General features: G+C 45.5%; 45 protein-coding genes. 16 read left to right on the top strand and 29 right to left on the bottom strand.

The features are described 5' to 3' along the window. Positions 1–113 precede the first annotated feature (113 nt). Positions 114–3,497 carry a tetratricopeptide repeat protein gene (locus ACRD67_RS14355; protein WP_430967899.1) on the top strand — a complete coding sequence of 1,128 codons (3,384 nt, stop codon included), beginning with the start codon at positions 114–116 and terminating at the stop codon, positions 3,495–3,497. A 27-nt stretch (positions 3,498–3,524) separates the two neighbouring features. Here ACRD67_RS14355 and ACRD67_RS14350 read toward each other — a convergent pair whose 3' ends face one another. From ACRD67_RS14350 to ACRD67_RS14335, 4 genes are all read right to left on the bottom strand, one after another. Beyond that, on the bottom strand, positions 3,525–7,022 hold the full coding sequence (locus ACRD67_RS14350; RefSeq protein WP_430967898.1) for a 4Fe-4S binding protein: 3,498 nt from the start codon (positions 7,020–7,022) through the stop codon (positions 3,525–3,527). A 68-nt stretch (positions 7,023–7,090) separates the two neighbouring features. After that, positions 7,091–7,642: an OsmC family protein gene (locus tag ACRD67_RS14345; protein WP_430967897.1), complete on the bottom strand. Its 552-nt coding sequence runs from the start codon at positions 7,640–7,642 to the stop codon at positions 7,091–7,093. A gap of 175 nt (positions 7,643–7,817) precedes the next feature. Further along, on the bottom strand, positions 7,818–9,683 hold the full coding sequence (locus ACRD67_RS14340) for a sigma 54-interacting transcriptional regulator (protein ID WP_430967896.1): 1,866 nt from the start codon (positions 9,681–9,683) through the stop codon (positions 7,818–7,820). Positions 9,684–9,758: 75 nt separating this feature from the next. After that, complete coding sequence (locus ACRD67_RS14335; protein ID WP_430967895.1) at positions 9,759–10,238, bottom strand: Dps family protein; 480 nt, start codon at positions 10,236–10,238, stop codon at positions 9,759–9,761. A gap of 101 nt (positions 10,239–10,339) precedes the next feature. Here ACRD67_RS14335 and ACRD67_RS14330 point away from each other — a divergent pair, with 101 nt between their 5' ends. Next, a complete protein-coding gene (locus tag ACRD67_RS14330; RefSeq protein WP_430967894.1) occupies positions 10,340–11,281 on the top strand; it encodes a LysR substrate-binding domain-containing protein in 942 nt (313 codons plus the stop codon). On the opposite strand, the gene ACRD67_RS14325 is transcribed toward ACRD67_RS14330, so the two are convergent. Then, on the bottom strand, positions 11,282–11,689 hold the full coding sequence (locus tag ACRD67_RS14325) for a lipocalin-like domain-containing protein (RefSeq protein ID WP_430967893.1): 408 nt from the start codon (positions 11,687–11,689) through the stop codon (positions 11,282–11,284). 98 nt (positions 11,690–11,787) lie between these two features. Further along, positions 11,788–11,985, bottom strand: a complete 198-nt coding sequence (locus ACRD67_RS14320) for a hypothetical protein (protein WP_430967892.1) — start codon at positions 11,983–11,985, stop codon at positions 11,788–11,790. 230 nt (positions 11,986–12,215) lie between these two features. Here ACRD67_RS14320 and ACRD67_RS14315 point away from each other — a divergent pair, with 230 nt between their 5' ends. Beyond that, positions 12,216–13,391 carry a D-alanyl-D-alanine carboxypeptidase gene (locus tag ACRD67_RS14315; RefSeq protein ID WP_430967891.1) on the top strand — a complete coding sequence of 392 codons (1,176 nt, stop codon included), beginning with the start codon at positions 12,216–12,218 and terminating at the stop codon, positions 13,389–13,391. Here the strand turns inward: ACRD67_RS14315 and ACRD67_RS14310 are convergent. The 5 genes from ACRD67_RS14310 to ACRD67_RS14290 all read right to left on the bottom strand — a co-directional run bounded on the left by ACRD67_RS14310 (position 13,381) and on the right by ACRD67_RS14290 (position 17,421). Next, complete coding sequence (locus tag ACRD67_RS14310) at positions 13,381–13,893, bottom strand: peptide-methionine (S)-S-oxide reductase (protein ID WP_430967890.1); 513 nt, start codon at positions 13,891–13,893, stop codon at positions 13,381–13,383. The genes ACRD67_RS14315 and ACRD67_RS14310 overlap by 11 nt on opposite strands. Before the next feature lie 21 nt (positions 13,894–13,914). After that, positions 13,915–14,499, bottom strand: a complete 585-nt coding sequence (nudK, locus tag ACRD67_RS14305; RefSeq protein ID WP_430967889.1) for a GDP-mannose pyrophosphatase NudK — start codon at positions 14,497–14,499, stop codon at positions 13,915–13,917. A gap of 129 nt (positions 14,500–14,628) precedes the next feature. Then, a complete protein-coding gene (locus ACRD67_RS14300; protein ID WP_430967888.1) occupies positions 14,629–15,282 on the bottom strand; it encodes a DUF2461 domain-containing protein in 654 nt (217 codons plus the stop codon). After that, positions 15,282–16,082 carry a TIGR00266 family protein gene (locus tag ACRD67_RS14295; protein WP_430967887.1) on the bottom strand — a complete coding sequence of 267 codons (801 nt, stop codon included), beginning with the start codon at positions 16,080–16,082 and terminating at the stop codon, positions 15,282–15,284. The genes ACRD67_RS14300 and ACRD67_RS14295 overlap by 1 nt, the downstream gene beginning before the upstream one ends. Positions 16,083–16,965: 883 nt before the next feature. Continuing rightward, positions 16,966–17,421 (bottom strand): DUF4442 domain-containing protein, encoded by a 456-nt coding sequence (locus ACRD67_RS14290; RefSeq protein ID WP_430967886.1) that lies wholly within the window; start codon positions 17,419–17,421, stop codon positions 16,966–16,968. A gap of 197 nt (positions 17,422–17,618) precedes the next feature. On the opposite strand from ACRD67_RS14290, the gene ACRD67_RS14285 reads away from it, so the two are divergent. The 9 genes from ACRD67_RS14285 to ACRD67_RS14245 all read left to right on the top strand — a co-directional run bounded on the left by ACRD67_RS14285 (position 17,619) and on the right by ACRD67_RS14245 (position 25,187). Next, positions 17,619–18,101: a DUF4870 domain-containing protein gene (locus tag ACRD67_RS14285; RefSeq protein WP_430967885.1), complete on the top strand. Its 483-nt coding sequence runs from the start codon at positions 17,619–17,621 to the stop codon at positions 18,099–18,101. Next, positions 18,101–18,613, top strand: coding sequence for a nuclear transport factor 2 family protein (locus tag ACRD67_RS14280; RefSeq protein WP_430967884.1), 513 nt, complete (start codon positions 18,101–18,103; stop codon positions 18,611–18,613). The genes ACRD67_RS14285 and ACRD67_RS14280 overlap by 1 nt, the downstream gene beginning before the upstream one ends. Before the next feature lie 175 nt (positions 18,614–18,788). Then, positions 18,789–19,124 (top strand): PadR family transcriptional regulator, encoded by a 336-nt coding sequence (locus ACRD67_RS14275; RefSeq protein ID WP_430967883.1) that lies wholly within the window; start codon positions 18,789–18,791, stop codon positions 19,122–19,124. A gap of 2 nt (positions 19,125–19,126) precedes the next feature. Beyond that, the gene (locus ACRD67_RS14270) at positions 19,127–20,854 is read left to right on the top strand and encodes a PspC domain-containing protein (RefSeq protein ID WP_430967882.1); all 1,728 of its coding nucleotides are present in this window, start codon (positions 19,127–19,129) and stop codon (positions 20,852–20,854) included. Between the two features lie 98 nt (positions 20,855–20,952). Then, complete coding sequence (locus ACRD67_RS14265; protein ID WP_430967881.1) at positions 20,953–21,675, top strand: head GIN domain-containing protein; 723 nt, start codon at positions 20,953–20,955, stop codon at positions 21,673–21,675. A gap of 216 nt (positions 21,676–21,891) precedes the next feature. Continuing rightward, positions 21,892–22,482: a lamin tail domain-containing protein gene (locus ACRD67_RS14260; RefSeq protein WP_430967880.1), complete on the top strand. Its 591-nt coding sequence runs from the start codon at positions 21,892–21,894 to the stop codon at positions 22,480–22,482. Positions 22,483–22,569: 87 nt separating this feature from the next. Next, positions 22,570–23,580, top strand: a complete 1,011-nt coding sequence (locus ACRD67_RS14255) for a dipeptide epimerase (protein ID WP_430967879.1) — start codon at positions 22,570–22,572, stop codon at positions 23,578–23,580. Next, the gene (locus ACRD67_RS14250) at positions 23,580–24,632 is read left to right on the top strand and encodes a pyridoxal phosphate-dependent aminotransferase family protein (RefSeq protein ID WP_430967878.1); all 1,053 of its coding nucleotides are present in this window, start codon (positions 23,580–23,582) and stop codon (positions 24,630–24,632) included. Before ACRD67_RS14255 ends, ACRD67_RS14250 begins: the two co-directional genes overlap by 1 nt. A gap of 108 nt (positions 24,633–24,740) precedes the next feature. Then, positions 24,741–25,187: a hypothetical protein gene (locus tag ACRD67_RS14245; protein WP_430967877.1), complete on the top strand. Its 447-nt coding sequence runs from the start codon at positions 24,741–24,743 to the stop codon at positions 25,185–25,187. A 90-nt stretch (positions 25,188–25,277) separates the two neighbouring features. Here ACRD67_RS14245 and trxB read toward each other — a convergent pair whose 3' ends face one another. From trxB to ACRD67_RS14170, 15 genes are all read right to left on the bottom strand, one after another. Further along, positions 25,278–26,243, bottom strand: a complete 966-nt coding sequence (gene trxB, locus ACRD67_RS14240) for a thioredoxin-disulfide reductase (RefSeq protein WP_430967876.1) — start codon at positions 26,241–26,243, stop codon at positions 25,278–25,280. A 144-nt stretch (positions 26,244–26,387) separates the two neighbouring features. Beyond that, positions 26,388–27,575, bottom strand: a complete 1,188-nt coding sequence (locus tag ACRD67_RS14235) for a formylglycine-generating enzyme family protein (RefSeq protein ID WP_430967875.1) — start codon at positions 27,573–27,575, stop codon at positions 26,388–26,390. A gap of 36 nt (positions 27,576–27,611) precedes the next feature. Next, the gene (locus ACRD67_RS14230) at positions 27,612–28,703 is read right to left on the bottom strand and encodes a transporter substrate-binding domain-containing protein (RefSeq protein WP_430967874.1); all 1,092 of its coding nucleotides are present in this window, start codon (positions 28,701–28,703) and stop codon (positions 27,612–27,614) included. A gap of 7 nt (positions 28,704–28,710) precedes the next feature. Beyond that, positions 28,711–31,566, bottom strand: a complete 2,856-nt coding sequence (locus tag ACRD67_RS14225) for a ligand-binding sensor domain-containing protein (RefSeq protein ID WP_430967873.1) — start codon at positions 31,564–31,566, stop codon at positions 28,711–28,713. Between the two features lie 117 nt (positions 31,567–31,683). Beyond that, positions 31,684–32,607, bottom strand: a complete 924-nt coding sequence (locus tag ACRD67_RS14220) for an aldo/keto reductase (RefSeq protein WP_430967872.1) — start codon at positions 32,605–32,607, stop codon at positions 31,684–31,686. Next, positions 32,604–33,905 carry an NTP/NDP exchange transporter gene (locus tag ACRD67_RS14215; RefSeq protein WP_430967871.1) on the bottom strand — a complete coding sequence of 434 codons (1,302 nt, stop codon included), beginning with the start codon at positions 33,903–33,905 and terminating at the stop codon, positions 32,604–32,606. The genes ACRD67_RS14220 and ACRD67_RS14215 overlap by 4 nt, the downstream gene beginning before the upstream one ends. Before the next feature lie 94 nt (positions 33,906–33,999). Further along, positions 34,000–35,073: a helix-turn-helix domain-containing protein gene (locus ACRD67_RS14210; protein WP_430967870.1), complete on the bottom strand. Its 1,074-nt coding sequence runs from the start codon at positions 35,071–35,073 to the stop codon at positions 34,000–34,002. Between the two features lie 70 nt (positions 35,074–35,143). Beyond that, complete coding sequence (locus tag ACRD67_RS14205; protein WP_430967869.1) at positions 35,144–35,650, bottom strand: hypothetical protein; 507 nt, start codon at positions 35,648–35,650, stop codon at positions 35,144–35,146. 122 nt (positions 35,651–35,772) lie between these two features. Continuing rightward, on the bottom strand, positions 35,773–36,816 hold the full coding sequence (locus tag ACRD67_RS14200) for a UDP-glucose--hexose-1-phosphate uridylyltransferase (RefSeq protein ID WP_430967868.1): 1,044 nt from the start codon (positions 36,814–36,816) through the stop codon (positions 35,773–35,775). Beyond that, complete coding sequence (gene galK, locus ACRD67_RS14195; RefSeq protein WP_430967867.1) at positions 36,816–37,952, bottom strand: galactokinase; 1,137 nt, start codon at positions 37,950–37,952, stop codon at positions 36,816–36,818. Before galK ends, ACRD67_RS14200 begins: the two co-directional genes overlap by 1 nt. A gap of 28 nt (positions 37,953–37,980) precedes the next feature. Beyond that, positions 37,981–39,636 carry a solute:sodium symporter family transporter gene (locus ACRD67_RS14190; protein WP_430967866.1) on the bottom strand — a complete coding sequence of 552 codons (1,656 nt, stop codon included), beginning with the start codon at positions 39,634–39,636 and terminating at the stop codon, positions 37,981–37,983. Positions 39,637–39,663: 27 nt separating this feature from the next. After that, positions 39,664–41,433 carry a glycoside hydrolase family 36 protein gene (locus tag ACRD67_RS14185; protein WP_430967865.1) on the bottom strand — a complete coding sequence of 590 codons (1,770 nt, stop codon included), beginning with the start codon at positions 41,431–41,433 and terminating at the stop codon, positions 39,664–39,666. 150 nt (positions 41,434–41,583) lie between these two features. Continuing rightward, positions 41,584–43,161: a RagB/SusD family nutrient uptake outer membrane protein gene (locus ACRD67_RS14180; RefSeq protein ID WP_430967864.1), complete on the bottom strand. Its 1,578-nt coding sequence runs from the start codon at positions 43,159–43,161 to the stop codon at positions 41,584–41,586. A 36-nt stretch (positions 43,162–43,197) separates the two neighbouring features. Beyond that, on the bottom strand, positions 43,198–46,275 hold the full coding sequence (locus ACRD67_RS14175) for a SusC/RagA family TonB-linked outer membrane protein (RefSeq protein WP_430967863.1): 3,078 nt from the start codon (positions 46,273–46,275) through the stop codon (positions 43,198–43,200). Positions 46,276–46,454: 179 nt separating this feature from the next. After that, positions 46,455–47,468 (bottom strand): GntR family transcriptional regulator, encoded by a 1,014-nt coding sequence (locus tag ACRD67_RS14170; protein WP_430967862.1) that lies wholly within the window; start codon positions 47,466–47,468, stop codon positions 46,455–46,457. Between the two features lie 187 nt (positions 47,469–47,655). Between ACRD67_RS14170 and ACRD67_RS14165 the strand changes: the two genes are divergently transcribed. Then, positions 47,656–49,152, top strand: coding sequence for a sodium/proline symporter (locus tag ACRD67_RS14165; protein ID WP_430967861.1), 1,497 nt, complete (start codon positions 47,656–47,658; stop codon positions 49,150–49,152). A gap of 357 nt (positions 49,153–49,509) precedes the next feature. Here the strand turns inward: ACRD67_RS14165 and ACRD67_RS14160 are convergent, their stop codons facing one another. Beyond that, a complete protein-coding gene (locus ACRD67_RS14160; protein WP_430967860.1) occupies positions 49,510–49,854 on the bottom strand; it encodes a helix-turn-helix transcriptional regulator in 345 nt (114 codons plus the stop codon). A gap of 457 nt (positions 49,855–50,311) precedes the next feature. Between ACRD67_RS14160 and ACRD67_RS14155 the strand changes: the two genes are divergently transcribed. Next, a complete protein-coding gene (locus tag ACRD67_RS14155; protein ID WP_430967859.1) occupies positions 50,312–50,965 on the top strand; it encodes an OmpW/AlkL family protein in 654 nt (217 codons plus the stop codon). A gap of 1,161 nt (positions 50,966–52,126) precedes the next feature. On the opposite strand, the gene ACRD67_RS14150 is transcribed toward ACRD67_RS14155, so the two are convergent. Then, on the bottom strand, positions 52,127–53,476 hold the full coding sequence (locus tag ACRD67_RS14150; protein WP_430967858.1) for a sensor histidine kinase: 1,350 nt from the start codon (positions 53,474–53,476) through the stop codon (positions 52,127–52,129). Beyond that, positions 53,466–54,839, bottom strand: coding sequence for a sigma-54-dependent transcriptional regulator (locus ACRD67_RS14145; RefSeq protein ID WP_430967857.1), 1,374 nt, complete (start codon positions 54,837–54,839; stop codon positions 53,466–53,468). Before ACRD67_RS14145 ends, ACRD67_RS14150 begins: the two co-directional genes overlap by 11 nt. A 206-nt stretch (positions 54,840–55,045) precedes the next feature. On the opposite strand from ACRD67_RS14145, the gene ACRD67_RS14140 reads away from it, so the two are divergent. Further along, positions 55,046–56,383 carry a TolC family protein gene (locus ACRD67_RS14140; RefSeq protein ID WP_430967856.1) on the top strand — a complete coding sequence of 446 codons (1,338 nt, stop codon included), beginning with the start codon at positions 55,046–55,048 and terminating at the stop codon, positions 56,381–56,383. A 16-nt stretch (positions 56,384–56,399) separates the two neighbouring features. Continuing rightward, positions 56,400–57,650: an efflux RND transporter periplasmic adaptor subunit gene (locus tag ACRD67_RS14135; protein ID WP_430967855.1), complete on the top strand. Its 1,251-nt coding sequence runs from the start codon at positions 56,400–56,402 to the stop codon at positions 57,648–57,650. Positions 57,651–57,671: the final 21 nt, after the last annotated feature.

Raw genomic sequence — 57,671 nt, 5'->3', positions numbered from 1 at the left:
CTTCAAATCAGAGAGGACTTACAGGAATGTAGGTCCTTTTTGTTCTTTCCACTATAAACACTACATTTAAGTATTGCGACAACCAAAAACTAGACACTTCCCCACCCAATAAAATGAAAACGGTTATCTCCATATTCCTTTTGGTGATGGTGTGGTGCCCTTCCTCCCAGGCCCAGAACAGCAAGATGGACAGTCTAACGACCATCTGGGAAGATACTATGCAGCCCGATTCCTTAAGGTACAGGGCAGGCATGGATATTTTGAAGCTACAGTTTAGACAAAACCTGGACACGGCAAGGGCCACTGGGTATAAGGTCTTGCGATTGGCGGAAAACAGCGGCAACCCCAAATGGAGGGCAACGGCCCATAGGTATATCGGCAACAGCTATGCCGTACAGGGAAATTTCCGGGCCGCGCTCGATGCTTTTCAGGAAAGCCACCGCCTCTTGTTGCAACTGGATGACAAAAAGGGTTTGTCTACCACCTCTAGTAATATTGGCACGGTCTATTATGAGCTTGGAAATTACCCTCAGGCCATTGAACACTTGCTCGAGGGCCTAAAGCTGGCCGAAGAATTGAATGACAGGCCCGGCATATCACGTGCTACCAATAATTTGGGTAATGTTTTTATTCGTCAGCTGAACAATGAAAAGGCCTTGGAGTATTATACCTATAGCCTTTCCATAAAAAAGGAGCTTGGCGATAAACGCGCCCAAGCCCTTACTTATAACAATATTGGACTGGTATATACCAACCAAAAAAAATATGCCCTGGCCCTGGAAAATTTGATGAAAAGTGTTGAAATCGCCGAAGAGGTGAACGATAAGATGTCCATGACACGTGCTTTTAGCAACATTGGGGAAGTGTACAATTTGCAAGGCGATTTTTCAAAGGCGCTGGATTATTTCAACAGGAGTGTACGTATTAAAATGGAAATCAACGATCGGGAAGGCCTGGCCTCTGTCTATTTGTATCGGGGGAGGAGCTATCTCTACCAAAAAAACTATAGGCAGGCACAGAACGATTGTGAAAAGAGTTTGCAGCTAAGTATGGATATGGGGGCGCTCCCCATCCAAAAATCGGCATGTTCATGCTTGAGCAGTGCGTGGGAAGGATTGGGGAATGCTAGCAAATCATTGGAATATTATAAACGGTACGTGACGGTAAGCGATTCACTGTTCACTAGGGAAAAAACCGCTGAAATTACCCGACAGGAAATGCAGTACCTGTTTGAGAAGCAACAGCTATCGGACAGTATAGCCTTCCACAAACAAAGGGCAGAACAGGAGGTTTTGTTCGAGAAAGACCTGAGCAAGCAACGCAATTTGTTCAATCTTGTGGTGTTCGGAGGATTGGGACTGTTGCTCTTGGGAGGTATTTATTGGCAATCCCGGCAAAAAAGTAAAAAATTGGACCGGGAACGTACCATGGTAGCCCGTTTAAAGCAGGTTGATCAGCTAAAAGATCAGTTCCTGGCCAATACCTCACATGAACTGCGCACCCCGCTCAATGGCATTATAGGACTTACGGAATCCCTAAAGGATGGGGTAGCGGGAGCATTGCCCCCTAAGGCGCATGAAAATTTGGATATGATCGCCAACAGCGGAAAACGGCTGTCGCACCTGGTAAACGATATTCTGGATTTTTCCAAGCTAAAGAACAGGGATCTGGTATTGGCCTTGCAGCCGTTGGATATCAGGGCCGCGGTAGATGTGGTGCTGAAACTTTCCGAGCCCTTTGTGCAGCGCAAACCGATAAAATTCGTCAATGCCATTCCCAAGGATATCCCTTTGGTGGAAGCCGATGAAAACCGATTGCAGCAAATACTGCACAACCTTATAGGGAATGCCATTAAATTCACGGAAAAGGGAAGCATTACGGTAGATGCCAAGGAAATCAATGGCATGCTGTCCATTTCGGTCTCGGATACCGGCATTGGAATTCCGGGGGAAAAATTAGAGCGCATTTTTAAACAGTTCGAGCAGGTGGATGGTCGTATTGAACGGGAATACGGAGGCACCGGCCTGGGGCTTTCCGTGACCAAGCAATTGGTAGAGCTCCATAAGGGAAATATTGAGGTGACCTCTACCTTGGGCAAAGGGTCTACCTTTAGGTTCACCTTGCCCAAAAGTAACAAGAGCAGGGAAAATATAGTTCCAGCTGAGGCCCTTGGGCAAGAAAAAATCAGCACGGTACAAGCGGATGTATCCCGGGAGGGCACCACTTCCCTCCTAGTGGAAATTCCCAAGAATGTTAAGGGCTTCATTTTGATTGTGGATGATGAACCCGTAAACAGACGTGTTTTGGAGAACCATCTCACGGTGGCCGGATACAGGGTTACCGAAGTTTCCAGTGGGCCAGAGGCCTTGGCCCTGCTCCAAGATGAAAACCCTTTTGACTTAGTGCTGCTTGATGTCATGATGCCCGGTATGTCCGGATTTGAAGTGTGTGAAGCCATCAGGGCAAACTACATGGCCAGTGAACTCCCGGTTGTGCTGTTAACGGCCAAGAACAGGGTCAGTGATCTGGTTTCCGGTTTTAATGTGGGGGCCAATGACTATTTAACCAAACCCTTTTCAAAAAATGAATTGCTGAGCCGCATTAAAACCCATTTAAACCTCAACGGCATCCACCGGGCCAGCAGCAAGTTTGTACCGACCGAGTTTTTAAAATCCGTAGGGCGCGAGGCCATCACAGATGTGGAGTTGGGCGATCATATAGAGAAAGAGGTAACCGTGCTTTTTTCGGACATTCGGAACTACACCCAATTGGCCGAGAGCATGACCCCCAGGCAAAACTTTAAATTTGTCAATGCCTATGTGGGCAAGATGGGGCCCCTTATACAACAGAACAAAGGCTTTGTTAACCAATATCTGGGCGATGGCATTATGGCCCTCTTCCCCCACGAGGCGGCACATGCCCTACAGGCCGCCATAGACATGCAAAAGGCCGTTACCGAATACAATGTACGCAGGGTGAAGGAAGGCTTTGTCCCTATTTCCGTGGGCATGGGATTGCATACCGGGCCTTTGGTCATGGGTATCATTGGGGATGTGAACCGGAATGACACCGCCATCATCGCCGATACCGTGAACACAGCTTCCCGCATGGAGGGGGTGACCAAATATTATGGCGCCCAACTTATCCTGAGCGAGGATAGTTTAAAGACCATTGAAAACAAGGATGCCTACAATTTTAGGTATCTGGGAATGGTACGGGTAAAGGGCAAGGACAAGGCTATTGGAATTTATGAATGTTTTGATGGGGATCCCGCTGCCGATGTGGCCCTTAAAATAAAGACCTTGAAGGAGTTCAACAAAGGGCTCGAACACTTTTTCAAAAATGAATTTCCAAAGGCTGCCGCCGCTTTTGACAGGGTGTTGGGCAAAAACCCTAGGGATAGGGTGGCCAAGTATTTTGTCACCAAATCGGCGGAATATACCATTGCCGGAACCCCTGAAGACTGGGACGTGGTAAACACCCTGGATCAGAAGTGATTTGAACACCTACTCGCCCACCCTGCCCTAATTTAGTTTTGAATTCAAAAAATTGACCATTCCTTCATATTGGAGCTGGTTTGAAATTTCGGCCCGAGACAAATAGTGGCGATAACGCTGGTTCACCTTTTGCTGTAGTTGCTCCATAAGTCCAGTGGAATGGTCCTTGTCCTGCTTAAAAAGTTTTGAAAAACGTTCTTCTGTACGAAGATAGTGCTCCAAGGGCAAGGAGGGTAGTCCTGAGTCTAGTTGCAGGGTGTTTAGACCCTGTTGGCTTCTCTGGGGATCATTTCTATACAACAACCACTGCCCTGAGGCTACCGCCATCTCGTGATACTGGGCCGGATTTTTCATATCAATTCCATGGGCGGGACTATGGCAATAGGCAATGATCAATGACGGGCCGTCATATTGTTCCGCTTCCACCAGGGCCTTTATCGTTTGCTGCGGATCCGCGCCTATGGCCACAGAGGCCACATAGACATCTTCATAGCACATGGCCAATTGACCCAAGTCTTTTTTCTGTTGCCGTTTGCCCCCACTACCAAATTTGGCCGCCGCCCCCAACGGGGTGGCCTTGGACATTTGTCCGCCTGTGTTGGAATAGACCTCATTGTCCATCACCAGGATGTTTACATTTTTGCCCGAAGCGATAACATGGTCCAGCCCTCCATATCCAATATCATAGGCCCAACCATCGCCCCCAACGATCCATACGCTTTTTTTTACCAAACTGTCCGCCAGTCCAAGTAGCTGCTCAGAATCTTTGGTGTTTATACCGTTCAACACGGTCTTTAATTGGGCAACACGTTTGCGCTGTGCTTCTATTTGGGCCTCGTTGGTCTGTGCGGCCTGTAATATCCCATGTACCAAATCAACGTTTAGTTGGTCCCTAAGGTTTTTGAGCAGTTTTCTAGCCGCATGTTCCTGCCTGTCCTGGGAAAGCCTAAAGCCCAGGCCAAACTCTGCATTGTCCTCGAAGAGCGAGTTGGACCAAGCGGGACCTCTACCCTGTGAGTCCTTGGCCCAGGGAGTTGTAGGCAAGGCACCACCAAAAATGGAACTTGCCCCGGTGGCATTGGCTACCAGCATCCTATTTCCAAAAAGCTGGGAGATTAATTTAAGATAGGGTGCCTCTCCACAACCCTCAACCCCATCGGAGTATTTGAACAGGGGTTCCTGCAATTGTTGTTGCCCCATGTCCATCACATCAATTTTGGAACGGTCCATTTCAGGAATGCACTCAAAGTACGCCCAGTTTTTCTTTTGGTCTTCCACAACCGGAAGTTTGTCCACCATGCTCAACGCTTTGGCCGGACAGGCTTCAACACAGTTGTTGCAGGAAGTACATTGGTCTGGCTGTACTTGAATGGTATAGTTCAACAGATCAACCGCCCAGATCTCATCTATGGCCTTGGTAGCTTTTAATCCCTCGGGGGCCTCTGTTAAATACGCATCTTCATAGACCTTGATCCGTAGGGTAGCTTGGGGGCAGGCCAGGCTGCACGCCCCGCACTGAACGCACAAATTGGGGTCCCATTCAGGGATTTCCAGGTGACTGTTGGGGGTATTAAATTTAGCGGTGTCACTGGAGAAGGTGCCATCAACAGGTAATGCGCTTACTGGCAGCTCGTCCCCCTTGCCCGCAAGTAATTTTCCCAAAAGGGTTTCAGCAAAATCGCCATCGTCCATTGGTATGGGGTTTATGTCATCCATTTCTGTTGTAGTATCTACCCGTTCCAGATTTTTTAAAAGTTGCCACTGGTCCGCTTTCATCCCCCAGGTCTTGCTCATGGCGAAAAGTCCCTGTTGCAGTCCTGAAATGCCATGATGATCCATCAGATAGTGTTCTGGAAGGCTATTGAAGTCTCCAAGGTAGAGCGAAATACGCTGTTCCCGGATCTGCCTACGTACGGTTACCGAAAGATTTTTCCAAAAGGTTGTGCAGTCCAAAACGGAATGTACCAACAATGTTCCACCCGATTTTAATCGTGTCATTACATTGTCGTTTTCCAAAAATTCAACAGCACTGCAGGCTACAAAGTCGGCCTGCGAAATTAGGTAGGGTGCCTTTATGGGCTGTGGTGACAATCGTAGATTGGCCACACTTCTGGAGTTCGATTTTTTATAGTCGCATTCTACATAACCTTGGACCTGGTGCCAGGTATGGTTCCCGATATATTGTAGGGTGTTGTTAAAGCTGTGAAGGGAGCTATCGGACTTTGTGCCATAGAAAAGTGCATTATAACTTTGATCGAGTACAGGGTCTTCGGCTTGGTACGGGAGGCTCAACCCCGTCAGGTCGTCCTGGATGCCTACGGTAAAACCATTTTTTGGGCTTTCCTTTTTTAAATTATTGATGATCGCCACTACCATGGACGGTGTGAATTCTTTGGAAGATAGGCCATATCGCCCACCCACCACTTGGGGCAGTCGTTCAAAGGTGTTCCTATGTGCGATCAAAGATTGAACAACATCCAGGTATAGCGGTTCACCGGTAGCGCCCGGTTCCTTGGTCCGGTCCAAAACGGCAATGGAGGTACAGGAGCCTGGTAAAGCTGAGATTAGATGCTGGGCACTAAAAGGTCTGTACAACCGTACTTTAATGAGTCCTGTTTTTTCACCCTTTGCATTCAAATAATGTACGGTTTCTTCTATGGTTTCCGTGGCCGAGGCCATGGCGATGATCACCTGTTCTGCCTCTGGGTGGCCCACATAATCAAAAATCCTATAGCTTCTTCCGGTCAATTTGGAAAATTGGTCCATTTGATGCTGCACAATGGTTGGGCAGTCGGCATAGTAGGAATTGGTAGCTTCCCGACTTTGAAAAAAGACATCGGCCCCTTGAGAGGTGCCACGTATAACCGGCTTGTTTGGGTTTAGTGCACGATCCCTGTGTTCTTGGATATGATCCAAATCGATCATTTCCCGAATCACTTTATCCGACACGTCCGCAATTTTTGCGGTTTCATGAGAGGTCCTAAAACCATCAAAAAAATGTACAAATGGAATACGAGAAGCCAAAGTAGCTGCTTGGGCAAGCAATGCAAAATCCATGGCTTCCTGCACGGACGCTGCGCCCAAAAAGGCATATCCCGTATGTCGTGCCGCCATGATATCGCTATGGTCCCCGAAGACCGAAAGTGCATGGGTGGCAAGGGATCGGGTGGCCACATGAATTACGTTGGGCGTAAGTTCGCCCGCTATTTTATACATATTGGGCAGCATGAGCAAGAGCCCTTGTGAAGCGGTAAAAGTGGTTGCTAAGGAGCCCGTTTGCAGGGCACCGTGCATGGCTCCAGCCACGCCGGCCTCGCTTTGCATTTCAAAAACTTCTGGCAACTGCCCAAAACAATTTTGCTGGCCCTTGGCGTGCATTTCCTCTACCAACTCCGACATTTCGGAGGCTGGTGTAATCGGGTAAATGGCGCATACTTCGTTGGTCTGGTAGGCCATTTTCGCCACAGCTTGGTTTGCCGTGGCTACCATATGTTTTTCATTTTTTATGTTAGGGAAATGTGCCATTCTAGAGGGTCTTGGTGGGAAGTAAAAAGGCCGCTCCCCATATTTTTTGGAACGGCCTTTGAGTAAATTTACTTTACAATTTCTATTGAAACTGGGGTAGGATTGGTGATCATGTCGAACACGGGGGAAAATCTCGCCAAGTTCTCCAATTGCTCTACAGAGGCATCGGACTTTACTTTTAGCTTAAACTTGATACCATCGAAACCTTTCCTGATTTCTGCATCCAATCCAAGGAAACCGTGAAGGTCAATGCCACCTTCCAAAGAAGATTCCGCACCTTCAATATCAATACCATTGGCAGCGGCGTGGTAGACCATGGCCCCTGTTAGGCATGAACCCAAGGCATGGAGCACAACTTCGGCAGGTGTAGCTGCTTTGTCCTCTCCCAATAATACATTGGGGTGGTCACATTCCATGGTAAAGGTTTCCTTTCTGGAGGTGTCCTCTGCACCCACACCGTAAAAGCTTTTTACGCTAGATACACAGTGACCGCCTTCGATCCAATTGTTTTTGGTTCTGAATTCAAATTTAGCCAGTTCGGGGTTTCCTTGTACCGCTTCGATAGTTTCTACCAACTGATCTACGTTTACTCCGTTTTTCATGTTTGCTGTTGTAATCATTTTAATTAAATTTATTTGTTAAACATTTTTGTTTCCCTTACCTATGCAGTTGGCGTGCCAAACTATTTAACTTATTGATTATCAAATTATTACAACGATTATGAGATAATAAAAGATTAACGATATTTCGTTTATTTACGAAATATCGTTATCAAAATAATGAGATTTCGTGAATCTATACGGGTCGTACGATGCCCAGGGCCTTAATTTTGGAAGTGAGTGTTGTGGGAGATAGTTTTAGTAGGGCGGCGGCGCCGTTTTTTCCGGAAATTTTCCATTGCGTCCTTTTAAGGGCGCGTAGAATATTCTCCCTTTCCAGGGCAACTAGCTGTTCGGCGCTAAGTATTGTTTCACTTGTAGGGTGCTTTCCGACCGTACCACTCCCTGCTTCCTTGGGTATTATATCGCTCCATTCTATGGTACCGTTCTGGGAAACGATGACTGCGCGCTCTACAAGGTTCTGAAGCTCGCGGACATTACCTGGCCAGTGATAAGAGCGCAGCAAAGCCTTATCTGCCTCGGACAGGGCCACTCTGGGTTTGTTCAGTTTTGATGAAAACTGGTCGATCATTTCCTGGGCAATTAAACAGAGGTCGTTACCGCGAGCTCTTAAGGCCGGTACTTGGATGGGAAATACATTTAAGCGATAGTAGAGATCTTCCCGAAACCTGCCCTTTGCGGAATAATCCAGCAGGTCTCTATGGGTCGCTGCAATGATGCGGACGTCTACCTTAATGGTCTCGGAACTTCCCAAGGGATCAAATTCTCCCTCTTGAATGACCCGCAACAGTTTGGGTTGCAGATCCAACGGCAGTTCTGCGATCTCATCTAAAAAAATGGTGCCCTTTTCTGCCAATAGGAAGCGGCCTTTTCTGCTTGCGGCAGCTCCTGTAAATGCGCCTTTTTCATGCCCGAACAATTCGCTTTCGATCAAATTGGCGGGAATGGCCCCGCAGTTTATCCGAACCATTGGTTTGCCATTTCTATTGCTCGCTTGATGAATGGCCCTGGCCACCAGTTCCTTTCCGGTTCCTGTCTCGCCATTGATCAATACCGTGGCATCGGTACCGGCCACCTGCTGTATCTGGTTTAACACCTCCAACATGCTTGGGTCTTCGGCCAAAATACCGTAACTACTGGTGAGCTCCTTGATTTCTTCCTCCAGGTATTGCGTGCGCTTGGTAAGCAGATTGATTTTGTCCTCGGTCTTTAGGCGTTCTTCAATATTTCGCAATATCAGGGTAAAGAAGATATCCTTTCCGCTGCCATAGCTGCTCAGGGTTCCCTCGTTCTGGGTCTCCCTGCCTTCGCTGCCGATTACGGTGATCACATCGGGGAGATAATTGTTCTGGGTGTGGGAATTGTCCCGTCGCAATTTCACCAGGGATTCAAGCAGTTTGGCGCTCTCTTCGTCGAAAAAAAACAGGACGTTTCGCTGTAGCACATCCTTGTTCTCCAACAAGCGATGCGCCGATGGGTTGGTCAGTACAATCTTAAATTCGGTATTGAACATGATAATGGCATCCATGGCCCCATTGATCAGTCCGCTCATCTTAGCACTACCAATTTCGATTTCCTGCTTGGAAGCGGCCAAATGCTCTTGGATGGCATCGAGTTCCCGATGCCTTTTGATCATGACGGACAGGATGCCCTGGGCAAACCCACTGTCAGTAGACATGAGGTCAATAAAGCTATCCCGTTCAATTTTTAGCACTGTGGTCTCCTCCACGGCGGTCACGGAAGCTGATCGGGTCTGGTTATCGATTAGCGCATATTCCCCGAAGCAATCGCCTGTGCTAAGATGGCCGTACACATGTTTGCTTTCGTGCACCTTCACCCTTCCTTTGAACACAGCGTACATGGCTTCCCCAATGTCGCCCTTTTGAAAAATAGTGTCGTTCCTCTCAAAGGTCTCCATATAGACCCTTTGGCTCAAATGATCCAAGGAAGAATCGGAAACCTCTGAGAAAAAGGGCACCTTTGAAAGAAAGGCCGTGACATGATGTGCTTTGGTGTTCCCCATGGTGTACTGTCCTTGCATTAAATATAAAGATTTGGAATTTAATACAACGCAGACACTGACAAAAGTCGGCACACATATTTTAGGGAAGAACCCTTAAATCTCCTCGGCCAACCAGGCCTTCATCATCCAAACGGTTTTTTCCTGCTCTGTGATGAAATCGCTCATCATAGCATTGGTACCTTCATCCTGAGCCTCATCCGAAGCATCCAAAATTCGTCTTTCGATAAGCAAAAGCTCCTTTAACGAATCTACTATCAAGCGAATGGCATCCTCGTCCTTCGTAATATTCTTGCCTATTGGAACTTCCGAATTTTGAATATAGTCTTTGAACGTATGTAATGGAACGCCCCCTAAGGTAAGGATACGCTCGGCGATCAAATCAACTTTCATATTGGCATCGGTATACAATTCCTCAAACTTAAGATGTAGGTCAAAAAACCGTTTGCCCTTGATGTTCCAATGGATTCCCCTTAAATTTTGATAATAGCCCTGGAAGTTGGCCAATAAGCTGTTTAAATCATCACTTAACGCTTTCGATTTGTCGGCATTGAGCCCTATACTGTTTAATTTCATGGTCCTGATTTTAATTCAAGTATAAAATTATAAAATATAAATTCTGATTTCTATAAGAATTATTGATAGTTTTTATAATTTTATATCCTAAAACTATTTTGATGACGATCACACAATTGCAGTATGTTCTGGCCGTGGCGGAGTATCAGAATTTCACCTTGGCCGCGGAAAAGAGTTTTGTTACCCAACCTACCTTGAGCATGCAGGTACAGAAGCTCGAGGACGAACTGGACGTATTGATCTTTGACCGAAGTAAAAAACCCATCTCAATTACGGAGGTGGGAAAAAAGATTGTGGACCAGGCCAAGAATATCGTGAACGAGGCGGAGCGGATCAAGGATATTGTGGACCAGGAAAAAGGGTTTATCGGAGGCGAATATGTCCTGGGCATTATCCCTACTGTAATGCCCACCCTGTTGCCCATGTTCCTAAAAACCTTCATCAACAAATATCCCAAAGTAAACCTTATTATCAAGGAACAGAGTACGGAGAACTTGATCCGCAACATTCAGGACGGTCATTTGGATGCGGGTATAGCGGCGACCCCCTTGGAAATAGAATTTATCAAGGAAAGGCCTTTGTACTATGAGCCCTTTGTAGGTTATGTTCCCAAAAGCCACAGATTGGCGCCCTTAAAGAATCTCAGTACGAATGACCTGGAGATTCAGGATGTGCTTCTTTTAAAGGATGGACATTGTTTCAGGGATGGGGTCATTAATCTATGCAATAACTCCAAAAATTATTCCGATGAGCACTTTCAACTACAAAGTGGAAGCTTCGAAACTTTGGTAAACCTATCCAACGAGGGATTGGGCATGACCTTGTTACCCTACCTAAATACCCTGGAACTCGATGATACCAAAAAGAACAACCTAAAATACTTTGACAAGCCATCACCTGCAAGGGAAGTGAGCCTTATCTATCATAAAAGCGAGCTCAAAATTCAGATTACCGAGGCCCTAAAGGATGTCATTTCCAGTATTGTGCGTGGGGCCATAGCCTTTCAGGATGTGGAAATCATAAGTCCTTTGAACAAAAGTTGATCACCTAATCCTGCGGTAGCGCTCGGAACACGACTCAATACATCCTACAAACTGTAGTACCAGCTTATCGTCCTCAAAGTTCATATAGTAGACACGGGCTACATTTTCCCCTTGGACACTATAGCGTAAAGTAAGCAGGTTTTCTTCCACCTCGTATGAACCCGATTTGCCCAGGGATGCGTCATCCGAACTGACAAAGTCAAAGCTCCGATCCGATTCAAAGGTATACCTTGACCCATCGGATACTTCGGTCCAGTCCACAGGGCTGCCCGGACTTATTCTTGTCGCCTCCAACTGCCACGCTCCAAGGAGTCCACTTGCACTTAAGGGAAGAGGAGCGTTGTGCTCCTGCTTGTTATTGGAACACCCTATAAATAAGAGGAGGAACAAAGGAAGGAAGTAACGCATGGCAACAGGGATTTTCGTTGTATATGTACAAAAGAGGAAGAAAGCGAAAGAAGGTTGCTTTGATAAAACTAAAAAACCACCTGGAAGGTGGCTTTTCTTTATGCTTTTAAATACATTAGACTTTGTTTCAATTCTGGCTTATCTGTTGTAAACTGTCTCAGCCAGACTCTGAGTTCCTCGATTTCATGGGGCAATAATCTTGAAATCGCTTTTTTTAATTCTTTACAAAATAATTTGGCATCAAAACTAACTTTCCGGAGCACAGTTTTAGTGTACTCGAGCATAGCTCTAGGCATATTTTTATATTATTTAATTAGATTGTTTCGTATAAAGTTAACAAAAACTGTAAAAATTATTATAGGTGGTTCGTTAAAAATTAAATAATTTCATGTTAATATCCGAAAATAAACCGCATAAATTCATGATATTTTCTTTACGTCCGTTGGGCTATATTTTTGCTTTAATCTTTTTTTCTATCATTATAATAAGCTGTTCTTCAAGTAAATATGCTGGATTAACAAAGAAAATGGACAAAACGCTGGATACCGATCTTTATCAGGGCCACTTTTTGGGTTTTCTACTTTACGATCCTGAAAGTCGGGATACCTTGTACACCATGAACAGTCAAAAGTATTTTACCCCCGCCAGCAATACGAAAATATTTACCCTTTACACGGCCTTAAAGTTATTGCCCAGTTCCATCCCTTCCCTGAAGTATCTCCAACGGAACGATACCCTTTTTGTTGAAGGCACCGGGGATCCGTCCTTGTTGCATCCTTATTTTAGGGATAGTACCGCACTCACCTTTTTAAGGAATTCCGAGAACATTGCTTTCTCCCCCAATAATTTTTACGAGGAAAAATTTGGCCCTGGCTGGGCATGGGAAGATTATCAGTACAACTACTCTCCTGAGCGAACAGCCCTTCCCCTATATGGTAATGTCACCATGATCTACAAACAGGATTCGCTAAGAATCTCTCCAGACTATTTTGCGGACAAGGTAATCCCCGGTTCCAATGGGCAGCATCGGGAACTTGCGGAAAATATTTTTTATTTTAATCCAATACGCCAGGATACCCTGCTTGTACCCTACCTAACCGATCCCTCCTTGACCCAAGAGCTTTTGGAACGCTTGTTGGGCAAAAGGATTACACTTATAGACCAAATGCCCCAAGGGCCCAAAGAAATATTGTACAGCATCCCTTCCGATTCGCTTTATAGGCGGATGATGCACGAAAGTGATAATTTTCTAGCGGAACAGATGTTGCTAATGGCCTCGGTTACGCGTTCCGACTCGCTCAACGGTAAAAAAGTGAGGGAGTATGTCCTTGAGCATTATTTGAGCGACCTGAAACAGGCCCCAAGATGGGTAGACGGTTCAGGGCTTTCACGATACAATCTATTTACACCCGAATCCATGGTTGCCGTACTCGACAAAATGTACCGGGAACTGTCCAGGGAACGATTGTTTACGCTATTTCCCAAATGGACCGCATCTAGCGATACCCCAGTTGAAAATGGGCTTGCCATATATGCCAAATCGGGCAGTTTGAGCAACAACTACTGCCTTAGCGGCTATCTGGTCACCGCCACCGGCAGGCCTTTAATCTTTAGTTTTATGAACAACCATTTCAAGAAACCCACGGCCGAGATAAAGCAGGAAATGGAGTCCCTCTTGCGGCTGATCATCGCTACGCTTTAACTCCGGTCTTATTGCGATCCACATGATCCGAAAACTGTGTCAAAAGCAGTTTTAATTTGGGCGCAATATACGTGGTACAAAAAGGTCTTTCCGGATCGGTATAATAATAATTATGGAATGCTTTCTCGGAGGGGGTGAACTTTTTGAACGGCAGTACATGTGTGACCAATGGTTCTTCAAAGTCCTTTTGTAGTACACCCAATAGGTTTTGGGCCTTTACCGCATCCTTTTCCGTGAAGGTGTATATCGCAGAGCGATATTTATCTCGCATTCGATGTTCCTTTGTACTATTATGGGTATGCAGATGCACTGCTATAAGGGTTTCCAAGGCGATGTGCTCCACATCGTAGTCTACGATTACGGCCTCCGAAAATGTGCTGTTGGACCCGTCGGATGCCACAAAGCCCTGTTGTACCCGGACCACACCCCTCAACGATAGAAAAACCGCTTCCGTACACCAATGACATCCGCCCCCAAAGGCAATTTTTTGAATCCTTTTCATAACCCTTTGGTCGGACCGTCCCTATGAAAATAACGCGTGGATCTCTGCAAACTGCAGCAGCATAATGGTTTTGGCATCCTTGATCTGGCCCAAAGCCATCATCTCCTTGGCCTGTTCAAAAGAATACTCCAAGACCTCAATGTTCTCGCTTTCGTGAAGGGCACCTCCCCCTTCGCCTACCTTCATGCGGTCCTCATATTCCCCGACGAAAAAAAAGAGGATCTCCGTTACCGAGCCCGGGGACATATAAGCTTCAAAAACCTTCTTCACCCGGTCTATTTTATAGCCGGTCTCTTCCTCCACTTCTTTTTTTATGCAATCCTCTGGGTGGTCCCCATCCAGAAGCCCGGCACAGGCCTCTATCATCATTCCGCTGCTATTTCCGTTGACATAGGTGGGCATTCTGAACTGACGGGTCAGTACCACGGTGCCTTTGGTTTTGTTGTATAAAAGAATAACGGCCCCATTACCCCGATCGTAGGCCTCACGCTCCTGGGTCTCCCATTGTCCATCCTCCTTTCGATAGTCGAACGTATACTTGTTCAATGTGTACCAATTATCGGACAACAACTTTTTTTGGATGTTCCTTACCTTATTGTTTTTCACTGTTCTTGGAAGTTTTTATACAAATTATGGACAATAATAGCCATTCGATCGTGAAATAAAGAAAATGTGAGAACCTTAAAGTACCATTGTGCCTGGAAAGCTTCAATTTTTACGGGATCATGGTACCTATTAAACGGTCACCGCCTGGTTCAGATACCTCCGGAACGGGAGCATTTCCTTATAGACCTGAACCACTTTTTCCTTAAAATTCTCCTTATAGACCTCTGCTTCGGAAAAATGATGGATTACTGCAAAGGTTTTTAGGCGCAACAGATCAATGTGGGGGTGGTCATTGGAAAACCCTTTGGGGCTCGTTTTCAATTTTTCATCCTCCATCAATCCACCAAATGTATTCCTAAAGGATGTTTTGGCCAGGATTTTTTTAAACTCCTCCCCGTCGTAGTCCAATGCATCGCGGATGCTCCGCAGGACCTTGGGCTCTGGTCTCCAAAAGCCACCGGCGAGCATGGAGCCCTTGGTGCCAAATTCCAGATAGAAATCCGCACTTCCGGGTGCTTTGTCGAGCGCTGCTCCAAAATGGTCTTTATAAATGGGTTTATGGGGGTGGAACATCAGGTTATTGTTAATCCGATTGATGCCCTTTTTGCCCGTTGTGGGATAATAGCCGTCATCGATAGCCGCCAGGGTGGCATCCATGTCATTGAGCCAATAGATCAAATCGGTCCGGACCTGTTGGTACCTTTTCCGATGTGCATCCATCCACTCCTTGGAATTGTTACGTTCCAATTCCCGTAGGAAATCGTACAAGCGTTTAAAATCCATTAAAAACGGTTATCGCCATCCAACAAATCACCAATACCGCCCAAAATACTTCCTTCACCTTTGTCCTTGCCACCCCCCTTGGGTGCTGCGGCCCATACCCTACCGGCCAATCGACTAAAGGGCAGGGACTGTATATAGACCGTTCCCGGACCCCGCAATGAGGCAAAGAACAGTCCTTCCCCTCCAAAAACGGTGTTTTTAATGCCTCCTACAAACTCTACATCATAATCGATGTCCTTGGTAAAGCCCACAATACATCCAGTATCTACTTTTAAGACCTCTCCCGCCGCCAACTCTTTTTTGGCCATGGTACCTCCGGCGTGCACAAAAGCCATGCCGTCACCTTCCAACTTTTGCATAATAAAGCCTTCTCCACCGAAGAGTCCACGGCCCAGGCGTTTTGAAAATTCGATACCTATGGAGACCCCTTTGGCGGCACATAAAAAGGCATCTTTCTGGCAAATAAATTTTCCTTGCTTCTCAGACAGATCTATAGGCAATATTTTACCGGGATAGGGCGAGGCAAAACTCACCTGTTTCTTTCCCTGGCCCACGTTCAAAAAAGCCGTCATAAACAAACTCTCCCCAGTAAGGAGGCGCTTGCCTGCGGAAAAAAGCTTGCCCAAAACGCCGGTATCCTGATTGGAACCATCGCCAAAAATGGTATCCATCTTAATATCGGTGTCCATCATCATAAAGCTACCGGCTTCGGCCACAACGGCTTCCTGAGGGTCCAATTCTATTTCCACATACTGCATTTCCTCGCCGTAAATGTGGTAGTCTATTTCGTGTGCGTTCATTTTATATCTTTTTATAGTTAACAGTTGTTAGTTGTCCAAGAAGTGATTTTGTTACAAAACTAGTCAAGCCACAGGGTTTTTTCAAGCTTTATGACCCGTTGGCTCTTAAATTCGGCATAAGCGAAGAGGGAATAGGCCATAGCGAAGAGGGTCCATTTGAGAATTCGGAGATTAGTATTGGGAACGTGGTGCTCAAAAGACCCTCACCTTAATCCTCTCCCAGGTGAGAGGAGACGTATCTCTCATAATTCCTAACCCATAACCCAACACCCATGGTTCACAATTGTTTACTGCCCACTGCGACTGCCAACTTTAGCGCACCGCACCACACGCTAAGCCCCTAGTGTAGTACCAACTGTTGCTAACTACTTTTAATAGAAATGGATTCCGTACTAAATGCGGAATGACCGATCAAACGGTGATTTCGGCCTTCGATATTCGTAATTCATCAATTATCAACCGTGAAACGCCCAAAAGCCGTTGCCAATTGTTCATTGCGAAACAATCACCCATAATTCATAATCCAACACCTAACACAGAGAACTGCCAACCGTCAACTGCCTACTGTTCATTGTTCACTGTTCAAGTTCAGATTCAAAGTTCAAGGCTGGTCATTGTTTATTGTTAATTGATAATTGTTCACTGCCCACTGCCCACTGTTCAAGATCAAAGTCACCCTTTAGAACCCATCACCCGTCACCCATCACTCATAATTCATAATCCAACACCTAACACAGAGAACTGCCAACTGCCAACTGCCAACCGTCAACTGCCTACTGTTCATCGTTCACTGCCAACTGTTCAAGTCCAAGTTGTAGGTCGCTCATTGTTCATTGCTTATTGCTTATTGTTCATTGTTCATTGTTTATTATCAACCGTAAGCTTAAGCCTTTAACTTCACCGTCCATTCAAAGTTAAAGGTGGAGACAACCACTCCATCTTTGTTGGTACCTACGGATTTCATCCAAATGGTCTGCCCCTCTCCGGTAGAGATCGTTTCCTTCAGGGCGTTTCCTATAAGGTGCCCGTCCTCACAGGTAAAGGTGATTTTTCCTGTGGCCTTTTTGGAAAAATTGGCTGTATTGTTGGCAACCAACATGGATATTTTCCTGCCGCTTTCCCTAATTTGATTGGTGACCATGGCGCCTGTGCTCAGCTCCGCGGCCATACCCTGCACCGCCCAATACATAGACTTAAAAGGATTTTGATTGATCCAACGGTGGGTGACGGTGACTACCGCCTTTCCGCCGTCCATGTATTTTAGTCGTACGCCGCACCACCATGCGGACGGGAGTTTAACAAAGGAGAACAGGTTTATTTTACGGGGAGTCATAGCCATTTTAATCGTTTATTTTTTCTAAAAGTATTGAAAATTATCGACTTCCAAAATGTTAAATTAAAGTTAAATTTAAGTACTATGTTTTGCATAATACCTTTTTTTAGCCATATATTTGCATTGTAAGTTATTATGTTATTCATATTAATATGCTACAACAAGAAGAAGACAAGCGGATATCGAATTCAAATTAACGAGCCATGACAGAGACCATTTCCAAACACGAACGAAACTTATCGGCCATCATACATGCCTCCACTTTTTCCAAGTATTTTATTCCTTTTGGGAATTTTCTACTACCATTAATTTTGTGGACGGCAAATAAGAAGGAGCATAAATTTGTAGACTACAATGGTAAGCAAGCCTTAAATTTTCAAATAAGCCTGCTGTTGTATTCCCTGGTATTGGGCATCGTTTCCGTTCCATTTTTTCTAGGCTTTTTGCCTGGCTTTCTGGAACACGGACTATTCGATTTTCCCGATTTTGACCCCTTCAATGGAATCAATATCAATTTGGATAGCGATCATTTTAGGTTTAACCATTTTATTTGGCCCCTGGGCATTGCCGGTTTGGCCCAGGCCGCGTTGTTTGTGATCAATGTAGTCTATACCATCTTGGCGACCATACGGACTAACGAAGGAGAGACCTTCAAATACCCCATCACCATTAATTTTATCAAGTAATGTGGATTTTTAAATATATCGTACCCCTTATTATTTATCTGGCCTTAACCGCTACAGGTCTTGCTCAGGTACCCGCAGATTCCGAGCTGTACGCCGCACTTAAGACCAAAGACAGTATCCTATTCGATGCTGCATTTAATCGCTGCGACCCTGAGACCATGGCTTCTCTTTTTACCGAAGATTTTGAGTTTTACCACGATAAGGGCGGAGCTACTTTTGGACGGGATACTTTTCTCGCCTCCACTCGGGAAAATTGTGGCAAGCGCGATCCGAAGGCCCCACAGGCCTCAAAACGGATTTTGTTGCCCAACAGTTTGGCGGTCTATCCGCTGTACAAAAACGGGGAACTTTACGGAGCCATTCAGCACGGGGTACATCGGTTCGAATTTTTGAACGCACAAAACGAATATCAACGCGGGGATACCGCAAAGTTCACCCATCTATGGATCAAGGATAGCAGTGGATGGAAAATTAAAAGGGAGCTCAGTTACGATCATCAAATGCATCAATAAAATAAAAATTTGGTCTTAATCACGCCAAATCAAAAGGGAATTTAATCATCAATCAAATCAAAAAGGATGTTTATTCATCAATCAAAAAACGAACAGTCAAACCATGCTGAAGACCAAATCAAATACCGAAAAAAAGAAGAAGTCTTCTGCGAGTAAACAAAAGCGTAAAGAAATTATGAATATAGAAAACACAAAAGCACAAATGCGCAAAGGGGTTTTGGAGTACTGCATACTTTCCATCCTTAGGGGAGAGGACAAATATGCCTCCGAAATACTGAATTCCCTGAAAGACGCTAAGATGCTTGTGGTAGAGGGTACGATCTATCCCTTACTAACAAGACTTAAAAATGCCGGATTGCTCAACTACCGTTGGGAAGAATCCACCTCAGGTCCCCCGAGAAAATATTACACATTGACCGAGACCGGCAAATTGTTCCTCAAAGAATTAAACATTACATGGGACGAACTAAGACATGCCGTGAACCTGGTAACCAATACTAAAAGCAAGTAACAATGAACAAGACAGTAAATATAAACTTAGCGAATACCATTTTTCACATTGATGAAGAAGCGTACAACAAACTACGCCGCTATTTGGAAGCCATAAAACGTTCCTTTGCCGGTACACCTGGCAGTGATGAGATCCTCTCCGATATTGAGGCTCGGATTTCCGAACTGTTCTATGAAAAAATGGAAAATGACCGACAGGTCATTACCCAAAAGGAAGTAGATGAAGTAGTGGCTATTATGGGGCAGCCCGAAGATTACATGATCGACGAGGACATCTTTGAAGATGAACCCAAACCCAAAGCCAAGGCTAGCGGAAGGGTCAAAAAACTGTACCGGGATATCGATAGCAAATATATTGGCGGTGTTTGTTCCGGTCTAGAACACTATTTGGGCCTAGATGCCCTCTGGATCCGCCTCATCTTTATTTTCTTGGCCGTGTTTACCGGTTTTGGTTTCATCGCCTACATCCTATTGTGGATCTTGGTGCCCGAGGCCGCTACCACCTCCCAGAAGTTGGATATGACCGGGGAAGCCGTGAACATAAGCAATATAGAGCGTAAAGTAAAGGAAGGCTTTGATGATGTCGCCGACAAGGTGAAGAATGTGGACTATGGGGAAATGGGCAAAAAAGTGAAAAGCAGCGGAAGAACCTTTTTTGATACCATAGGAGATATCATCATGTTTCTTTTTAAAGTGGCCGGAAAATTCATCGGCATCCTTCTGATCATCATAGGTGCTGCTACCTTGATCGGACTCTTCGTAGGTCTATTCACCGTAGGTATCCTGGATATTGTACACATCCCTGGCGTGGATTTCTACGATATGGTAAATTCTACGGAAGCACCGGTCTGGCTGGTGTCCCTTTTGACCTTCTTAGCCATAGGAATCCCCTTTTTCTTCCTGCTTTATCTGGGCTTGAAAATATTGGTCACCAACCTTAAATCGATTGGGAACATCGCCAAATTCTCTCTACTTGGGCTTTGGTTGATCGCCCTCATAGGCATCATCATACTAGGTGTAAAACAAGCTTCGGCCCATGCCTATACCGGAAGTATTTCAGAAAGGCAAGAGTTGCATTTTGATACTGTAGTGGATACGATGGAAATCAAAATGCGCTCTAACGAGCTTTATGAAATTCAGGACAACATAGGCATCAACGGTATGGCCGTGACCTATAACGAGGCCGGTGACCGACTGTTGATCTCCGACGATATCCTTTTTGATATAAAAAAAGCGGAGGATTCCGTGGCTAGCGTCAAGATCAGGAAAGATGCCAACGGCAGCTCCTTCAACGAAGCCCGGGAAAGGGCCGGAAACATACAATACGGCTTTGCCTTGGCCGGCAACGCGATTGTCATGGATGATTTTATCACCACGGATATTGCCAACAAAGTGCGCGACCAAGAGGTCAGGGCCACCCTGTACATTCCCGAGGGCCAAGTAATCAAATTTGATACTGGGGTAAAGGGCCATATTGGCCGAAGCACTAAAAATGACCAAAACCTCTACCGAAGCCGTATCACAGATTATATATGGGTGATGGGAAAAGATGGCGAGTTAAAGTGCCAGGACTGTCCTGAGGGTCTGAGGGGGGACGATTCGGATTCCGGAAGGGGCCGTATTATCATTAACGAGGATGGTGTAGACATCAACCTGAACGACGAGCAAGACTCCTTTGAAATGAAGATTGACGAGGATGGGGTTAAAATAAAGGCCAAAGAAAATAACTAAAAACTACAGTTCATCTGAGCCATTCAACGGTTCGGTAACATAAACTGAATAAAAACAAATAGAACAAAGAACTTTAATCAATCTTAAAAACAACAATCATGACAACACTAGCACGAATTACAATCGCATTTTTACTGGCACTGATCTTATCTTCCTGTGCCTTTGATATCAACTTTGGGGAAGGTAAAAAAGGAAACGGGGTCGTTGCCCAAGAGACCCGCGAAGTAACCGAGGAATTCACCGTGGTTTCCGCCTCCGAAGGTTTGGATGTATACGTAACCCAGGCCAAGGAATTTAGTATAGAGGTAGAGGCAGATGAAAACATCATAGAACTTATCGGAACCGATATCAAAAACGGAAAGCTTCGTATCCATGCCATAGAAAATATTGGCCGGGCCACAAAAAACATCTATGTATCGCTTCCCGAGGTGACCGCTTTGGAAAGCTCAAGCGGGGCAGACCTTATCGTAAAAAATATGATCGAGACCGAAAAAATCAACTTGGACGCCAGCAGTGGTTCCGATCTTGAGGTAACACTTAGTGCCGATATCGTAAATGCCGATGCGAGTAGCGGGGCCGACATAAAACTGTCCGGGCAGACCAACATATTCATGGCCGACGCCAGCAGTGGTTCGGATATCAAGGCCAGGGAATTACTGGCCAAAGAATGTGACGCCAACGCCAGCAGCGGGGCAGATATCACGGTAAACGTCTCCAAATCATTGACCGCCGATGCCAGTAGCGGTGCCGACATTTCATACACTGGGGATGCCACGGTGCAAAAAAGAAAATCTGCTTCGGGCAGCGTACATAAATACTAATAGCAGCGACCAAAAACCACTAGGTGCAGCCGCTCCTATACACTACTGGGAACCCGTCAACTTATTGACGGGTTCCCTTTTTTATGATTAAAATTTCGATCGATAATTTCCAAAAACCGGAAAAAATGGCAAAATTTGAATCATAGGGCCTTTACCCGGTACCAGTGTAAGGAAGCTGCGACCCTGAAGACCAAATAAATGAAACAAAACACCACCATGAAAAATATACGACTTCCCCTTCTTGTTTTGGCGGTTGCGCTAGCGACTGCCTGCAGTTCAGATAATCCCAATAGTCTTGGCAACCTGGCAGATCCTGTGGACATCCCTACCAGTGTTGTCTCCGTTGTGCTTAACGAAGTAGAATATCTGGGAGACAGAGTGGAAATCTTTAACGAGGGTACCACGGTAGTGGACCTCAGTGGTTATTTTTTATGCCTGGGTCCCGGTACCTACAGTCAGATAGGCACCTTGACCGTGCGTGGCGACCTAAATATCCAACCCGGCCAATACGTTGTGGTGACCTATGACATGGCGACCGATGCCGGCGGATTGGGACTGTACTTTAACGATTCGGATTTTTCGGACGCCACCACCATGGCCGACTTTGTGCAATGGGGCGCTACCGGCAGTCCTAGGGAAGGGGTAGCGATCGAAGCGGGTCTGTGGCCTGTGGGCGACTTTGTGCCTGTATCCGGGGATAGTGACAATAGCCTTGTTTATGACGGCGAAGGTGAGACCGCAGGGGACTGGAGCGAGTCCACTACCACGACTTTTGGCCAGGAGAATGTTCCCACGGCCCCACAATAATCCATCGCGCGTGAGCACCTATCATTTTGAATTCTGTTTTTTTACAAATAGGGTTGGTTTATCTATCTTCGTGGAAAGAAAACCGCAATGCATATTGGGCTCAAAAAATACGTCCTCCCTCTAAAGCATACCTTTAGAATTTCCCGTGAATCCTACGATTACCAGGATTCCTTGATCGTGAGTCTAAGCCTAAACGGAAAAACCGGGTATGGTGAGGCCACGGCCAATCCATACTATCAAATGTCGGTGGAACGTATGGTAGGGGAAATAGAATCCATTAGTACTGAAATAGCGGCTTTTGACTTTACCTGTCCCGAGACCTTTCACAGTTTTCTCGTGGAAAAAAAACTCAGTAATTTTTCCATATGTGCCCTGGATTTGGCCGCACATGATCTCTACGGAAAATTGCAAGGGAAGCCCCTGTACCAATTGTGGAATACGGAGATGGACCGCTATCCGATCTCCAATTACACCATTGGTATAGATACCATGGACCAAATGGTGGCCAAAATGAAGGAAACGCCATGGCCTATTTATAAAATAAAACTGGGCACCTCCCATGATGTAGCCATTGTGCGGGAGCTTAGGAAGCATACCGATGCCATTTTCCGAATAGACGCCAATTGTGCCTGGACGGTTCAAGAGACCATTGCCAATGCGCCCTTGTTGCTGGATTTAGGGGTCGAATTTTTGGAGCAGCCCCTTAAGGCCGATGACTGGGAAGGCATGGAGCAACTAATGCATCAAAGTGTATTGCCCATTATCGCGGACGAAAGCTGTATTGTAGAGGCCGACGTGGAAAAATGCGGGCTTCACTTTCATGGAATCAATATTAAACTTACCAAATGCGGTGGCCTCACCCCTGCACTTCGCATGATCAAAAAAGGCCGAAGTCTAGGGCTAAAGATCATGGTGGGCTGTATGACCGAATCTACCGTGGGCATCTCGGCAATTGGTCAGCTGCTGCCCCAATTGGATTATGTGGATATGGATGGGGCCCTTCTGCTAAGGGAAGATATCGCCCATGGGGTTCAATTGATGGAAAACGGAAAGGTACGCTTTCCAGAACAACCCGGTAGTGGTATAACACTGAGGTAATGGCCGATTATATAGATGCTTTTCCAGGACGCAAGATCAGCCTTAACAACAGGCCCTATTTGTATTTTGGGGGTACTTCCTATCTAGGACTGCAAACGGATACCACCTTCCAGAATATCCTGATTAGGAACATTCAAAAGTACGGTACCAATTACGGGGCATCCCGGCAGTCCAACATCCGTTTTTCAATCTACGAAAAAGCCGAATCTTACTTGGCCAAGCTGGTTCAAAGCGAAGCCTGCCTTACGCTGTCCTCGGGTTATTTAGCGGGCCAATTTATATGTCACCATTTCAACACCAAGGAATATGCCTTCTTTTATGCCCCCAATGCGCATTCTGCACTGTACCAATCCAAAATTAGGCCCTATACCACCTTTACCGCATTGAACATCGCGGTACGTGAACATTTGACTTCCTCCAAGCGGAGCATTCCGGTGGTCTTATTGGATTCCATTGATTTTTCTGGCTGTAACTATCCTAATTTTGAGGGACTGCGCTCACTTCCCTTAGAGGATATTGTTCTGGTCGTGGACGATTCCCACGGCATTGGTGTTGTTGGAACGGACGGTGGTGGTGTTTACCCTGTTCTTTCAGGTTTAAACGCCAAGGAACTCATGGTTTGCTGCTCCTTAGGGAAAGGCTTTGGAATTCAGGCAGGTGCTGTATTTGGTTCCGGGAAAAGAATTTCAAAACTTAGGGATACTGCCTTCTTTGGAGGTGCCAGTCCGCCTTCCCCGGCAAGCATGGCCAGCCTCGTGGAAGGCCACTCCCTTTATCCAAAAAAAAGGAAGCTGCTAGAGGCGCATATACACCTGTTTCTTGAAACCTTGGAAAATAGCGCCCAATTCAACCATATGACGCAGCATCCTGCCTTTAGTTATTCCAATAAGAAGCTTACACGACATTTGGAGGAAAACTATATTGTGGCCACAAGTTTCAACTATCCGGAACAGGATGCCTCCACAATGCATCGATTGGTACTGAGTGCCGCCCACACCAAAAAAGATGTTGAATATTTGGTCAAAGTTGTGAATTCTTATCACTCTTTATAAAAATTGTGAATATTCTTTTATTATCCTTAATGATGTAGCCATATCATTATGTATTTAACAAAAAAAGTCGTAACTTTTAAGGATTAATAACACTAAAAACATACGGCCATGAAAAAATTGATTGGATTGGTTTTTTTGATGTTCATCCTAATTTCTGCCGCTGAATTTACATCTTCAAAACCTCAAACTGAACATACTATCGAGGGCACCTGGGAACTTGTTAATCGCTTTAACTACGATGGCCTAAACGTTACGGATACGATACCAAATACGAATGGTTATAGACAGATAAAAATGTTTCACAAAGGGAAAGTGATGTGGACGCGTTACTCACCCGATGATCCCACGGAGTGGTTCGGTTATGGTCGATATAGGACTACATTGGACAAACTTGAGGAAAGCCTTGAATATGGGTCTGATGCGATGATGAAGGTGATAGATACCACCGTGGTTTTTGAATTTGAACTTCATCTGGACGAGAATACCTACAGTCAGATTACATTGGATGAACAAGGAAACAAGACTTTTGCCGAAAATTACAAACGGATACGATAAATAGACCAATCGATCACACCAAAAAAACCCTGATGGCAGACCATCAGGGTTTTTTGTTCCTTTATCATAAATGTAATATGCCACCCGTGTTTAGGCCACTTGCTCAGGGGTCTCAACCGTAGCGAGATATCTTTCCGCATCCAAAGCTGCCATACACCCGGTACCAGCAGCAGTAACCGCTTGCCTGTATTCCTTGTCCTGTACATCGCCGCTGGCAAAAACGCCGGGCTTGCTAGTTTTCGTGGATTTTCCCTCGGTAATCAAATACCCCGTATCATCCATTTCCAATTGCCCTTTGAAAATATCCGTATTGGGCTTATGACCAATGGCAACAAAAAACCCGGTAATAGGAATCTCCTCTTTTTCACCGGTCTGGTTGTTCACCATCCTTAAACCTTCAACCACTTGATCACCCAATATCTCATCAACTTCGGTATTGAATCGAATATCTATATTGGCCAAATTTTCAACACGATGCTGCATGGCTTTTGACGCCCGCATATGATCTTTACGTATCAACATGGTCACCTTATTACAAATATTTGCCAAATAGGACGCCTCCTCTGCCGCGGTATCACCTCCGCCCACAATGGCCACATCCTGTCCTTTATAGAAGAAACCATCACATACCGCACATGCCGAAACGCCGCCGCCGCGTAAGCGTTGTTCACTTGGAATATTTAGGTATTTGGCCGTAGCTCCCGTAGAAATTATAACGGTTTCGGCCTCTATCACCTTGTCATTGTCTATCGTCACCTTGTGAATGCCCCCCACTTGATCGGAAAATTCCACGGCCGTAGCCATCCCGATCCGCACTTCGGTCCCAAAACGCTCGGCCTGCTGTTGCAGCTGTACCATCATGGTAGGGCCGTCAATGCCTTCCGGATATCCGGGAAAATTATCGACCTCCGTAGTGGTGGTCAATTGTCCCCCCGGTTCCATTCCGGTATACATAACGGGCTTTAAATCTGCCCTTGCAGCGTAAATGGCAGCCGTATAACCTGCGGGACCCGAACCTATAATCAATGTTTTCAATCGTTCTACCTTGTCTGACATATCAAAATCTTCGCTAAAATTTATAGTACAAAAGTAGCTTTTTTGCTAAAAACCTTACTTTCAAAGTTATCAAAAGTTATTATGGGCGGTCATAAAAATCTATCATGCACACTGGTGGTCCGTAATGGCTTGGGCAGGCATTTTCTATTCCCCGCCGGTTTGAAGCATCTCTACGCTTAGCACCGTCCTAAATCCCAAATGTTCCAAGGAAGAATCCAAACTGGAACCCATGCGTGCCGATATCCTATAACTACCACAATAGGAAGCATTGCAGAGGAAAGAACCACCCTTGATCACTTTCTCCTTGGCATAGGGGTTATTGGGGTTGAACGAAATTATGGCACCCGGTGGGTTCACCACTGTCCGTTTTTGGGAATGGAGTTCGCCATAGTATTTTGCATTGTACCAATCGCTGGTCCATTCCCAGACATTTCCGGCCATATCGTAAAGTCCAAAGCCATTGGAGGGATACGATCTTACAGGGGATCTTAGCTCATAGCCGTCCCCTGTGGTATTGCTTACCGGGAACTCGCCCTCCCAAGTATTTGCATTTTGAGCCAATTGGGCACCCTCATCACCCCAAAAATATATGGTCCCTGCCTTGTTCCCCCGTGCGGCATATTCCCACTCCGCTTCCGTGGGCAGTCGTCTCCCTGCCCAAGTGCAATACGCTTGGGCATCTTCAAAGGCGATATGTACCACCGGATGTGTCTCCTTTCCTTCAATGTTGCTGTTGGGTCCATTGGGATTCCGCCAATTGGATCCAACGGTCCATTGCCACCATTGCGAAAAGTCATAGAGATTGGGGAGCTTGCTTTTGGCCTTTTTAAAGTTCAGGGAACCTGGTTGTAGTACGGAATCATGTGGTTTTTCTGTATCTGCCGGCAATTGTTTTCGAAGTTCTTCCCAATCCACACTTCGCTCGGCAACGGTAACATAGCCCGTGGCCGCCACGAATTTTTCGAATTGGGCGTTGGTGACCGCTGTAAGGTCCATAAAAAACCCATCAACCGCCACTGGATGTGAGGGTTTCTCATGACCCATGGCCATTTGATCATGGTCTACGGCCCCTTGCATAAACTGCCCTCCTGGAACCCACACCATGCCCTGGGGTGTTTTAAGATCTTCGGGGATATCCCTAAGGATCCGTATATCTACTTCCTGTGATGCTTCGGCCCCTTCGTCCACCTTACTGTCCTTCTTCCTGGATTCACCGCAATGCCACTGTAAAACTACCATGAGAAGGCAACAGCAATATTTGCCAAGCGTTTCAATTGGTCTTCCCTGAGCGTACTTTACCCGATCGATCATAAATCCAAATAGGTTTTTCATGATGCTAATTTACACATTCACGGCATTCCGAACACCCTATTCCCGGTCTGCACTATAGCTTTTTAATATTTCGTTCCAGGAAGGTTCTTGTATTTTGGTGAGTAATAATTTATTGATTTCATCGAATTGTGGATGTGTCTTGGGCATCATAAAACTCCGATATTGTCTGTTAAAGTTCAAGGGAAGTAATTCTGTTTTGTTTTCCAGCTGATAGCTGCGTATCAAATAATCCAGGGAAATATGGTTGTGCAACAATACATTTATGTCTTTTCTGGCCAGCGCCCTTAGACCTTGTAGCGGGGTCCTATAAGTTTCATAGGGATTGATCTCATTCCGAATCAAAAAATCGGCGCCGTCAGAAGCTCCTACGACCCCTATGCGTTCTACCGTTTTTAGGTCTTCCAAACCTTTTATGTTGGCTTCAAGGGAGTTGACCGTTAAAGTTGAGGCAATGGTGGCGGTAAAGCTCGATATGATAATTACGGCAGTAAACATCCATATGATGGCAATCGCTTTGCCTCCATTGGTCTTGGGCGCCTTATCCCCGTAGCCCACGGTTGTCATCGTGACTGCCGCCCACCAAAGGCCATCGAACAATCCAAGGATTCCGGGCCTGAACTGATATTTGTTCTGTCTTCGTTCTACAAGCCAGAGGATGGTCCCGAAGGTGAGCAGGATAAGCAGCAATAGGAGAACCACCTTAAGGAAATCCTTGGAGAAAAAGTTACTGATAAAAATTTGAAACTGACCTTGACTAGATGTGGTCACGGCAACCCCGATGCTAGAGATATAAAAGGGTTGACTCACTTGAAACTTTTCGATACGTCGGGAACTATTGGTCAAGGGATTAATGGAAAGGTCAAGTTCATTATAGTCCAAAGCCCTAATGATTCCAATAGCGTCGCTGTATTCCACAAATTGGGTATGCACTCCCAGCTCTTCCGAAATATGTTGCCACAGGTCTATTGAAAGCCCTTTGTAGTGGTTATTGGCATCCTTTATGACAAAAGGCGGATCCTCATGAATCCCAACGAGGAGCGTATCTATCAAGGAATTGGCCGTAGCTTGCATGCCAAAAAAGAGAAGGCCAACAAGCATCAAAATTCTAATAAGAGGGAGGTCGTTCATAGTTGCTCTATTTCAATTCATCAATAGCATTGGTGGACAAAAAAGTGGTCAGTATCTGTAGAAGGGTACCGTCTACCGAGTTAAAGCTGCCCGGTTTTTTTCTATAAACACAAAATACAGCTTCGGTTCCCCTAATTTGTTCAAAGGGAATAAGTATTCTGGACAGGTATCCCCGGCTTTCCTTTTCGTTTACATATTGGCCGACCTCCTTTTCAAAATTTCCAATATTGATAGGATTATTTGACATAAGAGCATAACTTGCAAGGTGCTCCTTCTCATTGAATTCTTCCTTTCTGACCATCAATTTCGGTGCACCCCGAACATAACCTTTATAATGTACTTCTCCCCCTTTCTTAAAGGCCAACTCAAAGGCATCAATACCTGTTGGCAGTTTCACCAGCTTCGCCAAAATAGGCAGCATGATGTCCCATGGGGCTCGTTTCGGTATTTCTTTTAACAATTGGTCCATAAGATCAATATTGGTATCCGCATGCTTCAACTGCTGTTGTTTTTTGCTTAGGGAAGCCTCCAGGTTTTGGGTTTTCTTAAAAACCCATAGACGCAGATAGTACCAAAACAACAGCCCTGCCAAGCCCAAAAGAAGCAACATGCCCCACCAGGTTTTGTACCACTTTTTCCGAATACGGATGTCTATCTCTGCAGGGATGCTCCAGGCGTAACCCCCAGACTTTTGGGCCCTTACCAATACCTTGTATGAACCGCCCGCAAGTCCCTGGACTTTTATTTCTGGGGTTTCGGAAGGGACGGACCAAGATAGGTTCCCAACCTCATCCTCGGAAAGATCTTTACGGTAAATTTTGTGCTGGTACCCAATACCCTCTCCAGGATATATTATAGAGGTGAATTTCAAATGGGCCACCTCGGTTTCGGAAAAACGAATGGATTGCCTATTTTTTATGGGCCTATCCCCTATTTTCACTTCTCCAAGTACTGGGACAGCAGTGAGCAATGGCACTGGGTTAAGATGGGAGGAATAGACCGCTCCCTCGGCCGTACCCACCCATAGTTTTTGATTGGCATCGAGTACGAGGCTCCTATACGAGGTTACTTTTGAAGGTGTGCCGCTTTTCTCATCAAAAATCACATAGTCCTCGTTTTTGTTTAAATGTACAAGTCCGGCAGTATCCGTGGCCAACCACAGGCCGTCATAGGCCATGGTACATACAGATCGCACTTCGGTCTTGGTCAGGGGGCCCAAATCTATCCTCTTTATATGTTCGGTATCGTACCTCAGGAGTCCATCAGTGGTACCCAGCCACACCATTCCCCTGCGGTCTACCGCTATGTCGTGTACTTCAAAATTGCTACTGGCCCTAAAAGGAAAAGGAAGGCTCTTATTTTCAAAGGTGTCGGTATCCCTATTGTACTTGTACAGATAGCTTTTTAGACCAATCCCTGCGGCATACAGTTCCGATTTGCCCCCTTCCTTCACCACTAGAACACGACTGTTCAATCCTTTCTTATCATCGTAAAGAACAACTTCCCCATCTATCCTGATTTTGGCGACCCCCAAAATGGGTTTGTCGGCCGGAGCCTGGCAAAACCAATTGTCCCCCGTATGATCGGCATACATAAAAAATATTCCCCCGCCTCGGTCGGTCAAATCATAAGTAGCGGTAAGCCTATCATTCCGGTAATGATCGATCTTGCCTTCCGCTGTGCCTAACCAAATGTTCGCGTTGAATGCACTTATACCCATTACCGCGGGCGGCGCCTCCACTTTTTCAAAACCGAGACCTCTATTGGCGGGCCAAGCCCTGCTAACATTGCTTTGAGAAATTAAAACCTCACTATCCTTCAGTGCACTTAAACTAAAAACATTATCAAACGACATTCCTGAAATACTTTGAAAATAGCTTGTGGACATTAACCCCAGCCCAGTTGACATACTTACCCAGATAAGGCCACCTGGTCTAATCTGGTCCTGGGAAAAATAGAGGTGATTAATAGCGCTGTAGGGAAGTTCGTCTATGCGGTGCGGCGTATTGGACCCAAAAACCTTTTGCACTCCCAGGCCGTCCTCATTTACTGTCAGGGTATAGATCGCCGCTTCGGATGCAAGAAAGAACGTACCTGCCAAATCCTTGCCGATATGGCTAAAATTCGTTTCTTCGGCAGGTACCAAGGTCTGTTCCAAAATACGCCTGTTCTGGTCTACCTTCAGTATTATTATCCGTTCGCCCACGAGGTAAAGCTGGTCTCCATCCATATAAAAATGTCGCATGTCCTTAAACTGTTCCAGGCGCTTCATCCGTTGACGTCTCCCATCCTCATAAAAAAGCCCTTCTCCAGGAGCAAGGACCCATACGTTCCCAAAACGATCCTCCCCAAAAGTGGTTTTATCCGTTTTATTGGGGGTGTCCAGCGACAGTTTGTTCCGTACCCTTCCGCTGCTTTGGTAGGTAAAAACAGAACCGTCTACCTGCCCTATCCACAAGCGCTGTGTGGCATCCATAAAAAGCTGTTGTGGATAACCCAAATCTCCCTTGTCCCCGGCTATTTTGAGATAATCCGCTATCTGTACCCGATCCGTTTCGTAATGCAACTGATGTACACCGGTATCATTGGAAAACAGCAAACTGCCCTTGGGGCCTGCAATTATGGATTTTATATACCGGCTCCGCAGGGAAACGTTAAAATCCTCGAAGTCGGTACCATTAAATCGGAACAAGCCTTGATCGGTGGCCAACCACATATAACCTCTGGCATCCTGGACCACTTGGTTTACCTTTTGAAAGGGAAGCTCCCCGCCTTGATACAATGCATATTGGAATTTTTGGCCAAACGTGGTGCAAAGACTTGCCAATGTCCAAAAGAACACAAAAAAGTACTTGTTTTTCATAAACTATAAGGCTGGTCCTTAAATATATGAAAAAAAGGGATATACGTTTTCGGGCCATGCGCCCTAACGCCAGTTATATTGGTGTTTTAGAGCATGCCCTACCCTCATCCATCCATCCTACAAGCGCTCTAAAAAGTCGATCATTTTCTGTCTTTCCACTTCCTTCGGAAGTTTTCCAAAACCAGCCTTCATATTGTCAATCAAATGGTGCGGTTTGGACGTTCCGGGTATGGCGCAGTTGACGGCATCGTTGGCGAGGATGTATTTTAAGAAATACTGGCCCCAGGATGTTATATCCAGGTCCTTGCACCAGGATGGCAGCTCCTTGCCCCTAACTTTTCTAAATAACGCTCCGCCATCATAAGGCCTATTGATGATTACTGCCGTGCCATGATCCTTGGCCGTTCCCAGCAGCCTTTTTTCCGCATTCCGCTGGTTGATGGAATAGTTGAACTGTACAAAATCGGGCTTTTCGGTTCTGATGATACTGGCAAGCCTGTCATGGGAAGCATTGGTATAATGAGTGATTCCCCAGTAGCGGATGGTCCCTTTTTCCTTCCAGGCCTTAAGTGTCCTAAGCTGGGTTTGCCAATCGACCAGGTTGTGTATTTGCATAAGATCCATCTGTGTCCTTTTCATTTTTCGCATGGAGCTCTGCATTTGATCAATACCTGCTTGCCTTCCGCTGGTCCACACCTTGGTAGCATAAAAAAAATGATCCTGAATGTGCAATTTCTGGGTGAGATCCCCCACTACCTGTTCGGAGCTGCCATACATGGGTGAACTATCTATCATTTTACCTCCCAATGCCTTCATTTTAGTCAGCACCTCCTTGAGCGGTGCCCTTGACTGTGTATTACGTCCTACATCGAATGACTGCCAGGTGCCCAGGCCTACGATAGGAAGCAATGCCCCTGAAGAAGGAATCGGTCTTTTTTTAATACCCTCACTGTCAAAGGAAAACAGCATGGGGGACAAAATGGTTCCTGCCGAAATGCCGGCCATCATTTTTGAAGCGGTGCGTCGTGAATAGGTTTTCATTTGTTCATTTTTAGGGTTCGTATCATTTTTTTAGGAGACCGATCTACCTTTTTGCCAAGTTGAAACCCTACATAGGACCATAGGGCTACTAAAGGTACTGCTATAATTGCAATGGGTGATAATCCCAGACCCAAGGATACCAGCCCGGCAAAGGCCCAGCCAGAAAGTGCATCACCTCCCCGATATATTGCCGTGTCCAGAAAGTTCTTGGCCCTGTATTTCTCCTCCCTATTACAGATGGTATACAGCACTTCACGCCCGGGCCGCATCACCATGAAGTTGCCTGCCCGATGAAATATGAGCAACAGCGCTATGATAATAAGAACGGTGTGTTGGCTCAAGGCTACAAAACCAACACCTATCAACAAGGGAATACCACCAAGGGCCAGGGCAAGTCCAAACTTTCCCAATATCCTATTGGTAAGGAAGAATTGTCCTGTTATGGCCAAAAGGTTTGTTATCAAATCTACCCTGGAAAAATAGCCCAATCTGTCCGCGCTCTTTGTCAGGGCCTGTTCCACAATATGTGCCTGTTCAAAATACAGAAAAGTTGATACCGAGGTATACAACAGCATAAAAAGGGCCAGGCCTCTGAGATGGGGAGAGTTCCAAACCAACCTTATCCCTTCAAATATCCCCTTCTTGTTCAAGGGTGCGTTCCCAAAAACCCCTTCGGAAAGCCCCCCTGCCTTTTTCCGATTTCCTTGCAGCCTTAAAATTTTGTGTAGGGCAAGCAGTGTTACCAACAATAATACAATGGCAATAAGGAATAAATTTTCAATATCGCTGCTAGACGAGACTAAGGCCGTGATTACAGGGCCCATAAGTGCGCCCAAACTTCCACCGGCAGAAATAATCCCGAACAAACGCTTGGATTGGCCGGCACTAAATATATCGACCATAACACTCCAAAAAAGGGAAATGGCAAACAGATTGAAAACGCTCAACCAGATAAAAAAGACAAGAGGCATGACCCACATATACCATTCCATCTTATAGCACAGATAAAATAGGGCAACGGAACTTATAAAAAAAAGATAGGACGCCTTTAGCACGCTTCCCATCCGGTATCTGGATGTTATCTTTCCAAAAACGGGTACGATGAGTAACATGGATATAAAGGTTCCCGTAAACAACCATTGCATATTGGAAGCTCCATTGACAATGCCCAACTCATCGCGTAAGGGCCTTAATACAAAATAGGAAGCCAATAGTGAAAAGTAATACAGGAAAGCCCATAAGACCACGGGGAGTTCCGATGGCTTTAGGAGGACATACCTGGCAAGGACCCGAAGCATAGCGACACATTAAGATGTGTGCAATATGCGGCGTATGGGTCACAAGCTTTCAGTGATTTTTAAATGCGGCTTACACATTTCTAAATACACCGATCTACATATGGGCCTTTCTGAATTTTGAAGGTGTGGTCCCGGTTTGCTTTCTAAAGGCCAAATTGAAGGAGGACAAGGAATTAAACCCACACTCATAGGCAATCTCTGAAATTTTAATGTAGTGATAAGCCGAAGACCTGAGCTTTGTTTCGGCCTCCTTGATCCGGTATGAGTTGATAAAGTCCGAAAAGTTGGTCCGAAACCCCTTATTGATTACGTGCGAGGTTAAATAGCTCGGAAATGAAATCGATTTGGACATTTGCCCTATGTTAAAAGTCTCTTGTAGGTATGGTTTTTCGCTCACCATAAGGCCTAAAATTCTAGTTTTTGCCAGCTCAAAATCATGCTCGTCCATGTTAATGTTTCGATATTTTCGCTGGAAACCTGGAGGTTGAAGCACCGTATTACGGGTTATTCCATAAAAAGCGATTACATAGACAAACAAAGCGTAGATTACGGGTCCGGCCATATAGGGGGTAATCTCTAGGATATAATTGGTAAAATACGCGAGCTGAATGGATGTGGCCCCCACTACCAGTATAAAGAGCCATATCCAATGGGCTCTAGGATAAGTGCGTTTGGTTTTTCCTATTTGCAATGCGGCACGGATAACAATTCCCAAGGATAGTACCGTATAAGCCAATTGCTGGACCAATAGGGCAGTGTATCCTCCCAAGTACCAAAAATTATCCTCGTTTAAACGCAAGATAAAGGCCAACAGCATAAGTGCGGGAATAAAATGCAGATAGTTTATGGGCTTCCATCGTTTTTGGGACAGGTAATAATGGAAGTAAAGAAAAAGTGCAGGCCCCGAGGCCGCGTGGGCAATAAAACCCAAGTTTAGGAACCAATTGGGGACAGTATCCAAATAAACCCATAAAAGCGATTTTACAATGCGTAACGTAATCAACAAAAAGAACAAGCCGAGCAGAAGATGGGTATTATTTCGTTTTTTAATCGCAAACAGGTATGCGCCCATAAAAAGGCTTTGAACAGCTCCTACACTTCCCAAAAGGAGTTCGATCTCACGGGTAAAGGGCATGTGGTTTGCCGAAGGATTTGATGGGCGTTGCATACAAAAGGTGATTTAATCTATTGCAAAATACGAGTTTAATGGATGTTGGGTTCAGGTTGGGGCCCCAATTTCAATTTTGGCCCTGTTCCACACTACTTTTTTGATATTGCGCCTTACCAAAAGACATATACGAATTGTCCTTGAGCACATAGTCCTCAACATTTAGCCGTTTCTTGCCCAACAGGGTATAGACGGTTTTTCCCTGTTCCGTGCTTTCATCGCCCCACCAAACGGTCAGGGACTGCGCTGCCGGTTCCAGTTTAAGGGGCAGCATCAGGCCTCGGGAGTCGAACCAATACCCCTCTTTTTTTTCCAGATTGTAAAAGGCACTGGCCTTCATCACCCTGGTAGTTCCCGATTTGTCCACAAACTGGTTTTGGAAGCTTAACTTCACAAATTTGTCGTTTAAAGTGGTTGTCCAATGCATCTTAAAAGCTGCATCGGTACCAAAAAGGGTACCTTGGCCCTCCCACTGGCCCACAATTCCCTCCTTAAAGGTAATTTCCTGTTGCGCGTGGACCGTTGTGCCCATCAACAAGAGTAGTATCGCGATCATCTTTCCCGGGATGTTCATCATTTGAATAATTTAGACTGCCATAAGTTATGAAAATATTGGATATGGGGTACACCCAGCCACTGAAACTCCGAAATACAAAAGCTATCGGGCATTTTCACCGCTTTTTATAGGATTGGGTTTCCTTAAGGCGCTACGCTATAGTGTACGTCCTTTAGTTCCTTTAAAGTGTTTGCCGCCTGTTCCGCGGTAATATCGCGCTGCGGGTTGGCGAACAGTTCGTACCCTACCATAAACTTTTTTATGGTGGCTGATCGCAATAAAGGGGGGTAAAAGGACATATGTAAGTGCCACTCTGGGTGTTCAATACCATCAGTTGGCGCTTGATGGATACCGGCAGAATAAGGGAAAGAGGTTTCAAAGATATTATCGTATCGTGTGGTCAACTTTTTGATGATTTCTGCAAAAGAACGTTTTTCGCTATCCGAAAGCTGGGTGATGTTGGCTATTCTTCTTTTGGGAACAATCATCGTTTCATACGGCCAAATGGCCCAATAGGGTACCAAAGCGACAAAATCGTCATTTTCCAAAACAATTCGCTGGTCCAATTCCTGTTCCTGTATTATATAATCGGACAGGATACTCCTTCCATGCTCCTGCCAGTATCCCAAAAATCGATCCGCTTTTTTCCGCACTTCCTGGGGCAAGGTCCGTTGCGCCCAAATTTGTCCGTGCGGGTGGGGATTGCTACAGCCCATAATTTCGCCCTTATTTTCAAAAATCTGTATATAATTAATCGTGTCCAGGGCTCCAAGCTCTTTGTATTCCCTTTGCCAAAGGGAAATAACATCCGTAATGGCCGAAACGGACATCAGCGGTAGCGTAAGGGAATGATCGGGGGAAAAACAGACCACCTTGCAGATTCCGGATTCGGACTCGGCCCGTAACAGTCCATCTACTTGCTTATCTTCCCTTATATTGGGTAGCAGGGCGGCAAAGTCGTTCGCAAAGGAAAACGGTATTTGGTACCCTGGGTTTACCTTTCCCCCTGCCCGTTCATTGCCTGGACACAGATAGCAATTGGCATCGTATTTGGGCCTTGGACCGCTATCGTTTTTCTCGGTCTTGCCCTGCCAGGGCCTTTTGGTCCTGTGCGGCGAGACCAAGACCCACTCCCCGGTAAGGATGTTGTACCTTCTATGTGGGCTTTGGTTTATACCTGTCTCCATTATTTGGTGTATGTAATTGTTGTTCCCCTGCTTGGTCTTACCTCAAAGGCCTCCAACGGAATGTTGAACTTCTTCTTATACGCATGCGTAGCACTTTCCACAAAACGGGTCACGGATTTTTCATGAACAAGGTGCAATACACATCCCCCAAAACCACCTCCGGTCTGCCTTGCGCCCAGGACCTCCGGGTGTTTCTTTGCAAAATCAACTAAAAAATCCGATTCGGGGCAGCTCACCTCGTATAAGGTCCTAATTCCTTCATGGGCCTCGTAGAGCAGTGCGCCTATGTTGTTCAAGTCCTTTTTTCTCAAAGCATCTACCATAGCCAACACCCGGTTATTTTCACTTATGATGAACGAACATCGGTTAAAAACAGTCGTGTTCATTCGGTCCCTGCACTCCAAAAGCATAGGCGTGTTAACATCGCGAAGCGATTGTACCTCCGGGTACTTTGCCTTTAGTATAGACACCCCTTCTTCGCATTCACTTTTTCGAATATTATAAGCGCTGGAAGCCAAATTATGCGATACCTTGGTATTTAGCATTACCATTTTGTAGGGTGCCAGTTCCATAGGAATATGGGTATGGTCCAGGGACCTACAGTCCAACAACATCGCATGCCCATCTGCCCCCATTACAGAGGCAAATTGATCCATAATCCCACACTGTGTCCCTACAAAATTATGTTCGGCCCTTTGGGATAACTTTACCATGGAAATCTTACTAAGGCCAAGCCCAAAGAGATCATTGAGGCCAAAGGCCAAGCCACATTCCAGGGCCGCCGAGGAGCTTAATCCGGAACCGGCGGGCAAATCACTTTCAATGGTACAATTAAAACCACGAAGGCGATCCGTCTTTTTCGTGATTTCATGGATTACCCCCAAGAGGTAGTTCTCCCATTCCATAGCACTTCTCCTGACCGATTTTAAATCGATACTAAAACCTGTTTTGTATTGCTTGCTGTAAATATGGCACCGGTCATCGGAATTGTTCCTTTGAAAATTAAAGGTAATCTTTCTCGCAATGGCCGCTGGCAGTACATAACCCAGATTGTAATCGGTATGCTCCCCTATAAGGTTTATTCTACCTGGGGAGGCTACAACAAGTTCTGGGGTAAAATCCGTTAAAAATTGCATGTGTGGTCCATTCTGTGAATTTGCAGGCCTAAAAGATCAAATAGGTGCTCAATACCAATGCGGTAATCAATGCACCCACCAACAGCGCATATTTCCACGGCGTGATGTCGATTTCCTCCGTAGTCATCGGTACATAAGGGGTATCCCTGGGAGCCAATTTTCCGATAATCAGCAGCACCAAGACGTTAAAAACGAACAAGATTCCCATAACATGAAGAAAGTGCGGGTACGCCTCTGCTTTGATTATGCTTAGCGCTTTGGGGTCGGTAATGCCTTCTGACCCAGCTTCAACAAGGGCGTAGTCCACATAATACGGACTCAAAACGAACTGGCTGAACAAATAGATGAGTACGCCAAAGGTCAAAACAAGCTTGGCACCCAATGCGGGAACCTTTTTGGTATAAATACCCACCAGAACCACGGCAAAAATCGGTACACTTAAACTTCCCAACATAACCTGGATATAACTGAACAAACCATCGGGAGCATACACGATAAAAGGTGCGATACACATAGATACCAAGGCCAACAGCATCCCAAAAGATTTGCCGGCTTTTACCGTTTGCAGTTCAGAAGACCCTTTTTTGAAATATTGTTTGTACAGGTCGAATCCAAACAAGGTAGCGCTACTATTCAATAAACTGTTGAAGGAACTGAGCACGGCCCCGAAAAGCACCGCGGCAAAAAATCCGATGAATGCAGCAGGCAAAACAGTTTTGACCAATCTGGGATAGGCAAGGTCTGCATAATCCAGGTCCTCGCCGAACAAATGCCAAGCAATGATTCCAGGCAGTACCACAATGACCGGAATAAGGAATTTTACGAAGGCTGCCAGAATCATCCCTTTCTGGCCTTCCTTTAAGCTTTTGGCTCCAAAAACACGCTGCAAAATAGACTGATTGGTCCCCCAATAATAAATCTGGGCCAACATCATTCCTGTAAAGATAGTGCCGAACGGAACGGAAGCATCTACCCCGCCCGCAGCGATAAATTTTTCCGGATTACTCTTCCATAAAATATCCAAACCTTGGGAAACACTGCCGTTTCCTATGGCCATTAAACCAAAGACGGGAATCAAAAGTCCTCCTATCAGTAGTCCCACCGCATTGATCAAATCGGACACGGCCACCGCTTTAAGGCCGCCGAAAATGGCGTAAATGGACCCAATTATGCCTATGCTCCAAACACATACCCAAATGGTGGCATTTTGGGACAGTCCCAGCATGTTGGGTAGATCAAACATGGTACTAAAGGCCAAGGAACCGGAATACAATATGGTGGGCAGCAAAACAATCCCGTACGCTATCAAAAATAAAACGGATAAAATTGCCTTGGTCTGATGGTCAAATCTGTTCTCAATAAACTGTGGTATGGTAGTGATGCCGCCCCTCATGTATTTGGGAAGCAGAAAAATGGCGGTGACAATCATGGCAATGGCTGCCAGGGTCTCCCATGCCATAACCAAAACACCCTCTGTGAACGCCTGACCGTTAAGGCCAACGATCTGCTCCGCCGAAAGGTTGGTAAGCAACAACGAGCCGGCAATGGTAATTGCCCCTAGGCTTCTTCCGCCAAGATAATAGCCATCGGCCGATTTCTCGTTTGTACTTCGGGTAGCGTACCATGCAATCCCCGCTACCAATAAGGTAAATCCTGCGAACGAAGCAATGGCGAGTATTCCCATAATTATAGTTGGTTTGGTTGCAATTAATTATTGTTTCAGACATTGTACCATGCCGCCTTTCGGGACCGCAATCGATAACAATCCCTGTTTAAAAAGCATATCCTTTTCCTCAATTATGGTACCCATGCAGTCAAATATACAACAATTGTACCCTCCAAAATCGCTCTTAAAATCGAGAACGATTTGCTCGGACATTTTTGCGTTCAATACGTGAACCGTCCTATACGCTTCTTCAAAGGGAAGCAAGCGCTCATCGTAAATCCCAAAAATTATATGTTGATTTTTCATTACGCTTTGGATCGGATAGTTGGATAGAGGTCCGTAGGGTTTAAAATCGCCCTCCAAGAGGACGGAGGCATTTTCCTTCCAATAGGCCGTATAAAAGGCGATCATTTTAATGTACCTCGAAGGCATATCGCCCAATAACATGGATAATTGTGGCACTCCAAAAAGGGTATTTATCATGTGAAGTGCGGCTATTTCCAAGGGTTCGTCCTCGTGCCAGGTCACCATATCCGAATGCACGGCACTCCGGCCACATAGCATTTTAATATCCGCTATACGGACGCGGTTCATGGTGGCATCCCCAGGGCAATCGAACGCTCGGAACATATTGCCGTGCTTACGCATGGCAGGCCCTGTATACTTTTGTCTAAACTCGATGAAAACCTCTGGATTTATGTCCTGTAAGGCTTTGATAACATCGGTCAACAACCGATCAACCGCTGCATTGATAGAAGCGTAGTCCCTTCCGTCTTCCTGACTAAGAGGGGTGTCGGGATACAGTCTGAAATCATCTATAAAATCCAGTTTAAAACCATCCAAATTCCAGTGTTCCAAGGCGTTCGCATAGGTCGCTATCAAATACTGTCTCACCTCGGGGAAACGGGGATCGAAGACAGGTGCCCACCGATGATTTTCGGTCAGAAACTTTCCCTTAAATTTTTTATAAGCCTTGGACTTTCTACCGCAGAAAGGCACAGAAAACCATAGGCCCACCTTCATACCCAATTGATGTATACGGTTTACAAAAGCGGTCATTTCCGGAATACGTTCTGGGTGCCAATCGCCTGTATAATCGTATCCTCGATTAGAATCTACGGTTTGCCAACCGTCATCAATAATAATGGTCCCATATCCTAGGCGGCTTGCAACTTCACATTCCTTCAACAATAGTTCCTCGTTCAAATTTTGATGGAACTGATACCATGTAGAGTACAAGGGCATCTTGGCACTGCTTGGCACGTAGGCAGGTTTTAAAGCATCATAGCTCTCCCACCATTGCGATACTTCCCTAAGCGTTTTGGAGAAATGCAAATCGCGATAGTCCAAACGCAACTGCACTTTAAAATTTTTCATGGCGTACTCATATTCCGTAAAAAAGGTAATATGACAATGGAAGCAGTTGTCCTCTTCCCTTAGCCGAGCGTTCATTTCCAATTTATTGATGGCATTGGAACAGGCAAAGGTCAATACGTTATGGTCATTATGGCCAAACAGGCTTATCACCGGGGCATCTATGGAAATCCTGGATTCCATATCCCCCAGTTCCCAGTCTGCCTGTATGCGCTTGGAAAAATCCGCAGTCGGTTTCCATACCCCTTTAACATTGACTGCAGGTACGATCCACTTTAATGTAACAGGCTGGGGATACATCTGAATTTCGCTGTTGATATCCACATCATATAGGACAAGCCCATCTTTATCGTACGTCTTGGTAAGTGTTGAGGTTATAGCGGCCTCTGCCCCAAGAACGCTGATCTGACCTATATTTTTCTCGGTGGTCCCCGTAATCATACTATTTCCTTTTTATTAAATGACCGGTTCGTTCAGCAGTGGTCCAAAAAAGCAGCATACCACTTTAATAAAAGCCAAGTAACCGAACATCACTTGGCTTTTACACATGCTAAACTGAAAAAACTTAAACTAAACTCAAAAAAACTTTCTTTAATAACCTGGGTTTTGAACCAGATTTGGGTTTGCCTGCAATTGTGGAACAGGTATCCATATCAACTCATCGCGGCCGCTGGTGAAAACGGCGGATTCGCCGGCAAGGGACTTCGGATGCCTACCATTGGCCACAGTAGATCCCGGTCCCAAAATGTCGTCTGCCAAGCCCCAGCGAACCAAGTCGAGAAAGCGATGGCTTTCCCCGGTCAATTCCATGATCCGCTCATCCACAATGGCATCAAAAACCTGTGCCTGGGTAAGGCCTGCGACGAGATCTGCAATTCCCGCCCTGGCTCGGACCTGATTGATAAGGGTAATGGCCGTTCCGGTATTTCCCAATTCGTTTTCCGCCTCGGCGAGCATCAACAGTACGTCGGCATATCGTATGATCCTCCAGTTGGTCCCGATGGTTTGACCCAATACCGGGATACTCTCTCTGGTGCCCGCAAAATAAGCGGCATACTTTTTTGTAAAATAAGGTTCCACGCCCCTAGTATTGGCTTCCGCAATATCCGCGGCAAAATCTTCGGCAAAGGGTAGTCCACCATACCCGGTGGAACCGGGGTAGTCAAACCCGATAGTTTCATTTCGACGCACGGTGTCACCATTGTCCTCAAAAACCTGAAAGATGTGCGGGTTGATAAAATGGCCGTTATCCGGACTTAAATTTGGCGGGGCATAGTCGATGAAGTAATTTCCCTGCGTTCCCGTACCGGGGATATCCGAGCCCCATACAAAGTTATCCTGACCCAAATATTGCAATTCAAAGACCGATTCCTCGTTGTTTTCATTGGATTCATCAAAATTCTCCGCATAACGTTCCGCAGGTAAAAGGGCGTAGCTGAAATTTGTGGTTACCGCCCTTAGATCCGTAGCTGCCTCCGCATAGTTTTGCATATACAGATGTGTTTTGCCCCTGAGTCCCAAAGCGGAGCCCGCAGTAGGTCTTCCGGCGTCCTCTTCTCCCCATGAGGCCGGCAATCTGTTGGCAGCTTCGGTAAGATCCGCAATAACTGCATTGAATATTTCCGCTTGGGTAGCAGGGGGAGGAAAGAAATCCTCTGTGGATGTAGGTGTCTGCATAACCAAGGGTACATTGCCCCAGTAGGCCGCTAGATACCAGTTGGCAAAGGCTCTCATAAAATAAGCTTGTCCTAAAATTTCATCACGTACCGTGGCATTCGACAAGTTTTCGTCATTCGCGGCTTGAATAATCGTATTGGCCCTGGATATCGTCTGATACAATTGCGGAAACATATCGGCAGACCAGCGCGACACCCCGGGAACGCCCTGAAGCGTAGACATCTGGGTATTTGTATCAAAGGGTACAATATTAAAAGCGTCCGAACGTAGTACGGCACCGGTATGCACTACCCTTCCCCAGAAGAAAACAGCCGTTATGGGGTGGTACATGCCATTTACCGCAAGCCTAAAATCAGTTTCCGATTGAAAAAATTCAGGCTCTGCCACGGTGTTTGGATTGGAAAGCTCCAACTGATCTTCGTCACATCCATTTATGTGGAACGCTAGTCCCAATAAAAGAAGACTCCCTAAAATTTTACTTTTTATTTTCATGACTATAATTACATTTAAATTATAAAACAATTTTTTTTAAAAAGATATTTGGGCCCCTAAAATGAACGTTCTGGGCCGGGGTTGCGCCCGTACATCCAATCCCCTACCCAAAATGGGGTTGGTCACATTCCTGAAGCCGAAGAATCCTGTATCTGCATCGGCTTGGGCGCCCGAAGTAGAGCCAATCTCGGGATCGTATCCCGAATATCCGGTTATGGTAAATACGTTTTGCATATTAAAGAAGAGCCTGGCGTTCTTGACCCATGGCACCTCGCCAAAAAGGTCACTGAGATCATAGCCTATCTCCAAGGTCTTGAGACGTAAAAACGAGCCGTCCTCCACGAAGAAATCCGAAGGCAATTGGTTTCCTGCAGGTCCTCCCGCGGCAGCTGCCCTAGGGACATTTGTATTTTCATTCTGGCCTAGGACAAAAGAGTTCCGAACCAATCCAAATTTATTGTCGTCCGTGAAAAAGACGCCAAAAAACTTGGTGACATTGTAAATTTCATTGCCTTGCACCCCGTTAAAGAACAGGCCAAAATCCCAGTTTTTATAGGTACCGCTAAAATTGATTCCGTAGGTAAAGTCAGGCGTGGGATCACCCAAATTTACCTGGTCATCCGTGGTAATCTGTCCATCGCCGTTCACATCCACTCTTCTGAAATCTCCAGGCTGTACCAAGCCTCGTCTGGTTGGGTCGTTGGCAATGCCCGGATCGCTATCTATTTCGGCCTGACTGCGGTAAATGCCGTCGTTGCGGAACCCAAAGAAAAAACCTAAGGGATTGCCTTCCTCAAAGCGGTTTACCCTGGTCTGTTCCTCGTTGATTACGGGGCCAAGTATGGGGTTCGGAGCCGTGGTCAGCTCATTATCAATGGCCGCAAAATTAAACCCGATATCGAAATTGAAATCTCCTTCGCTTCGATTGCTCCAACTCGCCTGCAATTCAAAACCTTTATTGTTAATGGAAGCGGCATTTTGAATTACTGGATTGGCCGAACCTGTTGTTGATGGCACATCCACGGCCAATAGGACATCATCGTTATCCCTGGAAAAATAATCCAGACTTACGTTTAAGCGGTTATCGAACAGTGCGGCATCGAGACCCACATTGATCGTGGTGGCCGTTTCAAAAGTAATATTCTTGTCAACAAGGGACGTAATGGCAAAACCTTGATCGGGTGTGCCTCCGAAGGCAACATTGGAAGAGATACCCAGTACGGATTGGAAAACAAAATCTCCAATATTTTGAGATCCCAATTCCCCGTATCCTGCACGAAACTTTAAGGTATTGAACACGGACTCCTCTGGCCAAAAACCTTCATTGCTTATGATCCATCCTACCGAAAAGGACGGAAATACATCGGAGTTCAAGTCGTTGAGCGAAGAGAAACGCGAAGTGGCATCCCTACGAACAATACCAGAGAAAAGGTATTTGTTATCATATTTATAATTGATACGCCCGAAGGTGGAAAACAAACGCGATAACAATCTACCTCCACCGGTATTCTGGACCAAATCTGCAAAGCCGGCAACATTTCTGATATTGTTACTGGGGAGGCCCTGCACATAAACCGCTAAGGTATTGTTATCGACTTGCTGACGGGCACCGCCCAATAGCATGTCAAAATCGTGCTTTCCAAATGCCCTTTTATAGTTTATAGTGGGCTCCACATTGGTGGATAAAATTTCCTGCCTTACTTCTGTTAGATCATTGGCGTCATTGATATTGGCGGTGGCATCCGTAACACTTTGAAAGAAGGTGGGCAAAAAGGAGTTTCTATAGATGTTCCTATAGTCAACACCAATGTTCAACTTGGCCGTAAGTCCTTCGATAATCTCATAACTTAGGTTAACATTGCCCAATAGGTTCCTTTCTGTGTTTTCATCATCAAGCAGGTTGGCGTTGGCAAATTTGTTGGTTCCCCCTACCCCATAGATATCGCCGTCCACAGCTTCAAAACCCCCTTCATTATCCGGATTAAAGGCATTTAATATGGGCAATGTGGGACCTTGGTTTCCAAACGCCAAATTTTGTGTAAAATCGTTTTGCGCGTACAAAAGGGATTCCTCTATCTTAAATTTCCCCAAGGTAAACCTGCTGTTTAAACGAGAGGTGATCCTTTGGAAATCCGAACTGATCAACAGTCCTTCTTCCTTATAGTAGTTGCTGGAAAAAAAGTAGGAAGAATTTTCACCCCCGCCACTAACATTAAACCCATAATCTTCGATGCTCCCTGTATTTATGGTGAGGTCTTGAAAATCGGTGTTGATGCCCGGATCCACGATATCGCCTAGAAGTCCATCATTGACCCTCCGTTGATTCAAATAAGCTATATATTCAGGCCCGTTCAATAAATCCAGTGTTTTGCTGGAGGTATTGACACCGGTCCGTATGTCTACGTTTACGGTAGGTGCGGAATTCACGTAGCCCCTATTGGTAGAAATGATGATTACCCCATTTGCTGCCCTGGTACCGTAAATAGCCGCTGAAGTAGCATCCTTTAGTACCTGGATATCCACAATATCCTTGGGGTTCAGAAAAACAATATCGTCCACAATGGTCCCATCCACTACATAAAGTGGAAAGGAATTGGTCAACGAGCTGATGCCTCGGACAAAAACGTTGGCCGGACTTCCGGGTTCACCACCCGCGCTTTCCACGGTTACCCCAGCGAGTTTCCCTTGTAATGCCGTAGTGGGGTTCGCCGTTACAATCTGCTCCACATCCTTCGCTTTTATCTGAGAAATGGCGCCTGTAACATCCACTTTGGCCTGCGAACCAAAACCCACGATGACTACTTCATCCAGGAGGGCCGAATCCACTTGCAAACTAATGTTGATCTGGGTTTGTCCGTTGACCGCAATCTCTTGGGTTCCATACCCGATATAACTGAATACCAGGATGGCGTCGTTCGCAACACTGATCGCATAGTTTCCATCAAAATCGGTCGTAACACCATTGGTAGTTCCCTTTTCCACAATGTTGACACCCGGTAAGGGTCCCTCTGTATCGGAAACCGTACCCGTGACCTCCAAGGTCTGTGCTGCGGCTATGCAGCTAAATAGCATGAGTGCCAAACCTGTAAGTTGCTTTAGCAGTTTTTTGTTCATAAGGTAGAATTTAGATTGATTAGTATTTATGCTATGATATTCTATGCTACTCAACAAATGTAAAAAAAAGATTAACACATCAAAAAAAAAGGTTAAAAAAAATAACTATTTAACAGCTATTGGTGATAAAATTTAAATATTTGACATTTGAAGCGGCCACTGCTTCTTAGGAAAACCGACTAGAGGGAATTACGCCGGATAAGATTAAAAGGTAAGATTGTCTGGGTCTTGTTCCCGTGTTTTACATAATTCGCGGCCTTTTTGGCCATGTCGTTAAAGTCCGTGGAAATCGTGGTAATTCCGCCAAAAACGATCTGGTTGGCAATATGATCGTTGTGCGAGAGGATACCCACGTCCTTGCCCACTACATATTGATTGTCCCTGCAATCGCGCAATACTTCCCAGAAGAACGTATCGGCAAGAAAAAAATAGAGGTGCCCAGGTTTCACGGATCCCGGTTTATATTTTTTTTCGACCTCCCCATGGACTCCGTAATCGGCCAAAAAACGTTTGAAGGCATGTAAAATTCCAACAGGATAGTCTGTGTTTTTGCTAAAAAACAGTATAAACTTCTTGTAATTCCTAATGGCGGGCAAAAGTTCCGTCAGCTTGCTATAGGTAGTCTCCTCGAATTCCTGGGATATGTAGGAGTAGCTATCGGGCATTTTTAAAAAACGGTCCACAATAAGCAACTTTTGGGGTTCTATGCTTTCCAATAGGGGCCGTATGCGCTTGTTCGGAATTGGCGCGATAACGTACATGCCGTACTTTCCCTTAACGTTGGCAAAAATACTTTCAAAAATAGTGAGGTTGTTGTGATGAAAAAACACATCAATATGAAAACGTTTTCCCAATTCCTTTCTAAAGGTATTGTAAAACTCTTCCTGAAAGCGATGGAAGGCGAACAGCAAGAGCGCAATTTTTCGGGTTACCTTCGTTTCCTGGCTTATGATAAAATAGCCCTTGAGTTTTTTGGATTCCACCAAACCGCGTTCCTTTAATTCCTCATAGGCCTTCACTATGGTCTTTCGGGCATACCCCAGTTCTTCTACCATTTTATTGATAGAAGGAAGCTGGTCTCCCGTGACCAGGATACCTTCATCAATGGCCTCAATAACCCCGTGTACCAACTGCTCATGCTTGGATAGGGTATTCACCTCCTTGAGCTTTACAATCTTATCAATTAAAGACATGTTCTTGATTTCCCTTTACGTAAATGCGGTGCGTAATATTACGAAAAAATAAGAGTCTAGCGTTTTCATATCGATAATTGACCTTAAAATGGCCCCAAATTGGCATCTAGTGACAAGCGCTTCGTGTGCCTGCTTTACCGTATCTTTATGTCTTTCACTATAAGCACGATCAAATTTTCTTCTCTGCATGACCACCAAACTCCTAGTCCTTAGCATCTATTTTCTCATCCTGTTCCTTATTGGAATATTCGCCTCAAAAAAGGTAAAGAGTCTAAGCGATTATTATGTGGGTGGAAAGAAAGTAGGATACTGGGCAGCGGCATTCTCCGCACGGGCCACTGGAGAATCGGGTTGGCTGCTACTGGGACTTACCGGCATGGGGGCCATTGCTGGAATTTCTGCCTATTGGGTAGTGCTGGGAGAGGTATTGGGCGTGGCTATTTCCTGGTTTTTTATGGCCAAGCCTTTTAAACGCGAGTCCGATAGCTACAAGGCTATTACCATACCCGACTATCTGGATGGACGGTTCAAGCCCACCTCAAATCTCCTAAGGAGCATTGCGGCGACCGCCCTTTCCGTGTTCGTGATCATTTATGTAAGTGCACAAATTGATACTACGGGAAAAGCGTTTGAATCCCTGATCGGTATCGATTACTTCACTGGAGCCATCGTAGGGTTTCTTGTAGTGACGGCCTATATTTTTGTGGGCGGTTTTTTGGCTGCCGTATGGTCCGATTTTTTCCAAGGCCTAATGATGTTCTTTGGCCTTATAGCGCTTCCTCTAATAGCTTGGTTTTCTATAGAAAGTGGCTCGGAATTTGTTAACGGACTCAGGGCCATAGACCCCCGTCTCCTGAATCTTTGGGGAACTAGTCACGACCCCTGGATAAACGCCTTTACCATTTTAGGGTTCGCCATGATCGGACTGGGTTTTTTGGGTTCTCCCCAGATCTATGTGCGCTTTATGGCCATCAAGAACGAGCAGGAAATCAACAAGGGGCGATGGGTGGCCATTTTGTTTACCTTATTAACGGATGCCGCCGCCGTTACCATTGGGCTGTTGGGAAGGTACCTGTTTACGGAAACGGGGCAAGATCCCCTTGCGGTACTTGGAATAGGTGGGGAAAATGTATTGATCGTCATGGTAGAGCATTTGTTGCCCCTTACATTGGTAGGGGTATATATAGCCATTGTGTTATCTGCAATCATGTCCACTATAGATTCGTTGTTGATCGTTGCCTCTAGCGCCATTACACGGGATTTCTATCAGAAAATATTTCACCCTAACTTGGCAAACAATAGACTCGGACGTCTTTCGCGTGTGGTCACGCTGCTTATGGCCCTTTTGGCTTTGGGACTCTCCATGGCTGTTGCCGTGCTCTCCCCGGATAGAACCATCTTTTGGTTCATTATCTTCGGTTGGTCCGGTATAGCCGCAACTTTTTGTCCGGTAATTATTTTATCCCTGTTTTGGAAGAACTACTCCGAAAAAGGTGCTATTGCCTCCATGGTCACCGGGTTTCTCTGTGTCCCCCTGTTCAAATTTGTCGTACAGGAGATAGCCGGTATCGGGGTATATTTTGAGAAACTCGATGTATTGGCACCCTCCTTTCTTTTGGCCATGCTGGCCGGTTGGGTATTCACCAAACTGTACCCTGCAAAGAAGGTTTCAAAGACGTCTTAGGAGTGTCCCATTTCAGCGATCAGGGCACATTTTAGAAGGTCGGTCCAAGGGTTTTAAATAAAATAGGCCCGCCATAAGACGGACCTATTCTCCTAATCACCCAGGTTGCTCCCAATCAACCTGAGCTTTGCACAGTACTGTAATTCTTAAGAATGGGCTCGCTGTAGGACGAGCCCATTCGCCAAGTCGCACAAATTGCTCGTCGCAATCTGAGCTCTACACACCAGAATTACCCTCATGGGCAATTTTATTTGGAGAAAGTCACTATAAACGTCCGGTTTATGGCCTCCTTCAACCTTACCACTCATACTTTCTCACCGTATATCTTCCAGCACTCATTTGGAAGTGGCCGGTATATCATTTTTTTACAATCTTTTGTGACACCTCCTCCCCTTCCAAGAAATCAATGATGCACTTGTGATAGGGCAGTTTTAATTTTTTTCGCAAGCGATACCGGGCCGTATACACACTCTCCTTGGAAATCCCTAAAAGCGCCGCCATATGGGTGGGTGTAAGGTTTAGTTTTTCCAGTGCCAACAGGCGTTCTTCGGAAAGTGTAAAACGGTATCCTTGGGTAAGGATCAGCCTCAAAAAAGATGGGTAGGCCAAAAAAAACTTCTCCCTGAAGACAGACCAGTCCCGTGGGTTTCGAAGTCTATGGGTTGCCAAATCTTCCAATAAGGCAATATGACCCTTCGCCATCCTTCGTTCCGGTTTCCTCGACACAGTTCCTTTTCCCATATTACAAATCCCGTTGCTTCATTTTTTTTCCATTTTGAGCTTTCCTTAAATCCGCAAAAGCCCCTCTTATATTTTGTAGATAAGGGCAGTTTGGCACTACCCACCCGGCTTACCTACGGGGTACAAAGTTTAGACAGCTAGCGTTCATGAAAAAACCTGAAGTAATAAGTGGGCGAATATAGGAACAGGCGGTTTAGAATTCTATTGCCCCCTACTTTTCCGCCTTGCAATAAATGCAATGTAATTCATTCTTATTCAGACAATTGCATTTACTTTTGGCGTTTTTGAGTTGTAGTACGGACCGAATTCTGTACAAATTGAGAAATTCCTTGTTTTGAAGCCAATTTTACAATGATTTAAGTCATGTTTATGCCTCTTTTTGGCACCTACTTTTGTAACTCACTTAAAACGTAACACCATGAAAAAAACAGTAATCTCAGGATTAATAATGCTCTTTGGTTGGGCACACTTTGTGCAGGCCCAAGAGGCACCAAGTACAGATAGTGATTATAGCAAATGGCAAATTCGCCTTCGGGGAATTGTGGTAAGTCCGGACGAGGGGGCCTCCATAGAAACCATAGGAGGGGATGCGGATATTTCCACCACTTTCGTGCCGGAATTGGACTTTACCTATTTTTTTACGGAAAACTGGGCGGCAGAACTTATTTTGGCGACCACCAAGCACGATGTTGAAGCTGTGGGAACAACCGCAGGGGATATTGACCTGGGCGAGGTCTGGTTGTTGCCGCCCACTTTAACGGGCCAGTACCATTTCACCGGTGGTGATCTGGTGCCCTACCTGGGCGCGGGTGTAAATCTGACGCTTTTTTACGGAGTGGATGAAGGACCTGTAGCCGATGACGTAGATTACGATACGGCCCTCGGTTTTGCACTTCAGGGCGGATTTGATTTTATGCTCAACGATACCTGGTTCTTGAATGTAGACATCAAAAAATTGTTCCTGAATACGGATGCCACCGTCAATGCCACCTCCGCTTTGGGGGCGACCGTGACGGCCGACGTGGATATCAACCCCTGGATATTTGGATTTGGCGTGGGTGTAAAACTATAATCGTAGTGATTTCCCCATCCCCTGGAGTGCAAAATGCCGTTCCAGGGGATTTGCATTTGGGGAGGATGTAGTATGGTTGATGGTTGGTGGCTGACGGTTGACGGCTGGTGGCTGGTGGTTGATGGTTGATGGTTGATGGTTGATGGTTGATGGTTGATGGTTGATGGTTGATGGTTGATGGTTAGACAATATCCTTTTTGAGCTATAGTATTCGGGTCCCAAGTCCTAAATTCGAATAACCAAGGTATTAGCGAAAAGAGAATAGGCAATAGCGAATAGAATTCATAACTCAATACCGCCAACTTCTTACTGCCACTTTCTTTACTACCCTTCCGTCCCCGACACCCGCTTTGCTCGGTCGGGGCCACCTTCCCTTAACAAAGGGAAGGAGCTTCTTCGAACTACGAATGATGAATTTCGAATGACGGGGGTTGGCCTTGTATTTAACACTTAAAACTTAGAACTGAGCGCTGCTGATTATCATGCACCGCGCAACGCGCCAAGCATAATGTCAACTATCACCTTCTTTTGTCATTCCGAGCCTGCGAGGAATCTCCGACCCCATCGCCCAACGAGCGAAGAGTGAATAGGGAATAGGGAATAGGGAATAGGGAATAGGGAATAGAATTCATAATTCATCAACTCATAACTCATCACCCATACCCAACACAGAGAGCTGCCAACTGTCCACCTATTGTTTTTAATTGTAATGGATTCCGCACTAAATGCGGAATGACAGATCAAACCAAAATTTTGGCCTTCGATATTCGTAATTCATCAATTATCAACACTAAAGTGCTCTCAAGCCACTGCTAATTGTTCATTGTCAACATACACCGTCCGCGTGCCGCAGAAGCTTGTGTCTCCACTAAAGTTTCGACGACATATGGATAGTAAAGGCGTAAGCCTTGGCGCAGGTGTGCCAACTGCTAACCGCCTACTATACTGCATCGAGCAACGCGCCATGCGCCCAGCGAAATGCCCACTGTTTCGGGTTATTGATAATTGTCCACTGCCAACTGCTTACTGCCCTATATACTGCACCGCGCAACGCGCCATGCGCCCAGCGAAATGCCTACTGTTTCGTGGTTATTGATAATTGTTCATTGTTTACTGTGAACTGCTTACTGCCAACTGATAACTCTTCACTATAAACGTTGTTTAAAACGTAAGAACAAAGGAAGTACCCTGAAATGGGGCGGAACGGACCTCCAAATTCCCGCCGTGCAAGTGCATGATCTGTTTTGAAAGGCTTAAACCAATCCCGGTCCCTTCTTTTTTGGTGGTAAAAAAAGGCACGAAAATCTCATCGAGAAGCTCCACAGGTATCCCTGGACCGTTATCGCTTAACTCAATGTATTTCTCTCCCTGAGCCGTGGATCCGGCTACCATCGCAATCCTGCCATTAGCATCATCCCGTAAGGCCTGAAGGGCATTTTTGGAGAGGTTTACCAGTACCTGGGTCAACTGTCTCTCATCCCCATAAAATTCTAGGTCCACTGGGTTACAGGAAACGGTAAATTGCAACTTGTTTTTGGCAATCTCCTCTGCCATTAGGATCTGCACCTTGTTCAAAAGTGCGTTGGCCTTTATGATCGACTTGTCGGGAGCCGGAACGTTTAGAAGGCTTCTGTATGATTGTACGAACTCCATTAGATCCGTGCCCTGTTTTTTGATTACCTCCAGGCCCTTCACCGTATTCTCCACGTGCGACTTACCAAAGGAGTCCACTGGTACCAGGCCTTTTTCTGTTTTAAAATAATTGAGTATGGACCCGGAAATAGAAGTGATTGGGGTTATCGTATTCATAATCTCATGGGTAAGGACCCGTATTAGGCGTACCCAGGAATCGGTTTCCTTTTCCTCGAGCTCCTTGTGAATATCATGCGCCACTACCAACAAAAGATCTTGTTCATTCAGGGTGAGGGCAGTTGATTTTAAAGCCAGTTGTCTTCGTTCCCGTTCATTGGTCAATTGAATTAGCCTGCGGTCAAAGGGTTTTAGCTGGGCAAAAAGCGCATACAGTTTTTTATCTACTTGATCTAGTTGCTTTATGTGGTTTAATGGTGAATAGTTCAACAAACGCTCCATCGTGGGATTTGCAAAAAGGATATGCCCCTTAGCATTGAAGGTCAGGATACCAATAGTGGTTTGTTTAAGAATTTCCTGATAAAATTGTTCCTGTTCCTGTTTCTTTAAATGTACCTCCTGTATCAGTTCATTTACGCGATTGAGGCTGTGATTTAATTTTTCAAACGATTTTATCAAGTCTTTCTCAGGGAAGCGCAATGTAAAATCCTCGTTACGTATAGCGTCAAAGAAATAGGCAATCTTACGGTTGGTATGATTTACGTAGCGGACCATGCCCACAGACTGCACAACAAATAGTAGCAACAGCAGCGCAAATGGAAAATAGTGCTTCGTAAAAAAAAGATACGAAAAAACCATTGCCGTCAGGGCAAGTGCGACTATCCTGACAACCATCTGCATGTAGAAGTTTCTACTGATCATCGACTTTTCGTTTTTTCATTTTATTATATAGGGTCTGTCTGGAAACCCCCAACTGCTCGGCAGCGGCGCTGTAGTTTCCATCGTGTTGGTCCAACGCCTTCAGGATCATCCAATGCTCCATTTCGTCCAAGGTCTTCGGACCGGTTTCAAAGGACGTAGGAATTTTGGAATGCAGTAGAAAATCCGCCGGTTTCAACACATTGCCTTCGCAAAGGATTACTGCACGTTCCATGGTATGCTGTAATTCCCGTATATTGCCCGGCCAAGAATACTGTTTAAGCTTTTCTTGGGCAGCCTGATTAATGCGCAGTCCGGGTTTATCGTATTTGTAAGTGTAACGCTTCAAATAAAAATCGGCCAGTACCAGGATGTCATCACCCCGTTCCCTCAAAGGGGGTACTTCCACGTGTATGGTGTTTATCCTGTAAAGCAAATCCTCCCTGAAAAGTCCGTCTGCGACCATCTTTTCCAAATTACAGTTGGTGGCACAGACCAATCGGATATCCACATTGTGCGGTTGGTTGGACCCGACCCTCACGATGGATCTGTTTTGAATGGCTGATAGCAGTTTGGCCTGTGCAGGTAAGGAAAGGTTGCCTATTTCATCCAAAAAAAGTGTGCCTTCATGAGCGGCTTCAAACTTTCCTATCCGGTCTTCCTTGGCATCGGTAAAAGCGCCCTTTTGATGCCCGAACAGTTCACTTTCCAGCAAGCTCTCCGAGATGGAACCCATATCCACCCCAATGAAAACCTCGTTTTTTCGCCTTGAGGTCCTATGCAATTCCCTGGCTATGAGCTCTTTTCCAGTGCCATTTTCACCGGTAATCAACACATTGACATCCGTTCTTCCCACTTTTCGCACCAAATTCAGTACTGCCGCAAGCGCCTTGGAATTCCCAATGATCGCATTCTTGTCATCATTGATCACTTGCTTAAGGCTGCTTTCTTTCTTTTTTAATTGGTTAATTTCCTTTCGGGACTGACGCAACTGGTAGGCCGACTTTACCGTCGCCAATAATTTTTCATTGTTCCAGGGTTTCAGCACAAAATCGGCCGCACCTTCTTTTAAGGCCTTAACCGCTAAGTCTACTGCCCCATAGGCCGTCATCATGATTACCGAGGTATGCGGTGACCGCTTTTGGATCTCCTTTAGCCAAAAGAGTCCCTCATTGCCCGAGTTTACACCCGCCGAAAAATTCATATCCAAAAGCACCAGGTCCAGTTCCGTAATATTGGGAAAGGAAGAAATCTGATTCGGATTAAATAAGGTCACAACACTTTTAAACTCAAACTGCAATAGGATTTCCAGCGCACTAAGCACGCTTTTATTGTCATCTATTACTAAAACCTTGGCATCTATCATGTCGGCTGTTTTTAAACCGTTGTGGTAAAGCTACAAAGTGTGGCCTAATTGACATAGGGATTGTAAAATTATTGGACAGTATTTGTACAAATATTTTACAAAAAGAAAATGTTTTTTCAGTTTTTTCATTCTAATACATTGGAAATCAATTAATTATTATTATGGCACAACAATAGCTCCTAGTTTGGCATACCAAATAAAATACATTGAGAAAGATTCTTTGCATAGTCCTTTTATCCGTTTCGGCAAACTTGGCCTCCCAGGAGACCTGGACCTTGAGCGAATGTGTTAGTTATGCCTTGGGGCATAACCTTCAATTGAACGATTTTCAGTACAGTCTACGTTCCGATAAGGAGACCTACCGGCAGTCCATCCGTGATTTATTGCCCAACATTTTTGCCACTTCGGACTACAATATCCGTTTTGGACGGTCTATTGACCCCAACGACAACAGCATCATAAATATCGACTTCTTTTCCAACAACTACTCGCTCCAAGCCAATATGGACCTGTTCCGGGGCTTTCAAAAAATCAATGCGATCAAGGCCTCTAAGTTTTTATACCAGGCCACGCAGGAGGAAACCCAGCAACAAAAATACCTTCTGGCCTTTCGGGTCATGACCGCCTTTTACAACATCCTGTTCTTTGAAGGCCTGGTCGATATCTCAAAGGAACAGTTGGTGGTATCGCAAGCGAATTACGACTTGGTAAAAAAACAGATTGAATTGGGCCTCAAGGCCGGTGCCGATCTGTATGAAGCAGAATCAGTTTTGCTGACCGATAAATTGAACCTCACCCAAAGCATCAACCAATTGGCAGCGGCCAAACTTGGGCTTGTTCAGGAAATGAACCTGGAGAACGCAACGGACATTGCGGTGCAAGCAGAACTTGTAGGCTTGTCAGAACCCACCGAAACCCCAAGCATGCAATCGGATACGATATTTACAAAGGCCATAGGCTTTATGCCCATCATCAAAGCACAACAACTCCGGACCAAAGCGGCAAAAAAACAAGTGGCCGTAGCGCGGGGAAACATGTATCCCTCCCTGTCCCTATTTGCCGGATATGGAACGGGCTACTTTGAAACCACGACGGATTCCTTGGGTACCACTATTCCCTTTAGGGACCAGTTCAGAGACAATACCTTTCAATTTATTGGGGTTTCACTGAACATCCCGATCAGCAATGGGTTGTCTGCCCGATCCAGGGTAAAACAGCAGAAAATTGCCCTGATGCGGGCACAGAACAATCTGGATCTACAGGAACAGGAACTGTACCAGACCATTCAACAATTGGTACAGGAATACAATGCATTTCAAGTGGAATACGAACAAAGTACCCAAAAGATGGAAGCACAGAACTTGGCTTTTACTATCGCCCAAAAAAGATATGAAAAGGGCCTGATCAACACCATGGAGCTGTTTACGGCCAAAAATTTGTTCGCCAGTGCCCAAAACGAGAATTTACAGGTACGCCTGCGCATGGAAGTCAATAGGAGTACACTTGATTTTTACCAGGGACTCCCCATTTTTAATATTAATTAGAACGAAGTACGCTATAATGGACATACAATTAGAAAAGAAAAAAGGACTACGGCCAAAACACTATGGCTATATTGCCATAGGACTATTATTGCTGTTCGTGGGGTGGAAGTTGGTTTTCGGCACGGCCATGGCAACTTTTAGAACGGATAAGGACCGACTCTCCATCTCAGAGGTTACCCAAGGAAAATTTGATGATTATATTACGATCAACGGTTATGTAGCACCAATTGCAACCATTTATATGGACGCCTACGAAGGTGGTAGGGTCTTGGAAAAGTTGATTGAGGAGGGTGCAACGGTAAAAAAGGGAGATATCATTTTAAAGTTGGAGAATCGTGGGCTCTATGAGCAAATACTGGCCAGCGAAAACAATCTGGCCTTGAAACAGAACGATTTACGTTCCACCAAGCTGACCTTCGATTCACGGCAGGTGGAAGGGAGAAAGGACCTGGTTTCGGCCAAATACGATCTACAGAAATTAGAGCGCAATTATCAACAGAACGAGGCCCTCTACCAAGACGAGCTGATTTCCAAGGAGGCCTATCTGACCTCTAAGGAAAATTACGAACTTTCCAAAAGTCAGTACGAAATCATTAAGGTGCAAACCGAGCAGGACGATCAGCTCCGTAAGACCTCCCTGAGCGAGCTGGATTCCGATCTGGCCCGAATGCGAAAAACGCTCTCCATGGTCTACGAAAGGATAGATCACCTCAACGTAAGGGCTCCCGCAGATGGGCAATTGGGCTTTCTGGATGCAGAAATAGGTCAGAGCATTGCACAAGGCGAACGTATAGGACAGATCAACGTGCTCACCGACTACAAAATTGAGGCCGATATAGACGAGCATTATATAGATCGCGTAAAGCGAGACCTTACCGCGGTATTGGAACGGAACGATCAGGAATACCCCTTACGGCTGCGAAAGGTATATCCAGAAGTGCGCAATGGCAAATTCCGCGTAGATTTGGTTTTTACCGATGACAAACCTGTAACCATTCGTACCGGACAGAGTTATATTATTAAGCTGCAGTTGGGAGAATCCAATGATGCCCTCCTGGTTCCCAAAGGAAGCTTCTTTCAGAGCACCGGAGGACAATGGATCTTTGTGGTGGACAAAGCTGGAGGACAGGCCCTGAAAAGACCGATAAGAATTGGGAAGCAGAATTCCAGATTTTATGAGGTACTCGAAGGGCTAGAACCTGGCGAACAGGTAATAACGAGCAATTATGACAGTTTTGGGGATGCGGAAAGGATCGTGCTTAAATAATTATGAACTAATGAATTATGA

Source organism: Eudoraea algarum, from assembly GCF_050589645.1.
In the GTDB taxonomy this organism is placed as follows: Bacteria; Bacteroidota; Bacteroidia; order Flavobacteriales; family Flavobacteriaceae; genus JBNGOQ01.
This window is presented reverse-complemented; position numbering and strand designations above follow the sequence as displayed.

Bases quoted from the DNA above. Each gene is read 5' to 3' on its own strand.
- ACRD67_RS14325 (WP_430967893.1), bottom strand. From the start codon at position 11,689: ATGCGTTACTTCCTTCCTTTGTTCCTCCTCTTATTTATAGGGTGTTCC.
- ACRD67_RS14165 (WP_430967861.1), top strand. From the start codon at position 47,656: ATGACCACCAAACTCCTAGTCCTTAGCATCTATTTTCTCATCCTGTTC.
- ACRD67_RS14355 (WP_430967899.1), top strand. From the start codon at position 114: ATGAAAACGGTTATCTCCATATTCCTTTTGGTGATGGTGTGGTGCCCT.
- ACRD67_RS14250 (WP_430967878.1), top strand. From the start codon at position 23,580: ATGGCCGATTATATAGATGCTTTTCCAGGACGCAAGATCAGCCTTAAC.
- ACRD67_RS14245 (WP_430967877.1), top strand. From the start codon at position 24,741: ATGAAAAAATTGATTGGATTGGTTTTTTTGATGTTCATCCTAATTTCT.
- ACRD67_RS14330 (WP_430967894.1), top strand. From the start codon at position 10,340: ATGACGATCACACAATTGCAGTATGTTCTGGCCGTGGCGGAGTATCAG.
- galK (WP_430967867.1), bottom strand. From the start codon at position 37,952: ATGCAATTTTTAACGGATTTTACCCCAGAACTTGTTGTAGCCTCCCCA.
- ACRD67_RS14335 (WP_430967895.1), bottom strand. From the start codon at position 10,238: ATGAAATTAAACAGTATAGGGCTCAATGCCGACAAATCGAAAGCGTTA.
- ACRD67_RS14260 (WP_430967880.1), top strand. From the start codon at position 21,892: ATGAAAAATATACGACTTCCCCTTCTTGTTTTGGCGGTTGCGCTAGCG.
- ACRD67_RS14345 (WP_430967897.1), bottom strand. From the start codon at position 7,642: ATGATTACAACAGCAAACATGAAAAACGGAGTAAACGTAGATCAGTTG.
- ACRD67_RS14275 (WP_430967883.1), top strand. From the start codon at position 18,789: ATGAATATAGAAAACACAAAAGCACAAATGCGCAAAGGGGTTTTGGAG.
- ACRD67_RS14200 (WP_430967868.1), bottom strand. From the start codon at position 36,816: ATGGAGACAGGTATAAACCAAAGCCCACATAGAAGGTACAACATCCTT.
- ACRD67_RS14310 (WP_430967890.1), bottom strand. From the start codon at position 13,893: ATGAAAAGGATTCAAAAAATTGCCTTTGGGGGCGGATGTCATTGGTGT.
- ACRD67_RS14185 (WP_430967865.1), bottom strand. From the start codon at position 41,433: ATGATTACGGGGACCACCGAGAAAAATATAGGTCAGATCAGCGTTCTT.
- ACRD67_RS14295 (WP_430967887.1), bottom strand. From the start codon at position 16,082: ATGAACGCACACGAAATAGACTACCACATTTACGGCGAGGAAATGCAG.
- ACRD67_RS14320 (WP_430967892.1), bottom strand. From the start codon at position 11,985: ATGCCTAGAGCTATGCTCGAGTACACTAAAACTGTGCTCCGGAAAGTT.
- ACRD67_RS14255 (WP_430967879.1), top strand. From the start codon at position 22,570: ATGCATATTGGGCTCAAAAAATACGTCCTCCCTCTAAAGCATACCTTT.
- ACRD67_RS14230 (WP_430967874.1), bottom strand. From the start codon at position 28,703: ATGAACGACCTCCCTCTTATTAGAATTTTGATGCTTGTTGGCCTTCTC.
- ACRD67_RS14265 (WP_430967881.1), top strand. From the start codon at position 20,953: ATGACAACACTAGCACGAATTACAATCGCATTTTTACTGGCACTGATC.
- ACRD67_RS14300 (WP_430967888.1), bottom strand. From the start codon at position 15,282: ATGGATTTTAAACGCTTGTACGATTTCCTACGGGAATTGGAACGTAAC.
- ACRD67_RS14210 (WP_430967870.1), bottom strand. From the start codon at position 35,073: ATGCAACGCCCATCAAATCCTTCGGCAAACCACATGCCCTTTACCCGT.
- ACRD67_RS14315 (WP_430967891.1), top strand. From the start codon at position 12,216: ATGGACAAAACGCTGGATACCGATCTTTATCAGGGCCACTTTTTGGGT.
- ACRD67_RS14225 (WP_430967873.1), bottom strand. From the start codon at position 31,566: ATGAAAAACAAGTACTTTTTTGTGTTCTTTTGGACATTGGCAAGTCTT.
- ACRD67_RS14285 (WP_430967885.1), top strand. From the start codon at position 17,619: ATGACAGAGACCATTTCCAAACACGAACGAAACTTATCGGCCATCATA.
- ACRD67_RS14270 (WP_430967882.1), top strand. From the start codon at position 19,127: ATGAACAAGACAGTAAATATAAACTTAGCGAATACCATTTTTCACATT.
- ACRD67_RS14170 (WP_430967862.1), bottom strand. From the start codon at position 47,468: ATGTCTTTAATTGATAAGATTGTAAAGCTCAAGGAGGTGAATACCCTA.
- ACRD67_RS14215 (WP_430967871.1), bottom strand. From the start codon at position 33,905: ATGCTTCGGGTCCTTGCCAGGTATGTCCTCCTAAAGCCATCGGAACTC.
- ACRD67_RS14350 (WP_430967898.1), bottom strand. From the start codon at position 7,022: ATGGCACATTTCCCTAACATAAAAAATGAAAAACATATGGTAGCCACG.
- ACRD67_RS14175 (WP_430967863.1), bottom strand. From the start codon at position 46,275: ATGAACAAAAAACTGCTAAAGCAACTTACAGGTTTGGCACTCATGCTA.
- ACRD67_RS14145 (WP_430967857.1), bottom strand. From the start codon at position 54,839: ATGATAGATGCCAAGGTTTTAGTAATAGATGACAATAAAAGCGTGCTT.
- ACRD67_RS14205 (WP_430967869.1), bottom strand. From the start codon at position 35,650: ATGATGAACATCCCGGGAAAGATGATCGCGATACTACTCTTGTTGATG.
- ACRD67_RS14155 (WP_430967859.1), top strand. From the start codon at position 50,312: ATGAAAAAAACAGTAATCTCAGGATTAATAATGCTCTTTGGTTGGGCA.
- ACRD67_RS14280 (WP_430967884.1), top strand. From the start codon at position 18,101: ATGTGGATTTTTAAATATATCGTACCCCTTATTATTTATCTGGCCTTA.
- ACRD67_RS14220 (WP_430967872.1), bottom strand. From the start codon at position 32,607: ATGAAAACCTATTCACGACGCACCGCTTCAAAAATGATGGCCGGCATT.
- ACRD67_RS14290 (WP_430967886.1), bottom strand. From the start codon at position 17,421: ATGGCTATGACTCCCCGTAAAATAAACCTGTTCTCCTTTGTTAAACTC.
- ACRD67_RS14180 (WP_430967864.1), bottom strand. From the start codon at position 43,161: ATGAAAATAAAAAGTAAAATTTTAGGGAGTCTTCTTTTATTGGGACTA.
- ACRD67_RS14135 (WP_430967855.1), top strand. From the start codon at position 56,400: ATGGACATACAATTAGAAAAGAAAAAAGGACTACGGCCAAAACACTAT.
- trxB (WP_430967876.1), bottom strand. From the start codon at position 26,243: ATGTCAGACAAGGTAGAACGATTGAAAACATTGATTATAGGTTCGGGT.
- ACRD67_RS14340 (WP_430967896.1), bottom strand. From the start codon at position 9,683: ATGCAAGGACAGTACACCATGGGGAACACCAAAGCACATCATGTCACG.
- ACRD67_RS14235 (WP_430967875.1), bottom strand. From the start codon at position 27,575: ATGAAAAACCTATTTGGATTTATGATCGATCGGGTAAAGTACGCTCAG.
- ACRD67_RS14150 (WP_430967858.1), bottom strand. From the start codon at position 53,476: ATGATCAGTAGAAACTTCTACATGCAGATGGTTGTCAGGATAGTCGCA.
- ACRD67_RS14160 (WP_430967860.1), bottom strand. From the start codon at position 49,854: ATGGCGAAGGGTCATATTGCCTTATTGGAAGATTTGGCAACCCATAGA.
- ACRD67_RS14190 (WP_430967866.1), bottom strand. From the start codon at position 39,636: ATGGGAATACTCGCCATTGCTTCGTTCGCAGGATTTACCTTATTGGTA.